Source organism: Leptospiraceae bacterium, assembly GCA_016708435.1.
In the GTDB taxonomy this organism is placed as follows: Bacteria; Spirochaetota; Leptospiria; order Leptospirales; family Leptospiraceae; genus UBA2033.
Map to the genome: position 1 here is coordinate 1 of JADJFV010000017.1, position 57671 is coordinate 57671.

General features: G+C 37.2%; 46 protein-coding genes and 1 pseudogene (1 of these 47 running past the window's edge). 39 read left to right on the plus strand and 8 right to left on the minus strand.

Annotated features, from left to right (window positions below; all coding sequences use genetic code 11):
• The coding region (locus IPH52_17300; GenBank protein ID MBK7056765.1) for a thiamine pyrophosphate-binding protein at positions 1–544 on the minus strand (544 nt) is incomplete at its 3' end.
• Positions 545–556: 12 nt separating this feature from the next.
• Positions 557–2179: an FAD-binding dehydrogenase gene (locus IPH52_17305; protein MBK7056766.1), complete on the minus strand. Its 1623-nt coding sequence runs from the start codon at positions 2177–2179 to the stop codon at positions 557–559.
• A gap of 308 nt (positions 2180–2487) precedes the next feature.
• Between IPH52_17305 and IPH52_17310 the strand changes: the two genes are divergently transcribed.
• The 12 genes and pseudogenes from IPH52_17310 to IPH52_17365 all read left to right on the plus strand — a co-directional run bounded on the left by IPH52_17310 (position 2488) and on the right by IPH52_17365 (position 16628).
• Positions 2488–5802 (plus strand): hypothetical protein, encoded by a 3315-nt coding sequence (locus tag IPH52_17310; GenBank protein MBK7056767.1) that lies wholly within the window; start codon positions 2488–2490, stop codon positions 5800–5802.
• A gap of 19 nt (positions 5803–5821) precedes the next feature.
• Positions 5822–6436, plus strand: a complete 615-nt coding sequence (locus IPH52_17315) for a histidine phosphatase family protein (GenBank protein MBK7056768.1) — start codon at positions 5822–5824, stop codon at positions 6434–6436.
• 768 nt (positions 6437–7204) lie between these two features.
• A pseudogene (locus tag IPH52_17320) lies at positions 7205–7355 on the plus strand (type II toxin-antitoxin system HigB family toxin).
• Positions 7356–7388: 33 nt separating this feature from the next.
• Complete coding sequence (locus tag IPH52_17325) at positions 7389–7778, plus strand: transcriptional regulator (protein MBK7056769.1); 390 nt, start codon at positions 7389–7391, stop codon at positions 7776–7778.
• Between the two features lie 66 nt (positions 7779–7844).
• Positions 7845–10457: an HD domain-containing protein gene (locus tag IPH52_17330; protein ID MBK7056770.1), complete on the plus strand. Its 2613-nt coding sequence runs from the start codon at positions 7845–7847 to the stop codon at positions 10455–10457.
• Positions 10458–10459: 2 nt separating this feature from the next.
• Complete coding sequence (locus IPH52_17335; GenBank protein ID MBK7056771.1) at positions 10460–12109, plus strand: alpha-glucosidase; 1650 nt, start codon at positions 10460–10462, stop codon at positions 12107–12109.
• Positions 12110–12146: 37 nt separating this feature from the next.
• Entirely contained in the window at positions 12147–12518 is a 372-nt protein-coding gene (gene queD / locus IPH52_17340) for a 6-carboxytetrahydropterin synthase QueD (GenBank protein ID MBK7056772.1), read from the plus strand.
• Positions 12515–13189 (plus strand): 7-cyano-7-deazaguanine synthase QueC, encoded by a 675-nt coding sequence (gene queC / locus IPH52_17345; protein ID MBK7056773.1) that lies wholly within the window; start codon positions 12515–12517, stop codon positions 13187–13189. Before queD ends, queC begins: the two co-directional genes overlap by 4 nt.
• Positions 13186–13893: a hypothetical protein gene (locus IPH52_17350; GenBank protein MBK7056774.1), complete on the plus strand. Its 708-nt coding sequence runs from the start codon at positions 13186–13188 to the stop codon at positions 13891–13893. Before queC ends, IPH52_17350 begins: the two co-directional genes overlap by 4 nt.
• Positions 13894–13947: 54 nt before the next feature.
• Positions 13948–14604, plus strand: coding sequence for a DUF2461 domain-containing protein (locus tag IPH52_17355; protein MBK7056775.1), 657 nt, complete (start codon positions 13948–13950; stop codon positions 14602–14604).
• Positions 14601–15686, plus strand: coding sequence for an AraC family transcriptional regulator (locus tag IPH52_17360; GenBank protein MBK7056776.1), 1086 nt, complete (start codon positions 14601–14603; stop codon positions 15684–15686). The genes IPH52_17355 and IPH52_17360 overlap by 4 nt, the downstream gene beginning before the upstream one ends.
• Before the next feature lie 108 nt (positions 15687–15794).
• Positions 15795–16628: a sterol desaturase family protein gene (locus IPH52_17365; GenBank protein ID MBK7056777.1), complete on the plus strand. Its 834-nt coding sequence runs from the start codon at positions 15795–15797 to the stop codon at positions 16626–16628.
• Between the two features lie 69 nt (positions 16629–16697).
• On the opposite strand, the gene IPH52_17370 is transcribed toward IPH52_17365, so the two are convergent.
• The gene (locus IPH52_17370) at positions 16698–17819 is read right to left on the minus strand and encodes a GDSL family lipase (protein MBK7056778.1); all 1122 of its coding nucleotides are present in this window, start codon (positions 17817–17819) and stop codon (positions 16698–16700) included.
• A gap of 64 nt (positions 17820–17883) precedes the next feature.
• Between IPH52_17370 and IPH52_17375 the strand changes: the two genes are divergently transcribed.
• From IPH52_17375 to IPH52_17460, 18 genes are all read left to right on the plus strand, one after another.
• On the plus strand, positions 17884–18813 hold the full coding sequence (locus tag IPH52_17375) for a hypothetical protein (protein MBK7056779.1): 930 nt from the start codon (positions 17884–17886) through the stop codon (positions 18811–18813).
• A 4-nt stretch (positions 18814–18817) separates the two neighbouring features.
• Positions 18818–20323 carry a hypothetical protein gene (locus IPH52_17380; protein MBK7056780.1) on the plus strand — a complete coding sequence of 502 codons (1506 nt, stop codon included), beginning with the start codon at positions 18818–18820 and terminating at the stop codon, positions 20321–20323.
• 50 nt (positions 20324–20373) lie between these two features.
• Positions 20374–21594, plus strand: a complete 1221-nt coding sequence (locus IPH52_17385; protein MBK7056781.1) for a hypothetical protein — start codon at positions 20374–20376, stop codon at positions 21592–21594.
• Positions 21595–21602: 8 nt separating this feature from the next.
• Positions 21603–23189: a hypothetical protein gene (locus IPH52_17390; protein MBK7056782.1), complete on the plus strand. Its 1587-nt coding sequence runs from the start codon at positions 21603–21605 to the stop codon at positions 23187–23189.
• A 159-nt stretch (positions 23190–23348) separates the two neighbouring features.
• On the plus strand, positions 23349–24455 hold the full coding sequence (gene fliN / locus IPH52_17395; GenBank protein MBK7056783.1) for a flagellar motor switch protein FliN: 1107 nt from the start codon (positions 23349–23351) through the stop codon (positions 24453–24455).
• On the plus strand, positions 24455–25222 hold the full coding sequence (locus tag IPH52_17400; GenBank protein MBK7056784.1) for a flagellar biosynthetic protein FliO: 768 nt from the start codon (positions 24455–24457) through the stop codon (positions 25220–25222). Before fliN ends, IPH52_17400 begins: the two co-directional genes overlap by 1 nt.
• A gap of 24 nt (positions 25223–25246) precedes the next feature.
• Positions 25247–26092, plus strand: a complete 846-nt coding sequence (gene fliP / locus IPH52_17405; protein ID MBK7056785.1) for a flagellar type III secretion system pore protein FliP — start codon at positions 25247–25249, stop codon at positions 26090–26092.
• Positions 26089–26352: a flagellar biosynthesis protein FliQ gene (gene fliQ, locus IPH52_17410; GenBank protein ID MBK7056786.1), complete on the plus strand. Its 264-nt coding sequence runs from the start codon at positions 26089–26091 to the stop codon at positions 26350–26352. The genes fliP and fliQ overlap by 4 nt, the downstream gene beginning before the upstream one ends.
• Positions 26352–27134 carry a flagellar biosynthetic protein FliR gene (gene fliR / locus IPH52_17415; protein ID MBK7056787.1) on the plus strand — a complete coding sequence of 261 codons (783 nt, stop codon included), beginning with the start codon at positions 26352–26354 and terminating at the stop codon, positions 27132–27134. The genes fliQ and fliR overlap by 1 nt, the downstream gene beginning before the upstream one ends.
• Positions 27131–28282: a flagellar type III secretion system protein FlhB gene (gene flhB, locus IPH52_17420; GenBank protein MBK7056788.1), complete on the plus strand. Its 1152-nt coding sequence runs from the start codon at positions 27131–27133 to the stop codon at positions 28280–28282. Before fliR ends, flhB begins: the two co-directional genes overlap by 4 nt.
• On the plus strand, positions 28282–30402 hold the full coding sequence (flhA, locus tag IPH52_17425; protein ID MBK7056789.1) for a flagellar biosynthesis protein FlhA: 2121 nt from the start codon (positions 28282–28284) through the stop codon (positions 30400–30402). Before flhB ends, flhA begins: the two co-directional genes overlap by 1 nt.
• 44 nt (positions 30403–30446) lie before the next feature.
• Positions 30447–31736: a flagellar biosynthesis protein FlhF gene (gene flhF / locus IPH52_17430; protein ID MBK7056790.1), complete on the plus strand. Its 1290-nt coding sequence runs from the start codon at positions 30447–30449 to the stop codon at positions 31734–31736.
• Between the two features lie 18 nt (positions 31737–31754).
• Complete coding sequence (locus tag IPH52_17435) at positions 31755–32642, plus strand: MinD/ParA family protein (GenBank protein MBK7056791.1); 888 nt, start codon at positions 31755–31757, stop codon at positions 32640–32642.
• A gap of 4 nt (positions 32643–32646) precedes the next feature.
• The gene (locus IPH52_17440) at positions 32647–33126 is read left to right on the plus strand and encodes a hypothetical protein (protein ID MBK7056792.1); all 480 of its coding nucleotides are present in this window, start codon (positions 32647–32649) and stop codon (positions 33124–33126) included.
• A gap of 162 nt (positions 33127–33288) precedes the next feature.
• Positions 33289–34089, plus strand: coding sequence for an RNA polymerase sigma factor WhiG (gene whiG, locus IPH52_17445; GenBank protein MBK7056793.1), 801 nt, complete (start codon positions 33289–33291; stop codon positions 34087–34089).
• 65 nt (positions 34090–34154) lie between these two features.
• On the plus strand, positions 34155–35564 hold the full coding sequence (locus IPH52_17450; GenBank protein MBK7056794.1) for a hypothetical protein: 1410 nt from the start codon (positions 34155–34157) through the stop codon (positions 35562–35564).
• Positions 35565–35841: 277 nt separating this feature from the next.
• The gene (locus IPH52_17455) at positions 35842–36471 is read left to right on the plus strand and encodes a helix-turn-helix transcriptional regulator (protein MBK7056795.1); all 630 of its coding nucleotides are present in this window, start codon (positions 35842–35844) and stop codon (positions 36469–36471) included.
• 5 nt (positions 36472–36476) lie between these two features.
• Positions 36477–37514, plus strand: coding sequence for a hypothetical protein (locus IPH52_17460; GenBank protein ID MBK7056796.1), 1038 nt, complete (start codon positions 36477–36479; stop codon positions 37512–37514).
• A 145-nt stretch (positions 37515–37659) separates the two neighbouring features.
• Here IPH52_17460 and IPH52_17465 read toward each other — a convergent pair whose 3' ends face one another.
• On the minus strand, positions 37660–38361 hold the full coding sequence (locus IPH52_17465) for a DUF1566 domain-containing protein (GenBank protein ID MBK7056797.1): 702 nt from the start codon (positions 38359–38361) through the stop codon (positions 37660–37662).
• Between the two features lie 12 nt (positions 38362–38373).
• Positions 38374–40038: a BamA/TamA family outer membrane protein gene (locus tag IPH52_17470; GenBank protein MBK7056798.1), complete on the minus strand. Its 1665-nt coding sequence runs from the start codon at positions 40036–40038 to the stop codon at positions 38374–38376.
• A gap of 168 nt (positions 40039–40206) precedes the next feature.
• Between IPH52_17470 and IPH52_17475 the strand changes: the two genes are divergently transcribed.
• Positions 40207–40623 (plus strand): Rrf2 family transcriptional regulator, encoded by a 417-nt coding sequence (locus IPH52_17475; GenBank protein MBK7056799.1) that lies wholly within the window; start codon positions 40207–40209, stop codon positions 40621–40623.
• Between the two features lie 76 nt (positions 40624–40699).
• On the plus strand, positions 40700–41422 hold the full coding sequence (locus IPH52_17480) for an SDR family oxidoreductase (GenBank protein ID MBK7056800.1): 723 nt from the start codon (positions 40700–40702) through the stop codon (positions 41420–41422).
• A gap of 196 nt (positions 41423–41618) precedes the next feature.
• On the opposite strand, the gene IPH52_17485 is transcribed toward IPH52_17480, so the two are convergent.
• Positions 41619–41843 (minus strand): hypothetical protein, encoded by a 225-nt coding sequence (locus IPH52_17485; protein ID MBK7056801.1) that lies wholly within the window; start codon positions 41841–41843, stop codon positions 41619–41621.
• Between the two features lie 298 nt (positions 41844–42141).
• Between IPH52_17485 and IPH52_17490 the strand changes: the two genes are divergently transcribed.
• A complete protein-coding gene (locus IPH52_17490; protein MBK7056802.1) occupies positions 42142–48405 on the plus strand; it encodes a TIGR04388 family protein in 6264 nt (2087 codons plus the stop codon).
• Positions 48402–49529, plus strand: a complete 1128-nt coding sequence (locus IPH52_17495; protein ID MBK7056803.1) for a hypothetical protein — start codon at positions 48402–48404, stop codon at positions 49527–49529. Before IPH52_17490 ends, IPH52_17495 begins: the two co-directional genes overlap by 4 nt.
• Before the next feature lie 196 nt (positions 49530–49725).
• Here the strand turns inward: IPH52_17495 and IPH52_17500 are convergent, their stop codons facing one another.
• Complete coding sequence (locus IPH52_17500; protein MBK7056804.1) at positions 49726–49980, minus strand: transposase; 255 nt, start codon at positions 49978–49980, stop codon at positions 49726–49728.
• Positions 49981–50024: 44 nt separating this feature from the next.
• On the opposite strand from IPH52_17500, the gene IPH52_17505 reads away from it, so the two are divergent.
• Genes IPH52_17505 through IPH52_17515 form a run of 3 tightly spaced genes read left to right on the plus strand, consistent with a single transcriptional unit; the run spans position 50025 to position 51370 of the window.
• Complete coding sequence (locus IPH52_17505; protein MBK7056805.1) at positions 50025–50189, plus strand: hypothetical protein; 165 nt, start codon at positions 50025–50027, stop codon at positions 50187–50189.
• Positions 50190–50198: 9 nt separating this feature from the next.
• Positions 50199–50723 carry a hypothetical protein gene (locus tag IPH52_17510; GenBank protein ID MBK7056806.1) on the plus strand — a complete coding sequence of 175 codons (525 nt, stop codon included), beginning with the start codon at positions 50199–50201 and terminating at the stop codon, positions 50721–50723.
• Entirely contained in the window at positions 50720–51370 is a 651-nt protein-coding gene (locus IPH52_17515) for a hypothetical protein (protein ID MBK7056807.1), read from the plus strand. The genes IPH52_17510 and IPH52_17515 overlap by 4 nt, the downstream gene beginning before the upstream one ends.
• On the opposite strand, the gene IPH52_17520 is transcribed toward IPH52_17515, so the two are convergent.
• The gene (locus IPH52_17520) at positions 51298–52365 is read right to left on the minus strand and encodes a DDE-type integrase/transposase/recombinase (protein ID MBK7056808.1); all 1068 of its coding nucleotides are present in this window, start codon (positions 52363–52365) and stop codon (positions 51298–51300) included. The two genes, IPH52_17515 and IPH52_17520, sit on opposite strands and share 73 nt — an antisense overlap.
• Positions 52366–52515: 150 nt before the next feature.
• Here IPH52_17520 and IPH52_17525 point away from each other — a divergent pair, with 150 nt between their 5' ends.
• Positions 52516–55833, plus strand: coding sequence for a TIGR04388 family protein (locus IPH52_17525; protein ID MBK7056809.1), 3318 nt, complete (start codon positions 52516–52518; stop codon positions 55831–55833).
• Positions 55834–55841: 8 nt separating this feature from the next.
• Positions 55842–57671, plus strand: partial view of a hypothetical protein gene (locus IPH52_17530; GenBank protein MBK7056810.1) — the 5' portion only. 1521 nt of this gene lie beyond the right edge of the window; only the first 1830 of its 3351 coding nucleotides appear in the window; the start codon lies at positions 55842–55844; the stop codon falls past the right edge of the window.

Sequence of the window (57671 nt, forward strand, 5' to 3'; positions counted from 1 at the left end):
TGTTCAATGGTTTGAACAAAGTAAAATCTCCTGCTTCTCCTTCAAACAATTGAACGTTCACAGGAATTTCAATGAACACAGGTCCGGGCTCTCCTGAGACTGCGATGGAATAGGCTTCAAATATAGTTGGAATAATATCTCTGTGATCTCTGATTAAAAAAGTTTTTTTAGTAATGCCTTCTAATAATTTGCATTGATCAAGCTCATGCAATTGAAAATGTCTTCCGCTCTCTCTGTGTATCCCACCTGAAATTACAAGAAGAGGAATTCCATCTAAGAAAGCTTCTCCGATTCCGCTCATCGCATGTGTGATACCGGCAGCGGGGACGGTCACAATCACACCAATTGAATCAGATGTTCTACTGATTGCCTCTGCCATGAAAGCTCCACCGCCTTCATGCGTAACTAAAATCGGTTTGATTTTTTTGGATTGATTGAGTTGGTCATAAAATTCTGTATTATGGACACCCGGTATTCCAAATGTAAATTGAATGGGTAATTGCTCTAATGCGTATACTGCTAAATAGGCACCTGTTTTTTTCATATTGAATATTCCTTATTTTTTTCCTACGATACTTTCTACTGCAACTCTTGCGGTTAACACGCATGAGCCTAAGAAGGTTCCTTCTAAAGATCCCTTTCCGTGAATTCCTCCACCACCAAATCCTGCTGTCTCTCCAATGGCATACAATCCAGAAATGGTTTTTCCTTTCGAATCCAAAACCTGGCTTTGCAGATTGGTTTGAATTCCACCTAGACTTTTTCTACTTAAAATAAATTCTCGAATGGCAATAAGCGGCAAAGCTTTCTTATCCTCTATCTTTTGAAAATTACAAGTCCGAATTCTATCTCCTCGATAGTTTCTAAAATTTGCAATTCTACGCAATTGATCATCATTGTAATATGATTTGCCACGATCAATCATAGAATCATAAGTTCTAATTTCATTCGTCAAAATTTCTTCGTCCACTTTGAATCCAGACAGACTGATTTCGTTCATCTTACCAACCAATTCAGGAATCGTATTTGCTACTACAATATCTTTGGACTCTTTAATCAATCGATTTACTAACTCTGTATTACCAAATAAAATATCTTTGATCAATTTGATTTTACTTTTATTTCGAAATGCAGTCATATAATCTGAGCCGGAAACTGCTAGCTCTTTAATGGCAATCTTCCAATTCATAATCTGCCAGGAATACTGCGCTTTTGATTTTGTAATTTGCTCTACCGCATAACGTGTATCCGTATAACCCATAAGCGGCAAAGGACCAAATCTTTTTCCAGAAGAATCCACCCAGATAGCTGAGCGAGGCGGAACAAGACTCAAGCCATCATCTTTCTGTGTTGGATTGGGATGAAAAATTCCTGCCGCATAATGCCACTGCTTGTCTAGATGAGTAAGCTTTGCACCTTTTTTTTCTGCAACACGATGAAGCATTCCATCTGCATATTTATGGGAGCCATTTAATAATACGTTAGGCGCTTTCCCCCAATCAGAAAACCAATTCTTTCTTACTTCACTTAAGTCTCCACCACAGATTCCGCCTGATGCGAGAATTACAGTTTCTGCTTTTACAGTGAAATTAGATTTAGAAACTTCATCGAGTCCCGAAACTCCTATTGCAGTGTTTGACTCGATGATTAGATTATCTACTTTGTGGTTGTAATAGATTTGAAGTAAATTTCTTTTGGGATGAGATTCGATTGCTTTCAAAATCTTTACAATCAATTCATATCCTGTTCCCCAGGTGATATGCCATCTAGGAACAGAATTACCCGGACGAAAGATTCCTCTCTCTGCCCAATTCACAACAGGTAAAAATTGAATCTTCTTGTGATCTAACCATTCATAGATATACGGAATTGATTTTTCTACATACAGCTTCGCCCATTGTTTAGGCAATTCATCTGAATCTTCAAAATCAGCAAAGCTCTTCCAATCTTCCCAAGCCAGAGCAGGATTATCTTTTAATCCCATTCTTCTTTGATGAGGAGAATCTACAAACATCACTCCGCCAAAAGATTTCTTGGCAAGTCCGCCTAAATGCTCCTTATCGTCCCTATCTAATAGAATTACTTTTTTACCGTATGAAATTAAATCATACGCAGCGGTTAATCCTGCTAATCCGCCACCGACAATCACTGCGTCCGCGTGGTATTTTTGTTCTGACATAGTATCACCCTATTATACAATATCCTGAAAAAAAATATGCAATTACTATTTTTATTTATGCAGTATTTATTCTGCACTCTGAAGGGGGTGTGGAATGGCTTGATTCCGTTTTTCTTTTATGTTTATTTTTCTTTGAAATGACATAACTCACCTTACTTAAATCCACGATCAATCTACACGGAAACTGAGTTTATCTCGCAATCATTACGAGGAAATATCTTTCTTTTTTAAATATTTAAAGATTCTTGCAATAAATTTAGTAAATTTATTGTCAAATGATTTACGTGAAAAATCTCTCGAGGCACTTTATGAATTTGACTAGAAAAAAATTTATATTCATCCTTATTCTTTTTTCTATATCAAATTGTATTGCTTGGCCTAGCGCAATACTAGGGCTTTTACCGAAAACAGATAAGGCGCAACAAGTTCTTTTTCCACCTCCAGGAAATTCGAATCCTTCTCCTGCTACAAATTCTGATAATTCAAATTCTAACCCAGCGGGTTTTACTATTAGCTCTAAAACTGGAATTATCACAAGTGAATCAGGAACAAGTTCTTCGTTTTCAGTAAAACTAAATAGCACTCCGACGAGTGAAGTAGAAATAAAAATCAGTTCTTCCAATAGTTCAGAAATTACTGCAAATCCAATCAGTTTAAAGTTTACAGAGGCTAATTGGAATACTCCGCAAATTGTAAATCTAACAGGAGTCGATGATACTCTCCAAGATGGAAATAAAACTGTTACAATAGATCTAGGCTCAGGAATTAGCAAGGATATAAATTATAATAACTTATCAGTTGGAACAGTAGAAGCAACCAATGCAGACAATGAGACAACTGGAATCACAGTCTCTGCATTAGGTGGTCATATTGTCACAGAGGCAGGTGGCACTTCTAGTTTTACAGTGGTATTAAATTCAATTCCCAGCGGCGATGTAACCATTCCCGTTACCAGTAATGACTTGACTGAAGGAACTGTTAGCCCCTCTTCGATTACGTTTACCAATTCAAATTGGAATATTCCTCAAACAGTAACAATTACAGGTATTGATGATCCAAACCCGGACGGAAATATAAGCTTCACTGTGAGTCTTGGTCCTAGCACTAGCTCAGATACGAATTACAACAATTTGTCTCAACCAAACATAGCTGTCATAAACGAAGACAATGATACTGCCGGGTTTACAATCATTAACCCTACGATAACAACAAATGAATCGGGAACCAACGGGGTTTTCTTTGTTGTTTTAAATTCTGAACCTACGGCAAATGTATCTTTGCCTCTAACAAATTACAACGCCGCAGAAGGAGCTATAAGCACTACGAATTTGACTTTTACAACCTCTAGTTGGAATATCCAGCAAGCAATCACAGTAACCGGTCTTGATGATTCTAACTTAGATGGAAACATCGCTTATATGATTCAAGTTGGTGCACCGGTAAGCGCAGATTTAGCGTATAACAGTCTTTCTCCGCAAAGTGTAAGCGTAACCAATATTGATAACGACTCGCCTGGCTTTGATATTACTACCATAAGCGGTCATACGAGTGAGGCTTTAGATACGGCTACATTTAAAGTAAGACTTATCACTATCCCGTCAGCAAACGTAATCCTCAACTTTTCTTCATCGGATACAACGGAAGGAACAATTCAATCCGGCTCCTCTCTTACATTTACAACTGCAAATTGGAATGCCTACCAGACTGTAACAATAAAAGGAGTCAATGATAGTCTTGGAGATGGTGACGTGACTTATTCTATTATTTCAAATCCCGCAATCAGTGGAGATGCAAATTATAATGGATTAGACCCCGCGGATATTACGATCGTAAACGATGACAATGATACTCCGGGTGTAACCATTTTTGCTGCTGCTAATCCTCTCATCACAACTGAAAGTGCAGGCAAAGCAACATTTACCGTAAAACTGAGAACCAAACCAAATGCCAATGTTACTTTTACAGGGATTATTAGTTCCAATACTTCCGCTGGAACTGTATCTCCTGCAAATCTTACCTTTACCGCGACAAATTGGAGTATTCCGCAGATTGTGACAATTACAGGGGTAAACAACGATTATCTGAATCCAAGTGGAATTCTGTATACAATAACCGTTCCTTCTCCAACTAGCACAGATACAAGTTATAATTCTCTTCCAACCAATACAGTAAACGTAAAAAACAACGATAACGACACGCAGGGCTATACAATCAGTAAAACAAAAAACTTTATCACTGCTGATTCTAGTAAGTCTGATTCTTTTACCATCCGCCTAAATTCACAACCTGTAGGAGGAGATGTTGTAATTCCTGTAGCAAGTTCGAATACGGCAGAGGTATTGGTTTCTCCAGCAGTAATAACATTCACTGCGGCAAATTGGAATACTCCACAAACTGTAACAATGACAGGTCAAGTAGATGGTGTAGCAGACGGATCCAAGTTAATCACTATAGCCCTTGGAACTCCAACTGCTGCTTCAGGGAATAAGGACTATTATCCGAACGCAACGGGTAGCGATTATAGTTTAGTCAAACTCCCTGACTACAATAGTGCACTTGCAAATAATGGGATGATTACAATTAACAACTGTGATTCGGATGCAAAGATAGCACTCTGTTTGCCGCCAATCTCCGAAAGAGTAACAAGTGAAACCGGCACTTCTTTTCAATACTATGTGTTATTAAACCAATTGCCAACTGCCAATGTAACATTCAATGTTTCTGTGAGTGACACAAATGAAGCAACAGTATCTACAGCAACAATTACTAAGACGCCTGCGAATTGGGATACGGTTCAACTCATTACAGTTACAGGAAAAAATGATTCTGCGCTCGAAGCAATTGGTCAGCAGTTAGATGGAAATAAGCTCTATGATGTAACTCACTCAATTGCAACTAGCGCGGATGCCTACTACAATGGATTTGATGTAGCGGATATTACCAATATAACTAACACCGACCCAGATGTCCCTGATATCATCATGTCTCCTGCCAATAGCAGTAATAGTAGAATCACTCTCGTGAATAATAATTCAGTGACAATTACTGTAAGACTCAATTCTCAACCAACGGCTAATACCAGTTTTACCCTAAGTGGTGCTGGATTTACTGCAACACCTACTTCTTTGACATTCACATCCGCAAACTGGAACGTGAATCAGAATTTAACAATCAGTTATACCGGAGGCATTGGAGGCAAACAAGTAGTATCCTCTTCCTTTACAAGCACGGATTCTAAGTTCAGCGGAAAAGCAGTGTCTGATATTTTCTTTACTGTTGTGCAACCGGGATTTACCGTCAGTGCCATATCAGGTGACACAGATGAAACTGGAACAACTAGAACCTTTACAGTTAAGCTTAATTCTCCTCCAACTGCCAATGTATCTATTAATTTAATTTCTACTGATACAAACGAAGTAACTATTCTTTCTGGAGCTACTCTGACATTCACCCCACTCAACTGGAATACAAATCAAACTGTAACTTTGCAAGGAATGGACGATACTATATTAGACGGAGATCAAACTATCACTATTCAATTGCAAGCTGCCACAAGTTCAGATCCATCGTATAACGGCTTGGATCCAAATGATATAACGGTTATTAACCTCGACAATGATTAGTGTAATTTAGGGAGTGAGTATGAAAAATGTTTATTTAATCAGGCATGGAGAAACGGAATATAACGCAAAGGGAATTATTCAAGGCGGAGGGCTTGATTCAAATTTAACAGATGCAGGGGAACAACAAGCAATTCTTTTAATGGAAAGATTAAAAAGAGAAAACTTTGTATGCGATAAGATTTATTCGAGTCCAGTAGGACGAGCAAAGAGAACAGCAGAAATTTGCAGTTCGTATTTGAATCAACCAATTCAATTAGATGAGCTTCTATTAGAAATTGGATGTGGGGAGTATGAAGGAATTGAAATTGCAAGTATTCCAAAGGACAAATTAGAAAGACTAAGAATCTCTGAATTTGAAAAATATCCTGGCGGTGAATGCGTGGATGATGTAAGAAAAAGAGGAGAACAATTTATAGAAAAATATTTTCAGAAGAATGACGAAACAATTTTAATTGTATCGCATGGAAATTATATTAGAAGCTTTGCCTGCGCCCTCCTCGGAGTTCCTTCTTCTTTCGCATTAAAAGTTTTTATGGATAATACAGGCTTTAGTTATTTTTCGAAAGTAAATGAGATATATAGAATGATCTTTTGGAATGATACATCTCATTTACATTCAATTAAAAAGCTCTAACTATCAAGGTCAGACTATTTGCGGATACTCCCCGTTATTCGCTGTGTTTGTGGTAAATGCACCTAATTGTCCGTAGACGCGAGACGCAGTAGTGCTTGCGGCAATAGGAGCACTCACATTTATCTTTGTGTAACAGATTTATTAGCCGCTCTAAGGCGAACACTTCGAGAAGAGGCAGCACATCAGTGGTTTCTTGTGCTAAAATCGAAGTGCTATTGCAACTACCGTCTGGGCTTAAGAAATTAACATGATTACAAGTTTTTTTCATCCTCCCATCAGATTCCCAAGAAATAAGTTAGAGGATAATATTAATTTACCAGTGAGAACTATTATCAAATCAATACGATCACATTGAAAAACGCAATCTATTCACAAATATAAATAAAGTAATAACAATTAATAAACGTTAGGCAACAGATACATCACTTTGCAGTCCTCATTGCAGTTCAAGTATCAGTTTAACTTTCTTCTCAAAGTTTTACCAGTATAGATAAACTGCAATAAGAACTGCAACCTGAACTGTTATTTGATATATAGGCTACTTAACACCAATCATGCTAAGTCCTAAAGCAAATTTATTTGTGTAGTTTATTTTAGACAGGATTAACAAGATTAACAGGATGATATGTTTTATCATGTAAATCCTGTCAGAAATTTCTTTCAGTATTTAAATTTTTACAAATAATTATGCTTCATTACTTATGCTTATTTTTCTTAATTCGCCATAAATTTTAGTTCCATTTTATGGAACTTTTTTATAGTGTAAAAATGCGAGAGAAAAATCGAATTATTAAGATTGCAACTTTGAAGGAGTTTTGGGAGAAACATCCGACAGCAAAAGCGTCTCTTGAATCTAATATTCATCCGGTTTATTGGAACACATGCAGAATACGACAAAGTTGATGCAGAGACAATTTGACTAACAATGAGTAACCGCAAAGAGGATAAATTTATGAATAATAAAATTTTAGTTCATGTTAGACCAATTATTACAAAATCAGACTACAAAGACACACTCGCAAGAATTAAAGTCTTGATGGATCTTTCACAAAAAACAAAAAAAGAAGCGGCAGAATTAGATATCCTCGCAACACTAGTCGAGCGCTACGAAGAGGAGCATTATCCGATTAGCCCCCCTGATCCGATTGAAGCAATTAAATTTAGGATGGAACAAATGGGATTGTCTCAGACAAACCTCGCTGAAATTCTTGGCTCTAAACACCGAGCCTCTGAATATCTAAATCGCAAACTCCCATTATCCATTCAAGCAATTCGTAAAATCAAAGCCGCCCTCAATATTCCAGGCTATATACTCATTCAAGAATATGAAACAGTAAAGTAGAAATTGACTCCCTTTTACGAATTTAATGGTTGAGATTCTCGCTGAATGACTCATTGTGGCTAAGCCATGCCAATCATTCTTGATTTAAAATCTAGATTCCATAGAACACTCGAAAAGAGCAGGCATATATCTGGACGATTTATCTGTCGTCAGCTAGATGCAGAGATTGTGCGCCTATACAGCTTACTCGAAAAAGAATATCCAGAGATAAAAGATAGATTCTGCATTGTTGCAACTGGAGGTTATGGCAGAATGGAATTAGCCCCATTCTCCGATATTGATTTATTCTATTTACACAATGGTCTTAGTGATTCTATGCTCACAGAAATCATTTCAAAAATCAATACATTTCTCTATGATTCAGGAAAAGAAGTAGGACATTCCTGCAGAACCATCGAAGAATGCCTTGCAAATTTAGACAATGTAAATACTTTCTATGCGATGCTTGATTCTCGTTTTTTAACTGGCTCTGAAAGTCTATTTCTTAGTTACGAAGTTAATTTTCTAAAAAAATTACCATTTCACCTAATCAATCATTACAATCAGGATAAGATTAATTATCTATATGCTACGGTTAATTCTGATTTTCCGCTTTTAGTGGCGGAGCCTGATTTAAAAAATGGTCATCTCGGTCTAAGGAATCTACAAGCGATTTACTGGATCGAAAAATCTACTACATATATTCCTTCTCTCAGTGGTCTAGCATTGCTTCCTGTATTTACACGCGGAGAAGTGCAACAGATTGAAGCTGCCTATGATTTTTTACTCCGAGCACGTATTGCACTACACGCTCTTCATGGACGCAAAGTAGATAGACTGGACTTGACACAACAACCAAGCGTAGCGGAATACATGGGATTTGGCGCTAAGACGGACATTGCCTCTGTGGATAAGATGATGAATACACTTTATACTCATCAAAATGAAATTCATTCTTTCATGGGAATTTATTTAGATTATAAAATGAATAATTTTAATCAAATGGAAACACTTGGAAAGTCAGAATTTTTTCTACAGCGTTTAGGAGATTATTTATATCCTCCAAAAATTGGAAAATTATTTTCAAATCCTGAAACTCTATACGGTGACATCTTAGAAATTTTCTATATCTCTCACAGACTCAATCTGAATTTATCACCAAGTCTCATTGGCGAATTACGATTTGCCTCTCATTTCTTACAGGAAGATTTTAAGAGTTCCAATCATGCAATTGAATCATTTCTCAAGATTCTAAAAGAATCGAGAAACATAGGCAAAATTCTAACAAGTATGCATAGAGCCGGTATACTAGAAAATTTTATGCCTGAATTTGGAGCCTGTGTCAACTTCTCGCTTTTTAGTTATCACCATCAATATCCTGTTGATGAGCATACACTGTTTATCCTTAGAGAGCTTGACAATCTATTGAACAGCGTCTTCGATGATAATGAGGTCCAGCAAGTTTTTTATGAATGCGATAGCATATATATTCTTGCACTTGCAATTCTTGTTCATGATGCGGGTAAGGTCAAACAGGGAGATCATTGCCAATACGGAGCGGAGCTTGCGACGGCTATTGGAGAGCGTTTGGGACTAGGCGATGAAGAAACTGACTTGTTAAAGTTTTTAGTTGAAGTTCATATTCATATGTCGGAGTTGACTTCTAAGCGTGACATTTCCGATCCAGAACTACTTCGTGATTTTGCAAATTTGGTAGGGACAGAGAATCGACTCAAGCTACTGTATGTATTTACAGTCATTGATACAAAGTCTGTCGGTCCTAATGTTCTTACAAATTGGAAAAAATCTATTCTCTATACTCTCTACAAAAACACACTTGAGGTTTTGCGAAATTCCGACAATTCGCTATTAACAACTCAAATTTCTAAAGATCAAGAACTTCTAAAAAATTATCTTTTACAAAAAGAAAAATTAGAAGAAGGACTAACCAATCATGTTTTACAATTTGCATCTGAAATGATGCCACAGACTTATCTTCGCTACAATACTCCAAGACGGGTTGTTCAGCAATTTCTAATGCATATGAATTGTAAATCAAATCCTTCCGAAATTCCTGAAATTGAATACGAAAAAGAACCCGCGTTTGTAACGGTTACAGTGTATAGCCTTGAAGATAGATATTTACTTTCCGATCTAACTGGAACTGTTACTTCTGAAGCGTTAAGCGTAATAGGTATGCGTTCTTTCAAGAATGTAAATGGATTTGTAATCAGCCAGATTCAAATCACAGATAGCTTTGGCGGCGGCGATATTAAGGAAGAAAAACTAGAACGACTCAAAAAGAACATCAAAGGAGTCATAGAAAAAAGATTAAACGTGGAAAATCTTTTGACTTCTCCGATTGAATGGGTGAATTACAATAAAATTCCAGATGGAATGGTGGCGCAAAAGATTGAGTTTAACAATGTATTATCCGCTGAATATACAATTTTAGAAATCTTACTTCCTGACTCACTTGGATTACTCTACCGAATCATCAAACAAATTCTATCTTTCGATGTTCAACTTCACTTCGTTAGAGTTTCAACGAGTGCAGATTACGCCTATGACTCGTTTTATATTAAATCTAGCTTTGGAAATAAAATTGAAGATGTAGAACTCTTGAAAAAAATGGAACAAGAAATTGCAAATGCAGCCTCTGAAAAAATTAAAACAGAAATTTCTTATATAGAATATTAAAAATGCCTAATCAATTAACAACTTGGTGGAAAGAAGCAGTCGTATATCAAATTTATCCGCGTAGTTTCAAAGACTCGAATGGAGACGGTGTAGGTGATTTACAAGGCATCATCGACAAATTAGATTATCTAAATGGCAGTCCTGATTCTTTGGGTGTTGATGCCATCTGGCTATCGCCCATTAACCCCTCGCCTATGGTAGATTTCGGATATGATATTTCGGATTACGAAGATATCGATCCAGTCTTTGGCGATCTAAAGACTTTTAAAAAATTACTCAAAGAAGCACATAAGCGTGACATTAAAATCATAATGGATTTGGTCATCAATCATACTTCCGATCAGCATCCCTGGTTTATAGAATCGCGCTCCTCAAAAAATAATAAAAAGCGAGATTGGTATATCTGGCATGATGCGATAGACGATAAACCTCCCAATAATTGGATGGCTGCCTTCGGAGGAAATGCATGGGAGTGGGATGAAAAGACTAGACAATACTACTACCATGGTTTCACAAAAGAGCAACCGGATTTGAATTGGAGAAATCCTGAAGTCAAGAAAGCAATTTTCAAAATGATTGCCCATTGGCTTGATATGGGAGTAGATGGATTTCGTCTTGACGTTGTGAATTATTATATCAAAGACAAAAAACTTCGCGATAATCCAAAAGATTATTTCAAAGGATTACGTCCCTATGACATTCAACATCATATTTACGATAGAGATAGACCAAAGGTTCATAGCATACTAAAAAGTTTTAGAAAGTTATTGGACTCCTATGAAGGTGATAGAATGTCTGTGGGGGAGGTATTCATTGAGCCTCCCGGCAATCCGAAATTAGCCACTTCTTACTATGGGGATAATGGTGATGAGCTGCATATGGCATTTAACTTTGCATTTCTCTATTGTAAATGGGATGCAAATAAATTCAAAGAAGCCATTGCTGCTTTAGAAAAAGAATTAAAACCAGGAGACTGGCCTAATTACACTCTAAGCAATCACGACCAGATACGCCATATTAAACGCTACGAGAAGGGAAAAGAGACCATTCCCCGCATGAAAATCGCAGCAATGTTAATGCTCACACTACGCGGCACGCCTTTTCTCTATTATGGAGAAGAAATAGGAATGGAAGATCAATCAATTCCAAAAGATCAAATCCAAGACCCACTAGGAAAAATGTATTGGCCAATATTTAACGGTCGCGACAAATCTAGATTACCCATGTGTTGGAATTCTTCTGAGTATGCAGGATTTTCAAAAGCAAAGCCATGGCTTCCAATGAACAAGAACTATAAGAAGATCAATGTAGAAGTAGAAATTCCTAAGCCAGAAAGTTTACTCAATACCTATAAGAAGCTACTTTCGATTAGACGCGAATCAAATGTATTACGAAAAGGAGATATTCGTTTACTCGATGACCCGAATGGAAAAGTCTTAGCGTATTTTAGAATCTATAAAAAGAATAGACTTTTAGTTTTACTCAATTTTAAAAACGAGGAGGTCCTTTTTGATTTAGACAAACATACTCACCCTAAAATCAAAGCCTCTCTAGTATATTCTACAAATCTTAGAAGACAGGAAGGGGAAAATATTGATTTACCCCATATTAATCTAACCCCCAACGAAGGGATGATAATCAAATTTGAATAAATGATATTATATAAAAAGGAAAACGCAAAAATACCCCATGGATGAAATAGAACTGATTCGAGATTTTAGTTTTGATGCTGCACATCTATTGCCTAACGTCCCAGAAGGACACAAATGCAAACGGCTGCACGGACATACTTTTCATTTTAAGATACATTTAAAAGGGATCGTAGATGAGCAGACTGGTTGGCTTATGGATTTCGGCGATATTAAAAAAGTAGTGAAACCACTCATCGAAAATCATTTAGATCATTACTATTTGAATGATGTAGTCGGACTAGAAAATCCTACGAGCGAGAACATCGCAATCTGGATTTGGAAAAAGCTCAAGCCAGAGCTTCCGCTCTTATATAAAATCACCTTGCACGAAACCTGCAATAGTGCCTGCGTTTATTCCGGTCCAAAATGAAATCGACTAAGAATAAAAAAGGAGCCCTTGTTCTTTTTTCAGGAGGCTTGGATTCTACTACTTGCCTTTACTACGCATTGAAGCAAAGTAAAAATGTAATTGCGGTTTCTTTCGATTATTCACAAAGACATAAAGTGGAAATCAAAAAAGCAAAGAAGCTCACTTCCTTACTTAAAATTCCTCATACGATTGTAAAAATTAACCCAGAGATTTTTAAAAATACATCTCTCGTGAATCGAGAAATTAAAGTTCCTAAGAATTTTTCTTCCACGCAAAAAATTCCAAACACCTATGTTCCGGGTAGAAATATTTTGTTTCTGTCTTACGCTGTTTCTATTGCAGAAGGTTTAGGTCTGAATGAAATTTATATTGGCGTTAATGCACTGGATTATTCCGGTTATCCGGACTGTCGCCCTGAATTCATAAAGTCATTTCAAAACGCGATAAGCATTGGAACAAAATCAGGCGATGAAAAAAAAGCAATTCAAATCAAAACTCCCCTCTTACATCTTTCTAAAAAAGAAATTGTAATCTTAGCCAATCAATTAAAGGTTCCTTTTCACATGACTCATTCTTGTTACGACCCAGTAAAAGGAAAAGCATGTGGGAAATGCGATTCCTGTTTACTCAGACAAAAAGGTTTTCAAGAAGCAGGAGTTCTAGACGAATGAATTTCCGCTTACTGTCTTGCGCATTACTCTTATTAGCCTGTATTTCGATTATAGATTGTGCTACTTACTGGAACAATCGAAGAAAAGACTTACAAGACGTAATCACAGTAGGAGTCGAAAAACCAGCCTATGGGGTTACTCTTAAATTAGCCCCACTGAATCTAGGATTTCTCTTTGTAGGTGGAGAAACAGAGCCGGGCAAAAAAGACTTAGGCGGAGGAATTGGACTTAGAGGGGGAAGTTTTTCTAGTTATGTTGCTCAACAACTTGTATTTGGTTGGATGGGAGGAGATACTTTCTACTCCGGAGAATTGGAATTAGCCGATGACGGAAAGATGCAATATGAAAAAAAAATTCCTATTGTAAAAAATGCACGTGATAATATTAAAAGTTATTCTGTTACTTACTTTAAAATATTTTCAGATCCACCTAAAGATAGAAAGAAGAGGCAGAAAGAAGAAGTAAGAAGTGTTGTAATCAAAAAAATGCTAGAAGATAATCCAAACGCAGATCCCGCTCTTCTAGCATACTTACCCAAAGAAAATTTAAAACCAAATGGCTATCCGAAATCTTATCTTTATCAAATTGAATTTGCGATTGGTATCTATGGTGGACTTAGAGTTGGATTTAATCCTGCTGAGCTTATCGACTTTATTTTAGGATTTACAACTTATGATTTGTATGACGATGATGTAAAAGATTGAATCGTTTGCTAGCATTCGAATCAAGATTTTTTACGCAACACTTAGGGATATTTTATGTTACAAAAAACAACTTTAGATTTTCTAAATGACTTAAAGAAGAATAACAAGAAAGATTGGTTTGAAAGAAATAAACCTAATTTCGAAAAAGCTAAACTCGATTTTGAAGTCTTTATTTCAGAACTTTTCTTTCAACTAGCCAAGACCAATAAAAACCTAATTGGTGTCGATCCCAAGAAATGTATTTTTAGAATTTATCGAGACGCGAGATTTTCTAAAAATAAAGAGCCTTACAAAACAAACTTCGGAGCCGCTATCAGCGAGACCGGCAAATCAATGGAAACCGCTCTATTCTATATACATATTGAACCGGGAAATAATTCTTTTATTGCAGGTGGGCGGCATATGCCAGATTCCGCTTCTCTTAGAAAACTAAGAGAGAAGATCTTAGAAAATCCAAAAGAGTTTAAGAAAATACTTTCCGAAAAGAAATTCAAATCTCTATTCTCCGAGCTTTCTGACATGAAAGTAAAGACAGTCCCAAGAGGATTCTCCAAAGATCATCCAGAAATTGAGCTTCTGAAATACACGAGTTATATCGTAGAAAAAAAGATAGATGATAAGCTTTTGCTTTCTCCAGATTTTTCTAAACTTTGCACCGAAGCCTACAAGGTATTATTCCCATTACTGAAATATTTGAATAAAAGCGAATGACATTTTCCAATTTCTTCTTAGGTTTTAGCTCAGCACTTGCTTTGCTCTTTGCTGTTGGGGAATTTTCCTCAGTGCGATTGTCTTCTAAGAATTGGTATTTAGGTGGAGTCTTTTTATTTCTATTTTCCTTCTTATTACAGTCCTTTTTATGGGCGAGCGGATTACTCAGAGTATACCCTCACTTGCTTCATACGCATGTTCCAGCTACACTATTGATTGGCTTTTTCTTAGAAAGATACCTATTGCTTATGTGGGAAAATCAAGCAGAAAAATTCAGTCGGTTCTTACTGAAATGTTCACTTGCTATGAGTGTGGCTATTCTTTCTTTGCCGCTTTACCTTATGTCTGCAAGTGAAAAGTTAAAATACATAGAGGAATGCTATCGGGCAGGGACTCCGAGTAGATCTAAGATAGTTATTTTTTTGACAATAGGGATTTTATTTTTTTCCTTCTTAAATCTTTTAATGCGATTTATAAAACTATTTAGAAGTAGCACTTTCTATTCCTCTAAAACTTTACAGTTGATTTTTTCCATTTTAATCATTGCGTTTATTACTATTTTGATAGGAGGAGTCTTTGCCTTTTATGGCTCCTACATTGGAATGGAAACGAATGGCTATATCATTGGCTGCTTTTTGATTTTACTTTACATTTTGCGTTTACGAAATCCTGAAATTTTTCAAGAAGTGCAAAAAATTGTAGAAGAGGAAAAAAAATATAAGAACTCACAACTCAAATCCCTTGACCTAAATAGTGTTGCCAATAAACTCACTACTCTTCTAGAAAAAGAAAAAATCTATCGAGAGGATAATCTGAATTTGACGGAACTTGCTTCTCGAATCGGAATTTCAAATCACCAACTCTCTGAATACTTAAACCAAGAACTAAAAGTTTCTTTTTTTCAATTGATTCACCGCTATCGAATAGAAGAAGCAAAAGAAAGACTCTTAAGTCATTCCGATGAAACAGTCCTTTCTATCGCTTATCATGTTGGTTATCAATCCAAATCTTCTTTCAATGATATTTTCAAAAAAGAAACAGGTCTTACACCGACCGAATTTAGAAAAAAAACAAAAAAATAGTCCAGACTTATCAATCACTACCTAAAAATCAGTCCAGACCGATAAAGGCGGTCGAAGTGGTTTTCATTCTGTGCTATACTGGTTCTTGTTTCAATGGAGGAAATTATTATGCCATTTAGTTGTGATCTCAATTTGGATTGTTTGATTCAAGTCGCATCCTTTCAATTATTCATGAACTTTGTGCGTTACTACCCGATTGCGGGAGTAGCTTTTTTAATATTCTATATGTGGAAGAAAAACTATTTCGCCAGATTTAAAATTCAAGATAAATATCCTAAAGCGGAAAAGATTTGGATGGAAATACGGCAATCTGCTATTACCCTCATCATGTTCAGCGGAATAGGAATTACTGTTTATACTTTGATTCGTTTAGGAATTTTAAAAAGTTATATGTATAAAGACCCGACGATGTATGGCGGAGTTCCTTATATGATCTTATCCTTTATACTAATTACCATTTGGCATGAAACTTACTTTTACTGGGCTCATAGACTTATGCACCACAAAAAGATTTATAAATATGTTCATCTTGTCCATCATCAATCCGTAAATCCTACTCCTGTAGCCGCTTATAATTTTCACTACATTGAAGCTTTCTTCGAGGCGATTTATGCTGTGATATTTACACTAACGGTTCCTATCTATTATCCGGTATTTATCATTCATACTTTTTATGCGATGATTATGAATATTTGGTTTCATCTCGGATATGAATTTATGCCAAAAGGATTTGCAAGTCATTGGTTCTTTAAATGGATTAATACGTCTACTCATCATAATCTACACCACCAAAAGTTCAACGGAAACTACGGACTCTACTTAAACTTCTGGGATCGTATCATGGGAACAAACTTTCCATACTACGAAACATATTTCGATAACCTAGCGGATAAGAGAAATACTGCGCTACCAGTCGAAAACGAAATTCACGCTCCGGCTTAAAAAACCGCTCTCGTTCATCTAATGAATTTCGATATGCAAATTAGCTATCGGAATTCATTAGATGAAATTTCACTCCCCAATCATCTCTGCCAACGCCTTATGACCTTCCGCATTTAGATGTGCATCATATGGAAAGTATAGACTCTCTGGATTCTTGTCAAATAAATACTCGTTCGCATAATAGCATTTAAGCGCATTCTCTTTACAGACTTTTTCGATCTGGAGAAAGTGTGGATTTTCTTGTTTATGCGCTTCACTTGTATGCCCTGTAATTGTGCCTGTGATTCCTCCTTGCGCAAAATATTCTTTAGCCGGAATATAAAGAAAAGACAATTCTACGTTTTTGTCTTTGCAGATTTTTAGAATTTGATTTAGATAAATTTCATTTTTACTAAGACGATTCTTCCAAAGCTCTTCTTTTGCATCTTTGTAAAAACCAAATTGGTTTCCGTATTTTGTGTTAATTTCATTTCCTAAAGATTTGAGTCCTCCAAACTTTTCAATCGAACCTTTGTGGCTAAGAACTGTTATACCTGGTTCTCGTCCTGCTTTGTAATAGAGAATGGGAGAAGGTTGTTTCTGAAAGAATTTATAGACTTTCGTAGTGAGTCTATATAAAGTTCTTTCTTTGAAGAAATTATATAAACTCTCTCCAAAAATACTTGCGGCTAATCTTGATTTAGGCGCACGGACAGTTCCATCTTCATTTCGTTCAGCGAATACTTCTATTTTGTCGTTATCATCTAAGTCATTGTCGAATAGCTGGACGATGACTCGCTTTGGTTTAAAAGTTTCTAAGTAGGTTTTAATTTGTAATGCAAATAAAATGGGGGATGATCCGTGTAAGCCTAAGTTTAGTAGCTTATCTGTTTTGGAATTTTGATTGTAAACTTCCGTATAAATTTCTTTTTCTTCAACACCCCATCCTTCCGTAAAAGAGTCTCCAATGACGAGAGTTGAATACTTTGTCTCTGGCTCTAATTTTTGTCTGAATCCGTTTAGGTTGGTTTCGACAAGCACTGAGTATTCCTCTGAGACCACTTTGCCGAATTTATTTGGATACATGCGAAATAGCATTTCTTTATCAAATCCTTTCACTAGAATTTGCTCCGGGTCAAATACGCTCAGAATTACTTCGAATATCGCTAGGTTAATTAGAATAAATGCAAATAGGAAAATTTTTTTCTTCATAAGAATGTCCTGATAGAACTATTTTTTTATTGCCTTTTATTGAATACTGAAAAATCAATTGACTATGAAACGAATCGTAATTCTAAACCCTAAAAGCCGCCATGGTGCTTCCCGTGTTGCATTTGATAAAATGAGACCAAAGTTAGAAGACCATCTTGGGCTCTTTGATATTTATTTCACATCCGCACCCAAAGATTGCACTCGAAAGGTTAGAGAAATTTTACACAAAAAAGAATACGATCAGATTCTAATCGCCGGTGGCGATGGCTCTGTCAATGAAGCGGTTAATGGCTACTTTGACAAAGGACATTTGATTCCGACAGAAATTCCTCTCGGAGTAATCAACCTTGGAACTGGTGGCGATTTTATGAAGACGCTTAACAAGCATTCGTCGCATTATATGGATGCTCTAAAAAATAATTCTTTTAAGCTAGTAGATTGTGGTCTATCAACACTTGAACATGGGAAAGAGCCTTGCTATTTTATAAACATCACTTCTATCGGAATGGGCGGAGATATGAATCGTCAAATGAAAGCCTCTTCGTTTCAAATGGGAATGGCGGCTTATTTCTATCATACGCTCACCGTCTTATTCAAATATACCCCTGCCAAATGTAAAATTCGAATCAAGCAGACAGATGGAACCTGGCAAGAAACAGAATCAGAAGTTGTAAATTTCTTTGTTTGCAATGCAGGCTTTAGTGGTGGTGGAATGATTTGGGCTCCGAGTGCAAGTATTGAAGATGGGATTTTTGATATTGTTTTGGTTTCCAATATTCCCAAACGCAAATTAATCAGTGAATCTCACAAAGTGTATTCAGGAAAAATTGCTCATATGACTGGTGTGAGTGAGTTCAAAGGTGTAGAAGTTCATGTAATTCCAGAGCGCACTCTTTCACAAGAGATAGATGGTGAGATTCGAGAAATGGATTTTTTACAAACACATGAATTTCATTTTAAATTGATACCGAAATCAATTCCAATGGTAATGTAGTGGCATGAACTTAAAAAAGTTTTCTCTTATACTCATTGGCTTTTATCTTTTAATTTTTTTAGTTTTGCCTCATACAGAGTATCAACCGGCTGACCCTGGAATTAAGATTATTCAGATTCAAGATTTTATCAATTCAGGATATTCTACATTTGCCGCAAGCTATCAGGGAAAATATCTTGATCCGGATTTAAAATTCTTTCCAACCAAGCCTCCATTTGGTTATGTCTTATCGGGTAATGCCTATTATGTGTTCCCTTTTTTCGTGACTGTTTTTTACGCTCCGTTTTATTTGCTCGGGGGAATCTATGCACTCGATCTGCTAAGTTTAATTTCTGGTCTTGTGATCTTGTATCTTGTCTATAAAATTTCTATTCTCCTGGATCTAAGCGAATCTTTTCGTAAACCAATGCTTATTTTTATTTCATTTGGGTCGATTAACAGCATTTATTCGTTCATGCTAGGGGAAGCGATTCATGCATCTTTACTCATCACCCTTGCTTATTTTTTAATTTTAAAAGCGAAGACTTTGGATAATTCTTGGCCTTTTTTTCTTTCAGGTGTCCTTTCTGGATTGTCTGTCTTATTTCGAATTGAATTGGCACTCTTTTGCTTTTTATTTTTCGCAGGAGTTCTTTTATTTAGAATCTATAAAAGTAAAATGGACTCAGTTGCTTTGGCTACAGGCTTTGCAATCCCTGCCTTAATTTTAATTTTTGCAAACTACCAAGTTACAGGAAACATTCTAGGTCTTAGAGGGATCGAATTTTTAAATTACTCGGGTGCCGCGTATCCATTCGAGAGAAGACTTTTTAGTCTAGTAAAAGCCTTGTTTGTCTCCGATAAGGGCTTAGGACTATTTACCGCTTGGCCTGTATTTTTATTTTTAATCCCTTTCTTTGTTTTCTTTAAGAAGTTAAATTCAAATCGAGAACTAAATTTTCTCTTATTTATCTCGATCATCTTCAGTATCCTAATTCCCATGATAGTAAAAAACGATGATGGATCAATCCTGGGACCAAGATTTGCGGCTAGCGTGCAACCGCTGTTAGTCGTTGGAACTTTTTACTCGATTGATTTACTTTCAAAATCAGAAAGAATCATAAAATGGATTTCTTATTTAAAGTATATTGTATACTATTCTGTTTTTGTCACACTCTTAGGATACGTAATTCTTTTTCTATTCTTAAAGACATCGCATCGTATGAATGTAGAAATTGACAAAAGTATTTCCGGAGAATTAGTGATTATAAAGAATGCAGAATTTTATAGTTTAGTGTTTCCTTCTTTGCCTAAGAAGCCAGTTCTTGCCATTGAGAATTCACAAGAACTATCAGATTTCTTTCAGAAGAACTTAGCTAAAGTTCCGAGGAAAATTTCGATTATCTCCTCTGCATCTACAAAGGATAATGACTCTTTGCTCCCAATTGGGGTTGATTATGAAATAGAAAATGCATTTTCTAAGAACGGCATAGTCGTTCAAAATTTAAAAATAAAAAATTTAGGTAATTAATCTTGAAACCTTTCTTAAAAAAAACAATTCAATATATATTTTTGATTCTTTTGTTATTAGTATTTCTTCGGATAATTGATTTTGGCTTTTTACTTCTAAACCAACAAGGCAAGGTTATTTTCTATCCACCTAACGTCACAGCACACTCGGACTCAAAGGACTATTATTATACATTTAAAACAAACTCATTAGGAATTAGGAATCCCGAAATCACTGAAAAGAAAGGCAAACGAATATTAGTTCTCGGAGACTCTTTTGTATTTGGTTGGGGGGTTAATGAAGAGTATACGTTCGTTCGTCTCGCAGAAAAAAAACTCCAAGCCAAAGATCCGAATATAACTCTTGTCAATACTGGAATTCCAAACACCGGTCCTGAAAATTATCTACCAATGTATCGCGCTCTACGTGATAAGCTTAAACCCGATCTAGTGGTTACTGTTCTTTATCCGAATGATGTGACCGATAGTGGTCCGACTGTATTCTTAGAGGCTATTAAAAATGCATTGAGTAAAAAGAAAGCTATTCGATTTGCCTTCTTTATCATGCCGAAAGCATCTGATTATTTTTTAAAATACTTTCTAGCTCGTATGAATCAGGGAATTAATTCGGATGCAGAGTCTACGACTTTACAAAAGCAAAATGAATCTCCACCTCCACCGCCTAAGATACTAACAGCAGAACAAGTTAAAGCAAAGAAAGAAGAGTATCGCAAACTGATTTATGTTTTAGCGGAAAGCATGGGTGTCAAGAAAGACCGAGTATCTCAGTGGCTAATAGAGATTGGCGATGAGAATTTAACCTTAGCTGCTGAGGGAAAAATTAGTCCTAAGATTCTTTTGACTGGACTTCTTTCTCCTGATTTTTATGAAGAGAATTTAGACTTAAAGAAAAAACAAATTGATAGATATGGTAGAATGTTAGAGCTAATAGACACAATTAGAAAAGAAACATCCGAAAGAAAAGAACAATTTGGTCTAGTCTATATTCCTTCTGAATTACAATATGATGCAAAGAAAACAGAGCTTCATAAAAGGCTAGGAGTCATCACACAGGAACGTTGGCTAACAGAAGTTTCCGCATTGGAGCAAAGCCTAAAAGAGTATGTAGATAAAAATCAAATTAGCTATTTAAATTTGACATCCATTTTTAGAGAAGAGTCTCACGGAAAAGAATTGAATTTTCCATTTGACCTTCATCTAAACAATAATGGAAATGCTGTTGTAGTTGAACCATTTGTAAAATTCATTGAAGGCTTTGAAAAAACTCCTTAAAATGTATCATGAAAGCAATTCCTAAAAATCATCCAATCTTCACAATCGCCTTACTTGGATTAATTTTTTTTGTCTTGATTTTTTACAATCCAGCAAAGGGTATTCAATACGGTGACTTTGGTCTTATGTATATTCAGGTGCAAGATATTGTAGATAGCGGCTACTCTACATTTTCCGTTCAATACAAAGGTGAAAAATTCGATCCTGAATATAAACATTTTCCTTTTACAAAACCTTTTCTAGGAAAGGTAAACGAAAAACACTATATTGATTTTCCTCCTTATTTTCCTTTGCTAAACGCACCTTTCTATCAGCTCTTGGGGGTAAATGGTTTATACCTCTTGAATTTTATCTCCTTGCTTCTGACATTATTCTTAATTTTTAAATTAGGTCAACTCTATGGATTGAGTATACCAATGATTCATTTGAGTTTGATTTTATATTCTTTTGGAATGACTTCAACGATGTATAATCTGGCATTTCATGAATATCCGCTTGCAATCTTTTGGATTACACTTGGATTTTATTTTATCAGTGTGTATTACAAAGCACAAAAAGATTATTCCTTATTTTTGTTTGGTCTGTTTGGTGCAGTATCTCTTTTCTTTCGTCTTGAAATGATCTTTGTAATTATTGCTTGTGGGTTGAGTCTATTGATGATTTACCCCAAAGATTTTTTAAAAATAGGAATTTATTCGTTCCTTGGATTTATTTTACCATTTGCACTCTTATTGTATTTGAATTTTTATATTCATGGACATCCTCTCGGACTTCGCTATGCCCTGACACTAACAGACAATGCATCCCCGACTCTTTTGGGGCGAATTGATATTATCCGAGATATGCTTTTTTCAAATACGCGTGGCTTCTTTTATCAATCGCCTTTTGTTCTCATCTTACCACTGACATTGTTTCTCGCAAAAGACGTTTTAAAGAAAGAGCGGTTTCTCTTTATTATTCTCTTGATTGGATTTGTCTCTATACTATTGACTTCGCCAAATCATGGAGATCATCGTGCTCCTAGATATTTATTTGGATTGTATCCAATTATTACTTTGACAAGTATAATATGCCTATCGTCTCTCTTAAATTCTATGCCTGAGAAAAAGGCAATTTTTCGGATCCCAATTCAAATACTATTTGGAGTCTTGGTTCTTGTTTCCATTTATTCCACTCTTCAAAATTATAAGTGGATGCAAAGAGCGGTATTGAATGTCGAAAAATTCAATCAGAAATTGATGAAAGCGACAGGCGATAACATTCCAATTATTTTTCGGGATTATGCCCAACCTCTCAATGCTCAAAATCTATATGTTCGGCAAATGACTTTTGTTGTTGATGCATTGGAAGCTATTTCGCCCTTACTTTTCAGTTTACAGTCCAGCGGTATTCAAAAAACAATAGTATGCCAATTGTTCCCCATTGACATGGAGTCGGAATCGCGAGAAAGAATTCAAGCGGAGTATATAAAAAAATGGCAACTTTCTCAGCGCGGGAACATTTTTTACTTTCCAGATGAGAAAAAATATGTCTTATTCAACTGGATTGACCTCGGCAAAAAGCAAAACTTTCTTATTTTGAATATATTTCTATAATAGTTGAATTTTCTATAAAGCTCTTAGAGGCTTTTTGTCGTTAATCTACTTAGAAAACTTTAAGCAAAAATTTTTTTTTTGCAATAGAATAAAATTATGAATGACAGAAATCCTTTGATTATGTCACATATTAAAATTTAGAATGGAGATACTTTAACTATGGGAGACGGCTCACTTTCACAAGATGAAATAGACGCACTTTTACAAGGAGCAGATGAGACTCCTTCTTACGACACTAGCGGTAGCAGTGGTGGGGGCGGTGGCGGGGGAGATGATTTATCTCCTTTAGATAAAGATGCTCTGACTGAAATTTTGACTGCGGCTTTTGCAACAGCCGGCGGAATGCTAGGAACATTGCTTTCCAAGAGTGTAAAATTTGCAAATCCAGTTCCAGAAGCCAAGAGTGCCACTGATATTAGCACGGAAATAGGCGCTGGCTCGGTTTGTTTATTTTCGACTCTAAGCGGAACTGTAAACGGTAGAGCTTGCTTAGTTATGTCTATGGAGAACGGCTCCAAGATTGCTCATTTGTTAATGGGTGGTTTATCTACAGGCGCAATGGAAACTGCTCAACTTGAAACATTAAAGCAAGGTTTTACATCGGTTATTGGAAATGTAACAGTGCAAATTGGTGTAAAAGTATCCGCACCTATTTCAGGCTCTCCAGTAGATGTATCGAGTTCAAAATCCTCTCGCGATTTGATTTTGCCTGATGGAAAAACTCTAATTCGAACAACCGTGAATTTGAACATTGATGGAATTGGTGCATTCAAAGTTCATTATATAATTTCGAAAAGTATGGCAGACGAAATTCTTGCACTAAGTAGAAGAACTCCTAATAGAACCGGTTATGGAGACAGCAATGGTGGAATGAATGTAAATGTAAGTCCATCTAATTTCGGAAACCAATCTGCAGGAATAGGAATGGTAAATTCTGGTCCGCAAATAGGAATAAAGGGCGTTAGCTTCCCTTCTCTTTCAACTGCTGGTGCTCCATCTGGAGCGACTAATTTGAATTTGCTCATGGATGTTCAAATGTCGTTAACGGTGGAACTTGGTAGAACTAAAATGTATATCAAAGATATTTTAGGACTCGGGGAAGGCTCTATCATAGAATTGGATAAACTCGCCGGTGAGCCAGTTGATTTACTCGTAAATGGGAAATTGATTGCAAAGGGAGAAGTTGTAGTTATTGACGAAAACTTCGGTGTGCGCGTGACAGACATTGTGAGTCCTACAGATAGGATTAAGAACGAAAGCAAATAATGAATATTATCCTCAAACGCCAAAATATAATTAGATCAATTCTACTTACAGGAAAAATCTGCCTATTGGTAATTTTCCTGCAAGTAGGATTGATTGCTGGGGAAAGAGATGAGATGGATCAGTTGCTCCAAAAAGAACTGGGACAGGATCCATCTAAACAGGTAATTGAGGATAATAGCAAAAAGCCAACAGACAAAAAAAACGAACTAGTAAATCCAGTAGAAGAAAGATATAAAAGAGACGAAGAGCCATCGAGTCTTTTATGGACATTGGTGAAAGTTATTTTTGTTTTTAGAATATTGACAGCGATCATGTATTACGTATTGAAATTCATTTCTAAGAATAGACAGAATATGTATCCAGTCAAAGATGCAATGCGAGTTCTAGCTAGTTTGTCGTTAGCCCCGAACAAACAACTGCAAATCGTAGATGTTTCGGGTATATTGCTAGTAGTCGGTGTTTCTGATGGTTCTGTAAATCTTATCAAAGAAATTGACTCAAATGAAATAAAAGAAAAGATTTATCATTCAAGAGAAACACATGAGCCTCAGTCTGAAAATTTTCTAGAAGTATTCATGGGGACAATTAAGAATTTAAATTTCAAGTCTGGAATTAATCCAGAAAATCACAAGGACAGTGAAACAAGAGACGAAGATATCATGGATGAAATTAAATTTCGCCAGTTGGAAAGATTGGAAAAGTTAAAGCAAGAGAGAACAGATCTTTCTGGAGGTAAGGGAAAAAAATCCAACGATCATTTTTCCTAATAAAGTATGAGACATAATAAAACTATGCGGGCAAAAAAAAAGTTTCTTTCCAAAGTTTTAAATCGTTGGGTTACATATCTATTATCCCTGAAACCACTTATAAAATTTATTTTGGTTAGCTTTCTTGCTGTTTTTATTCTAGGAATTGGAGCTGAGTTATATGCACAAAGCACTAATACAAGAATCCCAATTCCAAATCTAAGCTTCAACGTGAATGAAGCCAAAAATCCGAAAGAAACAAGTCTTTCTCTGATGATTTTATTTTTGGTTACAATTCTTTCCCTTGCACCGGCAATCATAATGTCGGTTACTTCCTTTACAAAGATCGTAATTGTAATGGACTTCGTTAGACGCGCGTTAGCCGTTCAGAACTTACCTCCCAATCAAGTGATGGTAGGCCTCGCAATCTTCATGACTTTCTTTATTATGGCACCGACGCTTGGAACTATAAACGACAAAGCTCTCACTCCTTATCTAGATGGAAAGATAGAGACTAACGCATTTTTTGAAAAGGCAATGGTTCCACTTCGCGAGTTCATGATGCGGCAAATAGGAAAATCCGGAACAAAAGATGTTGCACTCTTTCTGAAGTTAGGAAAAGTAAAACAGGTAAAATCATTCGAAGAAGTTCCATCTTATGTTTTAATTCCGGCCTTTATGCTCTCTGAATTAAAAAAAGCATTTATCATTGGTATATATTTATTTATTCCTTTTATCATTATTGACATTGTCGTTGCTTCGACTTTGCTTTCTATGGGCTTAATGATGTTACCACCTGTAATGATAAGTCTACCATTCAAACTAATTTTATTCGTTTTGATAGACGGTTGGAATTTATTAGTCTTTGAGCTTGTAAGGAGTTATAAATGACCGAAGTAGATGTTGTAAGTTTAATTCGAGAAGCTTTGTTTATTGCGATTAAAATTTCTGCCCCTATTTTAATTACGGCTCTTATTGTTGGTTTGATTTTGGGGATAATCCAAACTACTACCTCGATTCAAGAACCAACTATTGCTTTCGTTCCAAGGTTAATTGCCATATTCATCGTAATCATAATTTTTGCATCGTGGATGGTTCGCACGATGACTGACTATACTAGAAATATTTTTATGATGATTGAGAAAATATGATAGAGTCTTTTGTATATAACTTTCAATCTTTTATGATGATCTTCGCTAGAATTATGGGATTATTTAGTTTAGCCCCCGTATATTCTTCAGAAGCAATTTCATTTCAGATTCGAGTTATGCTTGCATTTTTACTTTCTCTTATTCTATTTCCGGTTACTGCTAATTACCTTCATGCAGTTCCGCCGGGCATGGGCGAGTATGCGCTAATCATTCTTTCGGAAGCATTGATCGGTGTATTGATTGGATTTATTGTTAGTATTATTTTTGCAGGATTTCAAATGGCGGGGGAATTTTTTAGTGTCCAAATGGGTTTTGGTTATACGGAAGTCTTAGATCCAGTGAGCCAAAGTTCCCTTCCTGTCATTAGCACTCTAAAAAACTTAATGGGGATCCTTATCTTTTTAACAGTTGGAGCCCATCGAACATTGTTAGAAAGCATAGCCTTCTCTTTTCAGAAAATTCAACTTCTTACATTTACAAAGGAAGTGAACATTGGAGTCCTTAAAAGCTTTGAATATGCGGTAGGTGCAATGTTTATTGTTGCATTTAAAATTTCTTTACCTGTGCTCGGCATTCTGATATTAGTTACGATTGCGGAAGCTATTATGGGAAAAGCGGCACCACAAATGAACATCATGCAATTAAGTTTTCCGGCTAAAATTTTTGTTGGCTTAATTGTCTTAATTATAACAATACCGTTCATCGACAAACAAATGGAAGCAAGCTTTACATTAACCTTTGACCGTCTAAATACACTAATGAGCGAGTGGCCTAAACGATGATCACTTTTATGTGGGACAAACTGTTCAGTCTTAACCCCATGCTTAAGCATGAGGTTAAGACTGACTACGTGATCGACTTACAGCTATTTGCCGCGGAAGACGAAGGTAGAACTGAAGAAGGTAGTGAGCGAAGACGAAGAGAAGAACAGGACAAGGGAAATGTTCCTAAGTCAACAGAACTTCCTTCCGCGCTTGTCTTGGTCAGTTCAATTATTGCACTGTATTTACTTGGAAATTATATTTTTGTAAGATCTTTTGTTTTATTTAAAAAATACTTTCAGGATTTCGCACAACGCACTGAATTTAATACAGAAGAATTTGGAATTCTATTAAAATCTGCTACCGCGGATATTGCATCTTTACTCCTGCCAATTTTGGCAGTAACATTTTTAGCTGCGGTTGTTGGTAATGTAGTTCAAGTTGGATTTATGTTTTCACCGGGCGCTGTAAGTTTCAATTTCAACAAGATCGCCCCTAAGTTTGGGAAAGTATTGCCTACAAAAAATACTTTATACAATTTGCTTAAAGCTCTCGGAAAAGTTGTTATCATTGGCTGGGTAAGTTATATTATTATTTCGATGGACTTTCTTCCAATACTGCTCATGGGTGATATGGGAATTCAGGGCGCATTACGACTATTAGCCATCTCTTCTGTAAAAATTTTCCTAGTTATTGGGATAATTCTATTTGCCCTCAGCATTTATGATTACTTTTATCAGAAAGCAGAATTTGAAGATTCAATTAAGATGACTCCGTCTGAAGCGAAACAAGAAATGAAAGAAAGTGAAGGGGATAGGTCTCTATTGAATCGCAGACGCCAAATGGTTCGCGATTTTATACGAAGAGGGATGCTACAGAGAGTTCCCAAGGCAGATGTCGTAATTGTAAATCCGACTCATTATTCAGTTGCAATGGTTTATGATTCAAAAATTCATGCTGCTCCAATTGTAACAGCAAAGGGTATTGATGAGTTAGCGCTCATGATTCGCCGTTTAGCGAAGAAGCATGGAATTCCAATTGTTGAAGATAGAGTGCAAGCAAGATTATTGTATGATGAAGTTGAAGTAGATGAAGAAATTCCTTCTAAATTCTTTAGAGCGGTTTCGATCATTATATCCAGATTGGATAAATTCAGGAGAGTTGCTTAATGAAAGAAAAAAAATGGTATAACCAATCCGATGTTGTAATGGGAGTGGGCGTCATCGCAATTGTTGCGATGTTAATTATCCCTCTTCCTGGATTTATATTAGATTTACTCATTGTAGTAAGCTTAGCGACTTCTCTTATTATCCTCTTGACATCTCTTTCCACAAAAGAACCATCAGAGTTTTCAATTTTCCCAAATTTACTTTTGATTACTACTCTATTTCGTCTCGCGCTTAACGTTTCAACGACAAGACAAATTCTCTCACAAGGTGCAAGTTTTAATAGTCATATCATTGATGCGTTTGGAACGTTCGTGGTAGGTGGTGGAACTGGACTTGGTAAATACGTAGTTGGTTTTATTATATTTCTAATTTTAACGATTGTGCAAATTTTGGTAATTACAAAAGGTGCGACTCGTATTTCGGAAGTTGCAGCAAGATTTACTCTCGATGCGTTACCCGGCAAGCAAATGGCGATTGATACTGAACTATCTAGTGGGAACATCAATGAAGAGGAAGCAAAAAAAAGAAGAAAGAAGATTCAGAGAGAAGTAGATTTTTACGGAGCTATGGATGGTGCGAGTAAATTCGTTCAGGGAGATGTGCGTGCAGGTTTGATCATAACAGGGATTAACCTCCTCGGTGGTATTGTGATTGGCGTTTCGATTCGTGGAGAAAGTTTTGTTTCTGCCATTGAGACTTACGGTAAGTTTACAATTGGGGATGGACTGGTATCTCAAATTCCAAGTTTACTTTCTACAACGGCTACGGGTATGATTGTTACTCGCGCAGGATCTGAGTCTGAACTAGCTGATGAATTTAAAGCTCAATTATTCAACAACCCTAAAACACTTTATGTAGTAGCTGGAAGTCTAGGACTCGCATCCTTAATTCCAGGACTTCCATTCTTCTCTTTGATTTTATTTTCTTTAAGTTTCGCTTATTTAGCCTACTCTATTGACCGTAACGCAAAAGAATCATTAGCCGCAATTGAAAGAAAAGCAGGTGAGGGAAAAGTAGAAAAGAAACCAGACTACTACAAAGAGTTGCGCACAGATCCAATTGAAGTTGAACTCGGATTGAATTTAGTTCCGCTTGTTGATACTAATCAAGGCGGTGTTCTGCTTGACCAGATTTCTAATTTAAGAAGGAGATTTGCAATTGATACTGGACTTGTAATTCCAGCGGTTCGGATTCTTGACAATTTGGAATTGAATCAGGATTCTTATGCAATAAAAATTCATGGTGTCGTTGTGGGAGAAAGTAAAATTCGACCTGATAGATTGATGGCATTGGACAATGCTAAAAAAGTAACGGAGCCAGTGAGAGGAGAAGAGTTTATCGAGCCTACGTTCGGATACAAAGCAAAATGGATTGATCCCAATGATAAAATTGATGCGGAAAATAAGGGTTACACGGTCGTCGATTCGTCAACTGTAATCGTCACTCACCTAAAAGAATTAATTTCTAATCATGCATCTACCATTCTTGGAAGAGAAGAAGTTAAAAGTCTTCTCGAACACCAAAAAGCAACCCATCCTACTCTGGTTGGTGAACTAGAAGATAAGAAGGTTGGTATAGGTTTAATTCAACAAGTTCTTCAAAATTTACTCAAAGAAGGCTTGGGCATTCGTAATCTCAGCACGATCCTTGAGTCCATTGCAAATAATGTATCAAGAAATGGTGATAGCGATCCATTCTTTCTCTCAGAAAATGTGCGTCAGGCGATATCAAAGCAAATTATCATTGATTATTTAAGCGCAGATGGAAAGCTACATGTTGTAACTCTTGATCCACGGGTAACAGACAGACTGAGCAAGGGTGTTGTAGTCGATCCAATTGAAGGACGATTAATTTCCATTCCACCGGATTATTACAATAAGCTTATTGAAGCTGCAGCAAGAGAATACAATCGTTGCCACAGTGAAGGCAAATTCCCAATTTTTGTAGTAAGTAGACCAATACGTTTACCACTTTCCTACATGTTTGCAAAGGAATTTCCTCCACGAAATTTTGCAGTATTAGCAATTGAAGAAATTCAATCGTCAACCAAAACAATTATGGATGGAGTCATCAACGTTCAATCAAATGAAGGTGCACGAGTAGTAACAAGTAGGAATTAACACGCATTATGTGTTAAGAAGAAATTATTATCTAGAGGTATAAAATGGATTTCGTAAAAATTAAAGGAAAGGATATTCAAGATTGTTTCATGCAAATGAAAATGAAATATGGACCGGAAGCACATGTTTATAATCAAAGAGTTGTAGTCGAAGGTGGGTTAATGGGGACTAAACTCATGTCTAAAAAATTTTATGAAATTGAAATTGGAATTCCAGAACAACAAACCTCTAAAGATCGAGTTGAAAAAAAGCTGCAAGATCTAAAAGAACTACTTCGACAAAAATCGGAAGACGATACTCGCAAAAAAAGTCTGCATGATTTAAAACCTCTTGCGCAAGAAGATAGAGCATTTGCCGGACTTCGCTCTTCTGAGAAGGATGAAGCAAATTTTTCCGCCGAAACAAATTCAGCTTCAAGTCGAAACGGCTTAGGTCTTTCTATTAAAGATGAAATCGGTAAAAAAGAAAATGCAAAGTCTAGCACATCTACGACTGAATCTACTTATCTTAAAAGATTAAAGGAAAGATTAATATTAGAGGGAATGAGTTCTGATTTTATTCAAGAACTGATTTCGAAAACAGATAAGCATTTATCTATGATCGACAAGGAAAAGCCTTCAGCGGTTAACGAAAAGTTTGCGGAAATACTTGAAGATAGAATTAGTGTTGACTCTGACTTATTTGCAGGAACTTCTCGCGGCAAACGAAAAGTTATCTTCTTTGTAGGTCCTACAGGTAGTGGAAAAACAACAACGGTAGCTAAGCTTGCTGCGAAGTATTTTCTACATATGGGACGTATGGTTTCTCTTTATACAACGGATAACTACAAGATAGCCGCTATCGAGCAACTAAAAAGATATGCAGACACTATGGACATTCCGTTTTATCCAGTAAAGGACGTTAAGCGTTTACAGGAACAATTATTAAGAGATGGCTCAGAATTGATTTTGGTTGACACGCCTGGTTATAATCATAAAAATCAAGACTTCAACCATAAAATGAAACAATATCGAGAAGCATTTGGAGAAAAAGACCAAATTGAAAATATCTTAGTCTTACCTGCGACTTCCTCCTATAGCAATTTGAGGTCAGTTATGAATGCTTATGAAACTCTCGGATATAAGAGAATAATATTGACAAAAATTGATGAAGCAGATTATGTAAGTCCTGTACTAGAGTTAGCTGATTCAAATAGCAAAGCATTTTCTTATTTCAGTTTAGGGCAAGAAGTTCCTTTTGATATTGTTTCGGCGAGCAAAAAAGTTTTCTCAGAAATAGTAGTAAATCCAGACAAAATAAAAGAATTAAGAGGGGATACAGTAGCTACAAGCTAACTCTCCTCGAAGGAAATGATGGAGACAGAGCAACCTCTTAACACAGAAAGCAAAAGTAGCTCAAATTTGGAGTCTCAGGCGAACAATGGATTTGCCAACAAAGTTATTGCCATTTCTTCAGGGAAGGGTGGTGTAGGGAAAACTGTTTTTACAGTCAATCTTGCCGTTTCTCTTGCTAAAGCTGGGAAGAAAGTCTTAATCATCGATGGTGATCTTGGATTAGGAAACGTAAACGTTTTGCTTGGTTTTTTACCTAAATTTAATTTGTATCACGTTATGAAAGGGCATCGCTCTATACGAGATATTGTCTTCCATGCACCAGAAGGTGTTGATGTGATTCCCGGAGCAAATGGCTATGCCCAATTTGCAAATTTAGATGATAAAGGTCGTAATCAATTAATTCGTAGCTTTTCAGAATTGGATGGATACGATTATATTTTAATAGATACAGGTGCAGGAATCGGTTCAAATACCCTTGGTTTTTCCTTGTATGCAAATGAAGTTATCCTAGTCATTGCTCCTGATCCATCTTCTGTTACAGACTCTTACGGTTTGATTAAATCACTTATATCTATTGATAAGAATAAGAAAATTAGTTTTATTGTAAATAGAATTCGTTCAGAGCAAGAGGGAAAAAAAGTGGTGAAGAGAATTACGGAGATAAGTTACAAGTTCTTAGGGATAAAACCGAAGAACGTTGGATTTCTTTTTCATGATGAAGAGATAGAAAGAAGTGTTAGAAAACAAAAACCTTTTTTATTAACTGCCCCAAAGTGCAAAGCTGCCGAAAATTTATATGAGATAACAGGGGCTATTGCAAACATTCCAATTGACCCATATCAGACACAACCTAAGATGATGGCGTTTTTTAGAAAATTTTTACATTCACTCATCCCGGATACCTAGGAGGATTTTTCTGCAAGTTAAATTCATTATTATTTTTTTTGCGATTGCATTGTTAGTGAGCACTACATGTGGATTCATAACAGGGAATCGAATAATGCATATTTTCCTCGTTGCTGGAATTGGAGCCTTAATATTTGCAGGATTAGGCTTTGGTGTTTACGCTGTTTTCGAAAAAAAAGTCCCTGAGTTTTTGGACTTTCTTGCAGAACTCGGTGGAGGTATTGGATTTCGTCGTAGCAGTGGTGACTCTTATGCAGCAGGAGGAGATTTTCCTTCTGATAGCGAAATCAAATTAGCAAAATCAGATGATTCAATGAGCGGTGATTTTGGTGGTGGAGATATTCCAGCAGCAAAAGTAAAAGACGGAAAATTTGGGGATCATATTGTTATTAGTAATATTGCAATTAAGAATGAGCCAAAACTAATGGCAGAAGCAATCCGAACCATTATGTCCCAAGATGAGCCAGAAACCCCTAAACAATAAAAAAATCTGCCCACCAGAAAACAAATAATTGACTATCCTGAATTTTCTCCGTGTCCCTGTGCCTCAGTGGCAAAAATATACAAAATAAGTAAATAATCTACTGAAATTCAAATAAAATGATTGTAATTTGTAAACCATAAAGAAAATAATAAAAATCGGATTATGTCTAGGCTGCTTGACAAATACAATCAATTTGACGAAACCTCTTTATGGAAAGACTACAGAGTCTCCAAAAATTCTGAGATTAGAGCTTACCTCGTCGAAAAATATTCCCCACTTGTAAAACATGTTGCAGGCAGGGTAGCTATTGGTATGCCTCAAAATGTTGAGTTCGATGATTTGGTTAGTTATGGCGTTTTTGGGTTATTAGACGCTATTGAAAAATTTGATCCTGCTCGCGAAATTAAATTTAAGACCTATGCAATGACTCGTATACGCGGAAGTATATTCGATGAATTGCGCTCTGTTGACTGGATTCCTCGATCGATTCGCCAAAAGGCAAAACAATTAGAACAAATCATTGGGATGCTTGAAAATAAAGAAGGGCAGACAGTAGAAGATGAACTCATAGCAAAGGAATTGGGAGTTTCTGTTGATGAGCTTGCGACTTTGCTTACAAAGATTAGTGGCACATCATTAGTATCCTTAAATGACATTTGGTTTCTCGGCGATGAGAATGATGAAGTTTCATTTATGGAAACTTTAGAATCGCCTGCGAATATGAATCCAGACGTGATTATTGAAAAAGAAGAAATCAAAAACGTAATTGTAGAAGCAATCAAGACTTTGCCCGAAAAAGAAAAAAAAGTGATCGTTCTTTATTATTATGAAGACTTAACACTAAAAGAAATTGGGGAAGTATTGGAAGTAACTGAATCTCGAATCTCTCAACTTCACACAAAAGCCGTTATGCGCCTTCGCAGTAAACTCGGCAAAGTAAAATCAGTAGTCACCAAAAAATAATTTCTAAAATCTAATAGACTAATTTTACTTCTTAAGTAGACTTTATTTTAACTTAGGAGTTTTCTATGAAAAAAATTCTAATCAGTATTTCAATATTTTTAAGTTTAATACTTACAGTTTTGATTGCAGGACTTCTTTCCATTTCCTCGATAGTCACTCCTGACTTTATAGTCAGTCAGATTGAAAGTTCCTTAAACACGCGAGCGGATTTAAAAAAAGTAAACATAAGTCTTTTTTCTGCGATGTCTTCTATTGAGCTAGAAGGTTTGAGTTTACATGAAAGAGATCAGTTTGCGGATAATGCTAATTTGCTTGCCGAGAGAACTGCTTCTGCGAGTCCAGTTCTTTCTGTAAGGAAAGTAGATTTGAAGCTTAACTTTGTTGCACTTCTGAGAAGAAGTTTTCAATTAAAAAGTTTTTTGCTCATAGAGCCTTTCGTAAGTATTACATTAAAAGAGAATGGAAATAGTCTTACACATTTATTTAAAAAGCCCAAACTAGTAGCAGGAAAACCAAACCCAGCATTAGAAGTAAAAGAAGAAGTTAGTTCGGCGGATAATATAAATAAGCCGTTTACGGTAAAGTCATTGCCTATCTCGGCAAATATTGCTAAAGTAGGAATGGAAAATGGAACCATCAATATTTTTATTCAAAAGACTTTGCAAAAACTTTCCTTAAAAAATGTAAATCTATTATTAACTGATATAGATATTGATCCAGAAAACTTAGAGAAGCACAATACTCTTCATTTAATCGCCAATATAAATACTTCCGTTCTGAACTCAGGCGGACAAGAGACTGCTTTATTTAAAATTATATCAAAAGGTTCGATAGTTCCCTTTGTCGCAAAGACAGGTCTTATCAATCCATCGGTTAATTATAATTTGACTCTTAAAGCAGGAAGTTATATAAATGGACTATCTATTATGGATGCTCTTTCAGGAACTCTGCCTGTTCTTTCTAATGCAGGAATTAAGCTAGATGGCTTTTCTAAAAAAGCAGACTTATCGAGTGATGTAAATATTATCATAAATTATTTCTCTAACAAAATTACTTTACTCAATCAAATCACTATTCCAACGCCTAACTACGATTTAACCCTAGAAAAAAATAATTGGGTTCATCTGGAAACGAATGAGCATTATTTTAAAGGTGGAGTTCTTGCATCAAAGGCGGAATCAGACAAGGCTATCAGTGGTGTTGATTCGGCAATTAAAACCCAATTAAAAATAGAAAATCCAGCAGAAATTAGAAATAAAATTCTAGGAAATCTAATAAAAGAGGAAAGAGTTAATCTCCCGTTTACCTCTAATGGTAATATTAAATCACCAAATGTTAGCTTAATGATAGAACTGCCTTCCCTTTTAGAATTTGGAAAAGGAGTTCTAATAGATAAAGCTAAAGAGGAAATCAAGAAAAAGCTTCCCGCCGGGGTTGATGATGCAATCAACCAAGGACTGAAAAAATTGTTTTAACGCAAGGTGAGTGACCAGCGTGCCCAGCGCTGGATATGGGTACCCTAACGGAGGTCGCCACTAAGGGGCCCCCCCCGGGGGCCGAAGGGGGGGGGGGGGTATTTTTTGTTTTTATTGATTTTTTTTATATATTTTTTATTTCTTAAATTTTTTTATTTTTTTTTTTTTGTGTTGGGTGAGTTGTGTTGTTTTTTGTCCTTCCCCGCCAAGGAAAAAAGTGACGGAAAGGAAGGACTTTTTTCATTGACAAGTATCCGTTATATTGGAAAATTCTTTCATGAAGAAGAAAACATCCAAAATAGCAGAAGGAAAGAAAGGCTCCGATTCCGTTCTAGACTCCTCAGATCAAATCATTGAAACTGTTAAAGAAAACTTAAAAAATATTCGGCACAACCGTAAATTATCTCTCGATAAACTTGCCATTCGCTGTGGAGTAAGTAGAGCAATGCTTTCACAAATTGAACAAGGCAAAAGTGCTCCTACAATTTCTGTTCTGTGGAAAATTGCGACAGGATTAAATGTTCCTTTTAGTGATTTAATTAAGGACAAAGTAAGAGAAGGTGTTCAACTCCTTCGATATGAAAACACAAAAGTCTTATTTTCAAATACAAAAGTATTTTCTACCCGCGCCTTATTCCCGTTTACCGGTCATAAGAAAACAGAATTTTATGAATTAATTTTAAAACCGGGTGGGCATGAAGTTGCAGAGCCACATCCTCCGGGGACAACGGAAAATATTGTGGTTGTAAGCGGTAAATTGAGATTACGCGTTGGTGAAGAAGTGCAAGAACTTTCCCCAAAAGACGCAATCTATTTTAATGCGGATGTTCCTCATGAATATTCTAATCCAACAGATGAAGAAGCTTTGATGTATCTAGTTATGACCTACACGGAAGAAACAAACTAATAAATATGAATTTTCTATCGATTAAGAAATGGAGTATTATCATTTTGTTAGTGGCAAATGCAATAGTCTTAAATTGCACTACAGCAGATACAGCCCTTTCTCCAACTAGTAACGAAGCAGATGAGACAAAGAATATTGAACCAGTGGTGGTTGAAAAGGAAAAAGAGAATACTCCAAGCTACAATGAGCAAATTGACTGTAAGCCACAAGAGTGTATTCGAGTTGAATATGATAAGTATTCAGAGTTAGACGGAAAGATATATAATCTAATGGGAGAGAACGCGGGAAAGTTTTTGATAAAGATGCTTTCTTATGACAGTAAACTTAACCATGCTGATTTAGAGCCTACAGTTGATTATCTCCGTGAAATTTCCAAAAAAGAAGGACGTGTCTCTATTGAGCCTTATTACATTGGTCACCGCGATGGAATCCTTTCTGAAATTCCATTCGTGAAGGATATAGGTCTTTTAGGCTGGGATGTCTATGGACGAGTAAGAGACACTATAAAATATAGAAATGCAAAAAACTATAACGCCAAAGTTTTATACCATCCAAAGTATAACACGATTATGATGATTTTTTTTGTTCATAAAAACTATGGAGACGTTTGTAATACAGTTTACTCTAACTGCAAAGAAATTGAATATCTAGACGATGACACGTTTGACCTTAGCCTCTCGACGGCTCTCAAGGAGACAGCCAAAACAGGGCAATCAGTCAAAGTTCACTTTCGTCAGGTTAACGCCAATTTGCCAGACTCAACGCTAGATTTAGAAAATATAAAAAAACTAAATCAATCCTCTAGGCTATTTAAGTGGCTTGTTTTGACAAAAAAAACAGAAAAGAAAACAACTAAAAAAGAACGGTTTATTGGGATAGAAACTGCTATTACAGTTTTGGATTATTCTTTAAAACTATACGATGCTATTCAGAAATATAAAATATATTCTCCTGCACTCAATACAAGAGCTGAAATTGTTTATGTAGGAAATGAAAGCGGTGGTGAAATTAAATCAGTTGTGTTTTATCACGAGAAGAAATAACCTCTTAAGAAACACTGTCATTTCGAACAAATGTGAGAATCCATTTGCAATGCGGTAAGCGGGGTAAAAATCTTATCTTAAAATTCTGCGGCTTTGCCGACAAACGATTCGCAAGTTCGAGGTGACAGTGTAAAGAAATTACTCCTTATTGTCCGTTTGTATTTCTAACGCAACGAACATAATATCTAGTCGTCTTAGATATACTTTGCTCTTTTCCAATGGTATCTAATGAAAAGGATACCGCTCTAGCTGTTGCGCCTGTTAAGTCTTGTTCATTGCTCCAAGAAGACCAAAAGTAATCATCCGGTGTATTTGGAAAGCGACTTGTTAAAACAACCTTCCCAAGTGCGGCTAAGGATTGTAATTCAGGAAAGCTAGGAACTCGCCAGTTCGTATAACCATTTGTCCTGTTTGCATTTTCGTTAGCACAAGAATTAAACGCCTCGCTGCTAATGCCAGTTATAGTTCCGCCCCTCAAGGTCATTGGAAGAGTTGACGTATTACAGTCGTTACCCTCAATATTGCAATAAGCTAAAAAGGTAGCTCCATAACGTCCTTGATCCACTGGAGTAGTAAACGTTGCAGTCCCTTTTCCGCCCTGGCAATCATTGTTGGTTGCTCTAAAAGTTTGTCCTTGCACACATTTTTTCCATTCAAGTCCTGATTTAGGATCAATGACGGTTCCAGTTGCATAGTCTTGGACTCCATTACTTAAGAGAATACCAGCTAGTATCTGATTTTTATCTTCTGCGGGAACTCCATAATAGCTCTTATCAGGCTTGTCTTCACAATTGATAAGGCTAACAATAAATAGAGTAAGAAGTGTATATAGTATTATTTTTTTCATATTGGTAACTCCTTAAAAGATATGTCCAAAATTGAAATAGAAGTTAGAGTCAGCAAAAGGAGCACCTGCATTCCAACCAGTAGTTCTGGTTTCTCTTGATTTTGCCCACTCCGCGTAAATGACAGTAGATTGATTCCAGATAATACGTAAGCCTAAGCCATACGAATATTTATACCCATCAGCTGCATTTGCTTTTACACTACCGAGTGTATCCCAAACTCGCCCCAAGTCAAACAAGGGAGCAATGTTAAATGTAAAACCAGGCAGTTCAAGAAAACGATATCTTAATTCTAAGTTCGCAAAACCCATATTAGTCCCAACGAATCTATCTTGGATATAACCACGTAAAGTTGTTCTACCACCTAATCCAGATAAACCCCCTTCAGTAGTCCACATGTTTCTGTATTCGAAGAAAGGTAAATTTCCAGAGTTATGAACAAAGAGCGCCCTACCCGCAAATACTAGTTTCTTAAATACTTTAGGAAATGGGCTATAAAATACTCTCACAGATCCGAGAGTTCTATTGAATTCAAAGTTCGAGCCCATTGCTTTAGAGGAACGCTCATGCGTTAGCTCAGCAAAAATACCCTTACTAGGATCAGGCTCAAAATCTCTACTATCATAAACTATCCCAAGACGAAGTATATTTACATAGCCACCGTTGATGCCTGTAATTTTACCGCGCTCATAATCTTCGGTTACTTTCGTTTTGCCGTTCACTGTAGGAATATTTCCCAAGTTTGCATCAAATGCATTTAGGCGCCCGTTTAGAATATCATCACTAGCTTTAATATTCGTATCTCTAAAATATGGATCACTTGCTTTTTGAATTGTTCCATCATATCGTCTAACGATGTTATTGGAAAGCTTTGTTCCAACAACGAGACGCATTAAGCCACCAAAGAAAGAATTCTCTGCGCTAAGATTAACTTGTGGGACTTCTAAATCATAGCGATTAAATTTTTGGTCTGTAACAGGAACAGATCCCATTCCAGAAATTGGATTTCTGGCAATCAATGCAGAATTATAAGCTGCGTTATCTAAGTATTGAGGCTCCCCTGCATTTGGTGGTCTTCTGAATGCTTGCGATTCTTGTTGATCAGGAAAGTTTCCATTCGTAACAATTGGCTGCGAATAATCATTGCGTGGATGATAGCTGAGTCCTTTCATAGAAGCCTCACCCAATCCAAAAAATAAGTTGTTTGGGTTTCTATCATAAATGGCATTTGCTCTTGCGCGCCACTTGGTATCAAAAATATAAGGAGCATCCCAATCCAATTGATGATACTGAGCATTTTTTGTAGTAGTAGAAACGTTTAGAAAGAATCTATGACGATAAGGTGTATATTCAAAAAATGGGTCGCCCTTTTTTCCGTTGTTAAAAAGAAAAACACGTCCCCCGAATCCGGCGCCGTTATTAGGGTCACTAAATGGACCACCGATTCCTGTTGGGAACCAGCCTTCTTTTTTCTTAGAGGCATCCGTTTCCGATAATCTCTTTTTTTCATCAATCTCAAACGGAAGACCTTTCACTGGTGGTCTTGCTCCTGTTGGAGATTGATTCTCTTGGTCTTTGCTATCCTTCGTATCTTTTGAATCTTGAGCTAGCACTTGACCTGCAAATGTGATGAATATGAAAATGTAAAAAAAGATTTTTATTTTATTCTTATCTTTCATTTTACGCCTTTTTCCTTTCTAAATTTACCTCTTGTTGACTGTGGCATGAGAATTGATTCTTTGGAAACCAAACTAAATAGTCAAACTTTTTTGCTTAGTGCTGAGAAAAATCTTTACAAATTCATCTGCCTGTATATTTGTAAGGTAAATTGTTACATTTAAAAACCCATGACAAGTAGATTCACAGTTGCAATCCATATACTCTCTTTATTAGATTTGAATCAAGGGGAATCAATAACCTCCGAAGATCTTGCCGTTAGTGTAAATACCAATCCAGTGGTGATTCGAAAAATTCTAGGTATTCTAAAAAAAGCAGGATTGATCCACATTCAAATGGGGCAAGGTGGTGGCGCATCGCTCGCCGTTGAGTCAGAAAAAATAACTTTAAAAGATGTATATACAGTTTTCGATGAAAGACTATTTGTGCTCCATCCTAGCAAACCAAATGCCAAATGCATTTGCGGAAGAAATATTCAGTCTATCTTAACGGAAGTTTTTTCCGATACAGAGAGCGTATTAGTTGCAGAACTTTCTCATAAATCCATCCGAGAGATTAGTGCAGAAATTCTCAGAAGAGCAAAATAAGTTAAAAGGTATCGAAAGATATATTTGCTGTAGACAAAATGTAACTTTATAAATTACATTAAAGGAAAGAATAAATATGAGCAAGAAAATATTAATAACCGGCGCCAATAGGGGATTAGGCTTAGGTTTTGTGAAATCAAGTCTCGACAGAGGATACACAGTATTTGCCGGATGCAGAATTCCAGATAAGGCAGAAGAGTTACAGGAATTAGAAAATAATTTTAAGGAAAGGCTATTCATCATTAGCCTTGATCCTACAAAACTAGATAGTATTCAAAGAGCTGTAGCAGAAATTAAATCGAAAACAAATTCTTTAGATATACTTGTAAACAATGCAGGGATTAACTCAAAGAGCAGTGGTGTAGATCCAGCGATTCATTTACAACTGGGGAAACTGCAAGCCGAGCCAATGCTCGCAATGTTTCATTTGAATGCAATCGCACCAATTATTATGGCGCAAGAATTTTTAGAATTGCTAGGTGAAAGTGGCAAAGGAAGAGTAATCAATATATCATCTTGGTTTGCGTCTCTATCCATTCCACAAAAGGGAAATTATACATATAGCGCAAGTAAAACAGCATTGAACATGCTGACAAAAATCTTAGCGAATGATTTAGCAAAATTGAATATTATTTCTTTTACAGTGAATCCGGGTTGGATGAAAACAGATATGGGCGGAAAGAGTGCAAATTTGGAGCCTACAGAATCAGCTAGAAGTATTTTGGAATTTTCTGAAAGAATAAAGTTGGAAGACAGTGGAAAATTTTTCAACCATGATGGGAGCGAACATCCTTGGTAGCAGAAATCATCTGTCAAGAGAATTTCAGGCTGTGCTTTGTCAGAGATTTGAAACGACCAATAAAACCTATCCTGCTTCGGGAAAATTTGAAAATTTACAAAGTTAATGGTTCAAACAGATTATGTTGCACCCAAAGGAAGCAACATTGAGTTCTACTCGGATAATCGGAGTTTGCCAATTACTCAGAAAAGAATTTTTAAACTGCAAGTTTATAAAGATTTTTTTCGATTTCTTTATTAATCGAAATATCTATAATAATAACAAAATTTTTTACAGAGTAAAGAGCTCCGTCACCATCTTCGTCTATAACTCTAATTCGCCCTTTGACAGTGCTGGGTTTGTCGGAAAGTTCATAGGCTTTACGCAATATTAGGGAAGCCTTATTCCCATGATTATTTATACAGATTGCATATTGTTTCATAAATCCTCTTTATCAATTTCTCCTATTATTTCAAAATCCATAACACCATTTCGCTTTTTGTCTTTTCTCTAGTTGGAAGCTTTTCTAATAAATACCGAAATTGTTTAATTAGTTTTTTCGTAAATTTATTATGAATAGAAACTATTAGTTTTTAGCAAATACTATTCGATAAATTTTAAGAAATAGGAATTGAAAAAGTAGAAATAAAATATTGGAGTAAAAGTAATAAAATAACAAAAAAGCTAGACAGAAATAGAAAAAGCCTAACAATTACCGACCGAGCCATGCTCAACACCAAATGAAAGACTGGAGTAGCAATATGCGAAATACAAGACTAAACAGAATGAATAGAATAGTAAGAAGCGGCAAATGTAAGAAGTCGCTAGTGAGACTTCAAAGTTTCTTAGCCTTATTTAGTTTTGTATTTTCGATATTGTCTGCTTCGTTATTTTTAATACCTAGTTCATTGAATGCACAGGATCCGATCTACCCGATAGGATTAACAGGCGGTGGAGCAAGTGGAAACCCAACGTTGCAATTGAATAATTACGATGCGGCAGGGATGGAAGATTTTTTTCAGGATGCGAATACACAAGCGGGCGATGTGGACAGTTGGGTTGCACTGGTAGTGGATAATATTGGTATGCTTCGTGCATCGTGGGAAAGCGAAGCTGATTTACAGATACAAGATTATGTAAAAAATTTGAATGTGAGTGATAATTACAATGGTGTGGCTAATTACCGTGATGCGCTGCAAAAAGAATTGAATTCCCAGAAAGAAGCAGCACTTGCATTATGGGAAAGAACTGCAATGAAAGATATAAATCTACAATTGGAGAATTATGTAACTAGCTTAACCGGTGGGATAGAAGATGAAGCAGTTGTCAATACAGAGAGTAGCCAATCAAATGCAACTGAGGTATTATCCAATAACAGACTAACACCAGAACAAATAAAAGCAAGCTTTGGGGAGAGTAAACGGGATTGGGAAAATCAGTTCCGTACGTCAGCAGATACTGGATTAAAACAATACGATGATTCCTTAGATACGATAAATGCAAATTATTCGCGCTTTATGCGTCAGCTAGATAATGCGGATGGAACCTTCCAACAGAATTTACAAGCAATTCAGGAATACAAGAATAATGTGAAAAGTGGGATTCGCACTACTGTAACAAACTTAGAAAAATTTTTAAATGAGCCTGCTAATGATAGTTTGTTTGGAGGTTCTAACGGTAAAAGCCGGACACAGGCAGGGCTTGACTTAAATTCACTCATTGTTGAATTTAGAGCATTGCTCGCTCCTAATGCACAAGATGATTTTAGTTTCATACTAACAGAATTATCATCTAAGATGAGGGAGTATTTAGGAAAACAGGCAGGGAACGCAGCAACAAGACAAACTACCATTCAAAATCAAGTATATACTAATTATGTGAATAACGATCCCAGCGCAATTGCAAATATGAAGGACAGGACTGATGCAAAGGAACTCACAGGACCAATTTTTTCCGATCTGAATGGAGCACCGGTAATGAATCAAAATTATCAGACATTCATTGATTATTTTAAAGGTAAATTTTCCCTTGATGTCTTTATGAGAACAATTAATGATTACTATTGTGGCGAATGCAATCTGACCGCATACCAGATTGGTGGAGCTCCGCCAACATCAGGAAGAGCGATAACAAAAATATATGATGCGAATATATTTGCTAGTTCTCATCCCTGGTTTTGGGAGGATGCGGTAAATAACGCAACACATACAGCTTGGGGCGCTAGCAGTAATTATCAAAGTGATGGAGCCGGTTATCTTTACTGGCAAGAAACTTTAAATGCTTGCCAGGTATGTGCACCAGTGAGTCATTTTCAAGAGACCTTTGCTTACAAAATATCTTATCAAGTAACTGATTTTACAGCACAGACAAACGCGGTTACCTGGGGAAATTTTGCAAATCAATTGAACACTCAATTTAGCAACTGGCAAAACAATCTTATCCCCGCGATTAGTAATTGGGAATCACAAGCGGCTAATTACAATAACTTCTACCATCAGTGGAAGAGTAATGCAGATACTTTAAGAGCAAACGCGAAGACAGAATACGAGGCTTCCACAGCGAAGATAGAATCCGATAGATCAAAATGGCTACTAGCGATGGAGAATCAAAAGAAAGATGCAGAGAAAGAGTGGGATAGTATAGAGAGTAAACTCAATGTAAATGAAATGACAGGAAAAGACTTGAGTGCCCTACTCTCACAAACACCGAGCGCAGATGCGATAGCGGTTAATTCCCCGAATGCGCAAGTGAATAGTTTCAATACTACTCTCAACAATTTACAAAATACAAAGTTTAACTTTCAGAGCACAGACTACCGAGATGAGATAGCCAGATACAATTACACTGGTGAAAAACCAAAAGATGGATTAAGTGAATTAAAAAAATTTGGTATAGCTGAGACTATCAAGTCAGCCTTGACTGATCCATTTTCGAATCAGAATTCATATTCCATTTTTAATCCAGAATACAACGCTCCTTCTACGAGCGTAACCGGTATTAACCTTAAAACTGCTTTTACGAGTGCATTCAATGGAGTTCAGAATCTGGCATATGTAAACGGAACAACTGATGCTGCGGACAGATACCAAAAGGAATACTATGATTCGATAGTGAATCAATACAAGTATACGTTTAAAAAAGATGTAATGGATGCAAGAAGGGAAACTGCATTAGATAATTATATGTTATCGGAATTCAAATTAAGCAAAGCCCAAGTGGATGATATATTGTCTGGTAAAGCTGCATTGAAAGGTGGAATAGATTTAAAAGCGGCAAGAACAGCATTTTTGAATAAATTAAGCGATACGGATTTGTTAAGTGCGTCGGAGAAAACAGCATATGAAACAGGAACCTGCTACAAAGATTTAGCCAAGTGCGCATTCATGGAAACAAACAAAGACCTAAAATCCATAACAGTAGAAAACGGGCAAATCGTGATAACGCGTGAGATAAGTGATGGAACAATTCATCTTGGAGATGGCGGTGTGCCAAAAGAAGGAGAGCCAAATTACAATCTAGTTGGTGGTTATCAATCCGGTAAGAAAACAGACGTTATCCGCGTGAACATGGCGAAGATGGGAGTTGTAATACAAAATCCAAAGGATTTATTTACTCAGTGGACAAACGAAGATTACAATGCAATAGCGGATAATTTGGGTGATAAGGCAAATGAACTGTTTGCGTCAGCGGAGAAAGATAGTAAGTTAATAACCACAGGAATCAGTGATTCAGTAAAGCGTGGAGAGCAGTTGATGCAAGTAGCGATGGGAGCAGCACAGTCCGCGGTAGCGAAAGACGAGATGGTGAAGAGTGTAGTGCAGGCATACCTGACCGGAGGGATGGCAGGGATACAGTCGATGGTGAAAGACAAAATCAGAGATGCGTTTATTGATAAAGTAGCAGAGGCAACGGGCATTAACCCCGACTTGGTGCGATTTGCGACAGGAAGATTTGAACAGGCGAAATTAACAAAGAAGATGAATAATCAGGCAGCGGGACTTGGACGTGGAGTTGGTGCTGTGATGGGTGCTGGTGTAATGATGGCAATGGGTCCTGTAGGTCCGTTAATGATGGCAGGTCCACTCGGAGCTACAGCACTCGGTGCAGGAGCAGGAAACAGATTAGGAAGTAACATGATTTCCGGTGGCACATTGCGAACAACATTGAATAACCCCATCGTAGACGCTGGTCTCACGATGTCATCGGGATTAGCTGGCGCAATGATGGGAGGTCCTGCTGGACTGGTTGCAGGAGTAGCGGCTAAGAACAAATTGATGCAAAGTAGTTCTGTTGTATCAAACAACAACCAATACAATGCGCTGCAACAACAAGAGATTGGACTCATTCAAGACGCAGCAGGAGCGGCAGTAGCAAACGCAATCGGTAGACCGGATGCAGCAGGAAACTTTTCACAAATACTCGGTGGACTTAAGAAAAGACAAGTGGCTAAGAAGAATAATGCGAACTTGGGAAAGGTTGCTAGTAGTGGTGTCGCCAGTGCTCTTAATATGGCAAATGGAATGGTGAAGGGTATTGTGAAGAATGCAGCGATAGCCGTAGGGGGAAGTGCCGATACATTCGACCACTTGACGGCTAATCCATTTACTCCACCAGGAACGTGGACTGGTGCGGCTAAGGTGGATATGTCGAAGGATGGGTTAATGAATCGAGTGCAAGAGATGGCATTCGCTGAGTTCTTGGAAAATAACGGTATGGATGCTGATTTAGCGAAGAGTGTGGCGGGTGCTACAAATAATAAAATCAAGGCAAAGAAAGCGAAGAAGGAAGAGAAAACTAAGGCGATAGAGTCTACGGCACAGACAGCAGTATCAGTGGCATTGGCAGCGATAACGGCGGGAGCGGCTACTCCTCTATTAACTGCACTCAATACATCGGCTACTGCGGCTAATACGGTAGTAACTACAGCGAATATAGGATTGCAAGCTGCGATTGGTTCTAGAACTGGTGGCAAATCAGGAGCATTAGCAGGAGCGCTTAACGGTATATTTCAATCAGCCGCAGGTGGTGCCTTGTCGAATGCGGGAAAAGCAGTTGGGATGTCACAGACGGCGGTGGATAATATTGTTGCTGCTGAGAAATATTTAAAAGGGGTAAATGTAAGTTATTCGAAAGAAGACGGCTTCGGGATAAAGGCAAACGTGACTGCTGCTGTCCAAGGACTTGGAACTTCTCTTGGCTTTGGTAATGCAGATGCGATGAAAGCATTGTTTACGAATGTAACCATCGGACAATCACAGCGTGGTGGAGCAACATTTAACCTAGGAACAAATCTCGGATTCGGGACAATCGGTGTTAGCTACACGGGAAGTTCGGGAACATTTGGTGGAAGTTATGATATAATAGAAAGACAAGTTGGTGGTGCAAACTTTAGCTCTGAATTATCCTACGACGGCAAAGAGGGATTTAGCGTGAGCGGGAATGCTGATTTCGGAAATGGATACGGACTTGGAATCGAGAATGGACGAAATGGAACGAGTGGTTCATTAACGATTTTAGGTTCTCAACAAGGAACTGTAGATGTAAATGGAAACTATACGGCTAATGAGAATTTCCTCGGTGAGATTAATGGTCAGGATATTGCTGATTTGGCGGACACTATAGAGCGTCAAAGACTTGCAGAGGAGAATGAGCGTAATCCGGTGAAATCAGCGAAGGACGCTGCTGATGCGCAAGAAGTTGGTGGTGAGGAAGGTCCGCAAGGGCTAGTGGATTTGGTGTTTGCTGGGACTGCGGTTTTAATGACTGCTGCTGCTACGTTTATCGCTGGGGGTGGGTCTAGTGCGGCTTCGCCGAGTTCTCCTGCGGGTGGTGCGGGTAATGGTGGTAATGCGGAAGTTCCTATTGCGAGACGACGGGAGGATGAGGAAAGTTCTACAACGGCTAACGACGAACATTCGCAGGAGGCTAGTTTCTTTGATCGTGTGACTGGTTTTGTGAGTGATGGTATTGATTTTATTGGTAATTCTGTAAGTAATGGCTTTGATTCTGTAAAGGCTAGTGTGTTCAATGTTTTGGGGATAAGACCAACAGCAGTTCCTATGTTTATTGGTTCTATCAGTGAAATAGATTCGAATCCAATTAAGGATAGAGAGTTTGGAATCGTAGAAAATGAACCTCCATTTCCGGTTGCAGACTCTAATCCTCATTCAACGACAAGCGAGGAAAGTAGTGAAACTCCGATTAAGCCTACAGTGAGTAATTCCGAGAATGCTAGAATCGCTTTTATAGATAACAATATCATAAGAAGAAGTGAAGGTTTTCAGCCTACGCTATATGAGGATAAGCGTGGACGAGTTGCAATAGGTTATGGAAATACACCTTCGAATTTTCCATCTTTGTATTTGAGTAAGGCTGAAATTGAGGCGAACACAAGTCTTAGTAAGAAAAATAAAGCAGAATTATTAAGGATCAGGGGGCTACTAGATGATTCGAAAGCATCAGGGAATTATGGAAATCAGCAAGCTGGTATTATAGCGCAGCTACCGGAAAACTTACGTAGATATATCTATACACCAATTGAAAAATATCCGACTCATATATTTCCAGATGGATCAGGAAGGACATACAGGGATTTACATCCGTATTTTGGAAATGCACAAATTAATGAAGGCAATGCAATGGCAGTAGCGAGAAGAGACCTTGATCGAGTAATTGGCAATATGCACAGTAACGGTCGTGGTGAAATGGTTTCTGTAGAAACTTTAAACAGATACCCACAAAATCAAATAGAGCAAGTATATAATTTTATATATTGGTCAGGTGGAAATCCATATACGACGAAAGAAGGAGAAAATCTAATAAATGACAGAAAAGCTGCCTTGACAAGTAGACTTTACAATGCCCTAAATAATTCGAACGAAACAACTCGCTTAAATGAATTGCGTGCAGTATTCGATGCAGTTGAAACCGATCCTGATTTTGGGATGGCTGGTAGAGTGCAGAGTTGGAGAGATGCATTTCCTAGATCGGAAACAACAAAATGAAATACTGGTTAATGAATATTATCCCCTTTCTTATTATAGTACCACTCAATGCACAGGACTTTGTTAGAAATCGTGACGAATGTTTGCGAGAAGAGGTATTAAAAAAATTAAAAGGAACTTGGATTGTTGATAGTGTCATCCATTTTGTAAATAAGAAGAATGTAATTTCTAAAAGTAGATTAGATATTCCCGAAGAAAGGAGAGACAAAAAGCTAACAATTGGAGACGATTTTATACAATGGGAAGAGCCAATGTATGATTTCAAAACTAAAAAGTTAGAAAAACAGTATTGCAAGTTGTCCTCGATGAAAATTTTTAGAGGAAAGGTAATGAATTCTTGTTATAACTGCAATAAAGAAGACTACGAATTCTCTTCTCCTTATGATGTAGTTGTCAACGTGTCCAATCCCTATAGGAAAACCTGTGACGATTCTCAAACTTCTTCAAAATATGATTTACTTGAGTTTACATATAATACTAGACTAAAGCGAATCGGGATGGCTGATTTTTTTCAAGGATTGTTTTTAAAAAAAATGACACCTATGAAAGATATTGATTTCAGTGTAATAGAAAATTGCGATCATAGTTTTCAAAGCTGCAAAGAATGTGAAGGTTTAGTGCGTGAGGATAATTCTGTCTTGAAAAGTCTTGAGGGGGAATGGGAAGTATTCAAGGTAAGTCATCAACAAGAAGGCTTTCCTGAGATGAGCGAAGAAGAAAGAGAGGATTTGATTGGAAAAAAAATTCTCGTTACCGAGGAAGGATTTCGATTTCTTTCCAAATTAGATTCATATTCTAGAAATTATTATGACTATTACTGTCCCTCTAAAAGAGCCTTAATAGTTCATACTACATTTGATAAAGTAGATATGCTAGCAAAGAAAAACAATTCTGAATACGTTAGTGCTGGCTTTACGTTATTTAACGCAAAAGGTCCTATGTATGTTAAAACAAAAAAAGGAATAAAATTCAAACCATTTACAAGCGAAACAAAAGTCTTATACATTGATAACCCATGCCAAATCACTATCTTTGATACAATATTAGTATTCTTTAACAAAACCATGGTGCTCCAACTTGAAGGAGATTATTTATATTTGAATAGAGTGAAGAAAAAGAAATAATGCGAATAATTCTTGTTAAGGCTAACAAAGTGTACCTACTCCTAAGCGAAAGCGATCAAGGCGGTGTCAATAATTTGCATACTCGAAAAAAATTCTTGCAACACAATAAAGAGCAAATTATTGACAATAGCCGCGAGCGCGGTCGGTGTGTTGTGGTAGAGGTAGGGTGTCGCTCGCCAAAATGCAATCCGCAAGACTATTTGGAGGTGGTATGCCAACGGTATACATGGTGTAACCCTCCGAGTATAGGAATTGCATTTGGTGAATAAAGTTTAGAAGGTAATAGCTCATAGATTCTACCAAGCGGTGAATCTTTATTTCTAAAAAGATGAGACCGAGATTGATTGTAATAATTAATATATTCCTTGAGAAGTTTATCAAGATGATGCTCATTAAAAGGAATGACATGATCCAACAACTCTCTTCTCACTGTTCCATTAAATCTTTCCATAATCACTCATTAGTCATATCAATAAAGGGGAAATCGACAAAGCAATGCAATTCATAGCAGAAACACAAAAGCAAACTAAAGATCATAAAACCGGTGTAACGGCAACAACGCCGTATCTTCTCGGAACTAGAATCAGAAACTACAATACCGTGAAGTGGTTCCTGACAGGTCAGCAACCTTCTCATATGCAAGACAAGGTGCCAGAATAGAGGCATGGAATGAAATTAATTTTCTTTTTCATTATTATAATACTATCAACGAATCATCCATTGCTTTGGGGAGAGAGCAAGGAAGAGATAGATAAAAAGAAAGGGGAATTTCAAAAAATTGAGGGAAAATGGAAGTTAGACAGGATTGTTTTATCAAATGGGAGTGATACCTCTCATTTAAATGAGGGTGTGGATTTAAAGCATATTATAGAAGTTTACTGGTTAAAAATCGAAAAAGAACGAATGTTGCTTTACTCGCAGGAAGAAGCTTGGAATGATTGCACTCTTGTATATAGGACATGGGAAAGGCTAGGGCGATTCTGGAAATATGTAATGTACAATAAATTAGATCCGTTTGATGATAAGCTCATATACAAGCCTTATGAAAAAATAAAAATTTTTTATGCAAGATGCACAAAGGAAGGCGGAACGGAATCTGATATAGTGTTTCGAGAGGTTGTACATGTAGGGAGAGCGGATGAAATATTTATCGTATTTGGAATCCAATTCTTTATTTATAAGAGAATAAAATGAAAGGTTTCTTAATTTTCATGTTCTTGATTAGTACCTTATTTGCAGAAGAAGCGATTCGTATACCTGACGAAGAAGTGCAAACCTACCACGCAAAATTTTACGGGGTATGGGTAATTCACCGTTATCTGTATGGAAGTCGAAGCCCTCAATCCTTTGTAATGAAAATTGAGAGGTTTCATTATTATCATAAACATGTAGTCGGGAATCCGCAAAGATGGCTAGGAAAAAGAATACTTATAGATAGTGAAAAAATTCAGTTTCCGGATCCGCTAAAGAAATATGATAGATACCATGATTCTAGAAAATGCTCCTTTAATTTAGATAGTGATATTTATATTTATAAAAATTCCATTACATATATCTTGGATAGCGACTTTGGCAACTATGGTTATAAGAACGCATTAGGCTTTAACTCAAATGATAAATATATACTTTTAGAAAATTTTAATTGTTATGAAACACCTTTTGATAAAATTTTTCTAATTAATGAAAAGGAACTTGTCTTTAATTTTGGTGGAGTTTTCTTCATTGCGAAGAAGAAGGGTGTGCTTCGCCAAAATGCAATCTGCAATGATTACTTGGAGGAGGAATGCCAACGGTATACATGGTGTAACCCTCCGAGTATAGGAATTGAATCTGGCGAATAAAGCTTGCAAGGGAGAGATTCATAGACACGACCAAGAGGCGAATCTTTATTTCTAAATAAATGAGAACGAGAGTTATTGTAATAGTGAATGTAATCCTTGAGAAGAGAATCTAAATGATCTTCGTTGGAGATGATAATATGATCTAAAAGTTCTCTTCTAACAGTTCCATTGAAACGTTCCATAATTCCATTCTGCCATGGCGAATGAAATGCAGTACGCTTGGGGAATATACCGAATCTCCGCAAGAAACAACGAAAGTCTTTAGAGAATATTTTATCATTGTCCATGATGAGATATTTTGGAAGAACTTCGACGAAACCGAAAGCATTACGAATTTGTTGTTTAACCCAATTTGGATTTGGATAATAGGTAGAACGAAAGTAAATGATCTCTCTAGTCTTGTGCGAGATAATAAACAAAGTATACAAAGTCTTAAAATTCCATGTATATGAAACACAAAAATCCATTGCGATGATTTTATCAGCATGGTTAGAAAGAAAAGTTTTCCAAGATTGCTTCGCTTTATTATTCGGAAAAAGAATTTTCAGGTAACGGGAAACAGTTCTTTCGGAGACTTTGAATCCTAAATGTAAAAGTTCCGCATGAATTTTGGGAGCACCATATGTTGGATTTTCTGTTTTGATACGAATAATAAGTTCCTTCAATTCTCGGATAATAGGCTTTCTCCCCGCTATTTTAAGAAATAGACTCTTTGAGATAAATGACCAATAGACTTTGAAAAGATTTCGATGCCATCCGATTATGGTTTCTGGTTGGACGATAAAGAGATAGTCTTTCCAGTTTGCGAGAAATCGTTTTAAAAATACCCAGAATAAAATGAAAGTAAAGCTAGGTTTGATTTTCTTTCTGTAACGAGCGCGAAGGATTCTGAGTTGGTGCTTGAGAGCGAGATTGGCGAGTAAGGAATGATTGGAATCATTGAGTAAAATTTTAAGGAATAAGAATTGAAATAGAATGAATAAAACAAACGACATGAAAGGGAGGGATAATTAAAAGAAATTGGAAATGATGTAAAGAAAAAAAGTAGAAATAAAATATTGGAGTAAAAGTAATAAAATAACAAAAAAGCTAGACAGAAATAGAAAAAGCCTAACAATTACCGACCGAGCCATGCTCAACACCAAATGAAAGACTGGAGTAGCAATATGCGAAATACAATTTTAAGAAAAGTGAATAGAATAGTAATAAGCGGCCAATATAAGAAGTCGCTAGTGAGAATTCAGGGATTCTTAGCCCTGTTTAGTTTTGTATTTTCGGTATGTTCTGCTTCGTTATTTTTAATACCTAGTTCATTGAATGCACAAGATCCGATCTACCCGATAGGATTAACAGGCGGTGGAGCAAGTGGAAACCCAACGTTGCAATTGAATAATTATGATGCGGCAGGGATGGAAGATTTTTTTCAGGATGCGAATACACAAGCGGGCGATGTGGACAGTTGGGTTGCACTGGTAGTGGATAATATTGGTATGCTTCGTGCATCGTGGGAAAGCGAGGCTGATTTACAGATACAAGATTATGTAAATAATTTGAATGTGAGTGATAATTACAACGATGTGGCTAATTACCGTGATGCGCTGCAAAAAGAATTGAATTCCCAAAAAGAAGCAGCGCTTGCATTATGGGAAAGAACTGCAATGACAGATATAAATCTACAATTGGAGAAGTATGTAACTAGTCTCACAGGTGGAATTCAGGATGAGGCAGTTGTAAATACAGAGAATAGCCAATCAAATGCAACGGAAGTATTATCCAATAACAGACTAACACCAGAACAAATAAAAGCAAGCTTTGGGGAGAGTAAACGGGATTGGGAAAATCAGTTCCGGACGTCAGCAGATACTGGATTAAAACAATACGATGATTCCTTAGATACGATAAATGCAAATTATTCGCGCTTTATGCGTCAGCTAGATAATGCGGATGGAACCTTCCAACAGAATTTACAAGCAATTCAGGAATACAAGAATAATGTGAAAAGTGGGATTCGCACTACTGTAACAAACTTAAATGACTTTTTAGATGATCCAGCAAATGAGAGTTTATTTGGAAAGCCAGCGAATCGAGAGCAAGCAGGTAAAGACCTATACTCCTTGATTGTCGATTTTAAAGCATTGCTCGCTCCTAATGCACAAGATGATTTTAGTTTCATACTTACAGAGTTGGCATCTAAGATGAGGGAGTATTTAGGAAAACAGGCAGGGGACGCAGCAACAAGACAGACTACCTTTCAAAATCAAGTATATACTAATTATGTGAATAACGATTCGAAAGGTAAAATAAATGCAGATATGAATACTGTTGATGGCGCTGAGCCTTTGACTGGAGGCGTAAAAGTAGTCGGTCTATATCCGCCAAAAGTATATGGGCAAGACCCATTAGTAGAAATAATTGCTGCTTTTGTAACAGGTGGGACTATGGGAATTGCTACAAGCTATGCGAGGGCTCTGAACAATAATGCTCCCGCTAGTTATGGTTTAACTCAACTCAGCTACGATGTAAATGTAGCTCCGCCTTTAAATGGAAGGGCGATAACATCCATTAATGGAGCAAATCTGTTTGGATACTCAAAAACAGCTCCTAACCTACCCTATTGGGGAGCTTGGGGTATGAATCAAAACTTAGCACAAAATGGAGTTGATTTTACTTGGTTCGGAGCATACAAACCAGGTGGAGCGGATCGATTCAATCAAGAGACCTTTGCTTACAAAATATCTTATCAAGTAACTGATTTTACAGCACAGACAAACGCAGTTACCTGGGGAAATTTTGCAAATCAATTGAACACTCAATTTAGCAACTGGCAAAACAATCTTATCCCCACGATTAGTAATTGGGAATCACAAGCGGCTAATTACAATAACTTCTACCATCAGTGGAAGAGTAATGCAGATACTTTAAGAGCAAACGCAAAGACAGAATACGAGGCATCCACAGCGAAGATAGAATCCGATAGATCAAAATGGCTACTAGCAATGGAAAATCAAAAGAAAGATGCAGATAAAGAGTGGGATAGTATAGAGAGTAAACTCACGACAGATGAAATGACAGGAAAAGATTTGAGTGCCCTACTCTCGCAAACTCCGAGTGCAGATGCGATAGCGGTTACGGATTCTAATGCGCAAGTGAATAGTTTCAATACTACTCTCAACAATTTACAAAATACGAAGTTTAACTTTCAGAGCACAGACTACCGAGATGAGATAGCCAGATACAATTACGCTGGTGAAAAACCAAAAGATGGATTAAGTGAATTAAAAAAATTTGGTATAGCTGAGACGATAAAGTCAGCCTTGACTGATCCATTTTCGAATCAGAATTCATATTCCATTTTTAATCCAGAATACAACGCTCCTTCTACGAGCGTAACTGGTATTAACCTTAAAACAGCCTTTACGAGTGCATTCAATGGGGTTCAGAATCTGGCATACGTAAACGGAACAACCGATGCTGCGGACAGATACCAAAAGGAATACTATGATTCGATAGTGAATCAATACAAGTTTACGTTTAAAGAAGGTGTGCTGGAAAATGCGAAAAAGAATGCTGCGATTCGGGATTGGAATGAGAGTCATGCAAATGATCAGATTTCGTTGATTCCTGCGAATGGAGAAAACCCGTTAACCCATCAGTTAAGAATTGGAAATGCAATAAAAGACTGGGAGAAGAGGCATGAGAAGGAGGGGGATATAGCAGCATTAAGTGCAACTGATCAATTGAATTACAAGAACGGGACTTGTTACAAGGATATATCCAAATGTTCTTTCATGGAAGTGAATAAAGATTTAAAATCCATAACAGTAGAAAACGGGCAAATCGTGATTACGCGTGAGATAAGTGATGGAACAATTCATCTTGGAGATGGCGGTGTGCCAAAAGAAGGAGAGCCAAATTACAATCTAGTTGGTGGTTATCAATCCGGTAAGAAAACAGACGTTATCCGTGTGAACATGGCGAAGATGGGAGTTGTAATACAAAATCCAAAGGATTTGTTTACTCAGTGGACAAACGAAGATTACAATGCAATAGCGGATAATTTGAGTGATAAGGCAACTGAACTGTATGCGTCAGCGGAGAAAGATAGTAAGTTAATAACCACAGGAATCAGTGATTCAGTAAAGCGTGGAGAGCAGTTGATGCAAGTAGCGATGGGAGCAGCGCAATCGGCAGTAGCGAAAGACGAGATGGTAAAGAGTGTAGTGCAGGCATATCTGACCGGAGGGATGGCAGGAATCCAATCGATGGTAAAGGACAAAATCCGAGATGCATTTATTGATAAGGTAGCAGAGGCAACGGGCATTAACCCGGACTTGGTGCGATTTGCGACAGGAAGATTTGAACAGGCGAAATTAACAAAGAAGATGAATAATCAGGCAGCGGGACTTGGACGTGGAGTTGGTGCTGTGATGGGTGCTGGTGTAATGATGGCAATGGGTCCTTAGGTCCGTTAATGATGGCAGGTCCACTCGGAGCAACAGCACTCGGTGCAGGAGCAGGAAACAGATTAGGAAGTAACATGATTTCCGGTGGCACATTGCGAACAACATTGAATAACCCCATCGTAGACGCTGGTCTCACGATGTCATCGGGATTAGCAGGCGCAATGATGGGAGGTCCTGCGGGACTTGTAGCAGGAGTAGCGGCTAAGAACAAATTGATGCAAAGTAGTTCTGTTGTATCAAACAACAACCAATACAATGCGCTGCAACAACAAGAGAATGCATTAATCCAAGACGCAGCCGGAGCAGCAGTAGCAAATGCAATCGGACGACCGGATGCAGCAGGAAACTTTTCACAAATACTCGGTGGACTTAAGAAAAGACAAGTGGCTAAGAAGAATAATGCGAACTTGGGAAAGGTAGCATCGACTGGGATAGCCGCTGGAATGAATATGGCAACGGGCATGGTGAAAGGCATCGTGAAGAACGCAATCATCGCAGTAGGAGGACGTGGGGATACATTTGAGCAGCTAACGGCAACACCATTTACTCCACCAGCAACCTGGACTGGTGCGGCTAAGGTGGATATGTCGAAGGATGGTTGGAAGGATCGGATTCAAGAATATGCAACAGCAGAATTTCTAGAGGCTAATGGAATGGACGCGGATTTGGCTAAGACTGTGGCTTCGACCACGAATGCGAAGATAAAGGCTAAGAAAGCGAAGAAGGAAGAGAAGACAAAGGCGATTGAGTCTACAGCACAGACGGCGTTGGCTGTGACAGCGTTAGTTATAACAGGAGGCACTGCTGCACCTGCATTAGGAAGTGCGTTGACTGGTAGTGCTGGTGCTAGTTTTTATGCAGTGCAAGGGGCTAATATAGCGTTACAGGCTGCGATTGGTTCAAGGACAGGTGGAGTGCAAGGGGCTGTAGCCGGAGTTGTGAATGGAACATTACAGTCATTAGCTGCAACGAACTTAGGGAACATTGCTAAAGGAGCAGATAAGTTGGTAGAGAAAGCAGATGAGATTCAGAGTATGGCGATTAATAACCCGTTAATCGCTAAGACACTGGCAGCGACTAATGTGAGTTACACCAAGGAAGATGGCTGGGGGATAAAGGCAAATGTAAGTGGAGTGGTTCAGGCTTTGGGAGTTAGAGGTGGACTTAATTTCGAAAGATTTACGAATGTCACTATCGGACAAAGCCAACGCGGTGGAGCAAGTGTGAATCTCGGTTTTAATACAGGTGCAGGAACGCTTGGGGTAAACTACACAGGGGCGACGGGAAGATTCGATGGGTCGTTTGATATAATGGAGAGACAGGCGGGAACAGGAAATTTAAGTGCAGAGTTAAACTACGGAGAAGATGGATTTAGCGTTAGCGGAAATGCTGATTTAGAAAATGGGCTTGGTTTTGGATTAGAGAGTGGACGAAATGGAACTACTGGATCACTGACGATTCTAGGCTCTCAACAAGGAACTGTAGATGAAGATGGGAATTATGAGGCTAATAGCAACTTCTTAGGTGAGATTAGTGGACAGGATATAATTGATTTGAATAATACTCGTCAAGCACAACGAGAGGCTGAGGAGAATGAGCGTAATCCGGTGAAGGACGCTAACACTGCTAAGGATGCGAAATCTGCTAAAGACGCGAAGGATGCTGATGCTAAGGAAGTTGGTGGCAAGGAAGGTCCGGAGGGTATAGTGGATTTGGTGTTTGCGGGGACTGCGGTTTTGGTTTCTGCTGCGGCTACGTTTATCGCTGGTGGTGGTTCGAGTTCGGCTTCGCCGAGTGCTCCTTCCAGTGGTCAGGGGGCTGCGGGTAATGGTGGTAAT

Excerpts from the sequence above, each read along its gene's own strand:
- IPH52_17455 (MBK7056795.1), top strand. The coding sequence starts at position 35,842 with ATGAAGAAGAAAACATCCAAAATAGCAGAAGGAAAGAAAGGCTCCGAT.
- fliP (MBK7056785.1), top strand. The coding sequence starts at position 25,247 with ATGCGGGCAAAAAAAAAGTTTCTTTCCAAAGTTTTAAATCGTTGGGTT.
- IPH52_17365 (MBK7056777.1), top strand. The coding sequence starts at position 15,795 with ATGCCATTTAGTTGTGATCTCAATTTGGATTGTTTGATTCAAGTCGCA.
- whiG (MBK7056793.1), top strand. The coding sequence starts at position 33,289 with ATGTCTAGGCTGCTTGACAAATACAATCAATTTGACGAAACCTCTTTA.
- IPH52_17475 (MBK7056799.1), top strand. The coding sequence starts at position 40,207 with ATGACAAGTAGATTCACAGTTGCAATCCATATACTCTCTTTATTAGAT.
- IPH52_17520 (MBK7056808.1), bottom strand. The coding sequence starts at position 52,365 with ATGTCGTTTGTTTTATTCATTCTATTTCAATTCTTATTCCTTAAAATT.
- IPH52_17325 (MBK7056769.1), top strand. The coding sequence starts at position 7,389 with ATGAATAATAAAATTTTAGTTCATGTTAGACCAATTATTACAAAATCA.
- flhF (MBK7056790.1), top strand. The coding sequence starts at position 30,447 with ATGGATTTCGTAAAAATTAAAGGAAAGGATATTCAAGATTGTTTCATG.
- IPH52_17495 (MBK7056803.1), top strand. The coding sequence starts at position 48,402 with ATGAAATACTGGTTAATGAATATTATCCCCTTTCTTATTATAGTACCA.
- IPH52_17480 (MBK7056800.1), top strand. The coding sequence starts at position 40,700 with ATGAGCAAGAAAATATTAATAACCGGCGCCAATAGGGGATTAGGCTTA.
- IPH52_17460 (MBK7056796.1), top strand. The coding sequence starts at position 36,477 with ATGAATTTTCTATCGATTAAGAAATGGAGTATTATCATTTTGTTAGTG.
- IPH52_17330 (MBK7056770.1), top strand. The coding sequence starts at position 7,845 with ATGCCAATCATTCTTGATTTAAAATCTAGATTCCATAGAACACTCGAA.
- IPH52_17390 (MBK7056782.1), top strand. The coding sequence starts at position 21,603 with ATGAAAGCAATTCCTAAAAATCATCCAATCTTCACAATCGCCTTACTT.
- queC (MBK7056773.1), top strand. The coding sequence starts at position 12,515 with ATGAAATCGACTAAGAATAAAAAAGGAGCCCTTGTTCTTTTTTCAGGA.
- IPH52_17335 (MBK7056771.1), top strand. The coding sequence starts at position 10,460 with ATGCCTAATCAATTAACAACTTGGTGGAAAGAAGCAGTCGTATATCAA.
- fliN (MBK7056783.1), top strand. The coding sequence starts at position 23,349 with ATGGGAGACGGCTCACTTTCACAAGATGAAATAGACGCACTTTTACAA.
- IPH52_17375 (MBK7056779.1), top strand. The coding sequence starts at position 17,884 with ATGAAACGAATCGTAATTCTAAACCCTAAAAGCCGCCATGGTGCTTCC.
- IPH52_17470 (MBK7056798.1), bottom strand. The coding sequence starts at position 40,038 with ATGAAAGATAAGAATAAAATAAAAATCTTTTTTTACATTTTCATATTC.
- IPH52_17310 (MBK7056767.1), top strand. The coding sequence starts at position 2,488 with ATGAATTTGACTAGAAAAAAATTTATATTCATCCTTATTCTTTTTTCT.
- IPH52_17370 (MBK7056778.1), bottom strand. The coding sequence starts at position 17,819 with ATGAAGAAAAAAATTTTCCTATTTGCATTTATTCTAATTAACCTAGCG.
- queD (MBK7056772.1), top strand. The coding sequence starts at position 12,147 with ATGGATGAAATAGAACTGATTCGAGATTTTAGTTTTGATGCTGCACAT.
- IPH52_17505 (MBK7056805.1), top strand. The coding sequence starts at position 50,025 with ATGCAATTCATAGCAGAAACACAAAAGCAAACTAAAGATCATAAAACC.
- IPH52_17315 (MBK7056768.1), top strand. The coding sequence starts at position 5,822 with ATGAAAAATGTTTATTTAATCAGGCATGGAGAAACGGAATATAACGCA.
- IPH52_17510 (MBK7056806.1), top strand. The coding sequence starts at position 50,199 with ATGAAATTAATTTTCTTTTTCATTATTATAATACTATCAACGAATCAT.
- IPH52_17305 (MBK7056766.1), bottom strand. The coding sequence starts at position 2,179 with ATGTCAGAACAAAAATACCACGCGGACGCAGTGATTGTCGGTGGCGGA.
- IPH52_17435 (MBK7056791.1), top strand. The coding sequence starts at position 31,755 with ATGGAGACAGAGCAACCTCTTAACACAGAAAGCAAAAGTAGCTCAAAT.
- IPH52_17525 (MBK7056809.1), top strand. The coding sequence starts at position 52,516 with ATGAAAGACTGGAGTAGCAATATGCGAAATACAATTTTAAGAAAAGTG.
- IPH52_17515 (MBK7056807.1), top strand. The coding sequence starts at position 50,720 with ATGAAAGGTTTCTTAATTTTCATGTTCTTGATTAGTACCTTATTTGCA.
- IPH52_17380 (MBK7056780.1), top strand. The coding sequence starts at position 18,818 with ATGAACTTAAAAAAGTTTTCTCTTATACTCATTGGCTTTTATCTTTTA.
- IPH52_17465 (MBK7056797.1), bottom strand. The coding sequence starts at position 38,361 with ATGAAAAAAATAATACTATATACACTTCTTACTCTATTTATTGTTAGC.
- IPH52_17500 (MBK7056804.1), bottom strand. The coding sequence starts at position 49,980 with ATGGAAAGATTTAATGGAACAGTGAGAAGAGAGTTGTTGGATCATGTC.
- IPH52_17400 (MBK7056784.1), top strand. The coding sequence starts at position 24,455 with ATGAATATTATCCTCAAACGCCAAAATATAATTAGATCAATTCTACTT.
- IPH52_17490 (MBK7056802.1), top strand. The coding sequence starts at position 42,142 with ATGAAAGACTGGAGTAGCAATATGCGAAATACAAGACTAAACAGAATG.
- IPH52_17450 (MBK7056794.1), top strand. The coding sequence starts at position 34,155 with ATGAAAAAAATTCTAATCAGTATTTCAATATTTTTAAGTTTAATACTT.
- IPH52_17485 (MBK7056801.1), bottom strand. The coding sequence starts at position 41,843 with ATGAAACAATATGCAATCTGTATAAATAATCATGGGAATAAGGCTTCC.
- IPH52_17350 (MBK7056774.1), top strand. The coding sequence starts at position 13,186 with ATGAATTTCCGCTTACTGTCTTGCGCATTACTCTTATTAGCCTGTATT.
- flhB (MBK7056788.1), top strand. The coding sequence starts at position 27,131 with ATGATCACTTTTATGTGGGACAAACTGTTCAGTCTTAACCCCATGCTT.
- IPH52_17355 (MBK7056775.1), top strand. The coding sequence starts at position 13,948 with ATGTTACAAAAAACAACTTTAGATTTTCTAAATGACTTAAAGAAGAAT.
- fliQ (MBK7056786.1), top strand. The coding sequence starts at position 26,089 with ATGACCGAAGTAGATGTTGTAAGTTTAATTCGAGAAGCTTTGTTTATT.
- IPH52_17360 (MBK7056776.1), top strand. The coding sequence starts at position 14,601 with ATGACATTTTCCAATTTCTTCTTAGGTTTTAGCTCAGCACTTGCTTTG.
- flhA (MBK7056789.1), top strand. The coding sequence starts at position 28,282 with ATGAAAGAAAAAAAATGGTATAACCAATCCGATGTTGTAATGGGAGTG.